Below are 57,671 nucleotides of genomic sequence, written 5' to 3'. Positions count from 1 at the left end.
CATCGTAATATACGGTGGCGTGCCTTTTACGGTTTTAGTGTATGCACTTGCTTCTATAGGTTTATATGAATTAATTCGTATGAATAAGCTTACGCTTATTTCCGTACCAACAGTTTTAGCTGCAGTATTATTGTGGATTCTTTTAATTCCAAGTAGTGCTTCAGAACTGTTTACATGGATTGGATTAGGTAAATTGGAAATCACATTTGTGATTGTTTTATTACTTTTATCATATACAGTCCTTTCTAAGAATACATTTACTTTTGATAATGCTTCATTTTTACTGATGGCAACGACATATGTGGCAATGGGATTCTTATATTTAAATGAAACGAGAATATTAGGAATTAAATATGTATTTTGCGCATTATTTGTTATATGGGCTACTGATTCAGGCGCATATTTCGTAGGAAAAGCATTGGGCAAGAGAAAATTGTGGCCAGAAATCAGTCCAAATAAAACGATTGAAGGTTCATTAGGGGGCATCGTTTGTGGAATTATTGTGGCACTTGTTTACAACGTGTTCTTCCCAGTCGAATCGAATATAGTAATTTTAATTGTGCTGACAATTATCATTTCTATTTTTGGACAAATTGGTGATTTAGTACAATCTGCTTTTAAACGTCATTATGGCGTAAAGGATTCAGGTACAATTTTACCTGGGCATGGTGGTATATTAGACCGAACAGATAGTTGGTTATTCGTTTTACCAATTCTCTACTTCTTATTACAATACAATTAATAAATGAACGAGGGGTTGGAGTCATGAAAAACATTAGTTTATTAGGTGCAAGCGGATCAATTGGTACACAAACTTTAGATGTATTACGCTCGCACCCAGACCAATTCCGTCTCGTTGCTTTTTCTGTAGGGAAAAATATTGACTACGCAGTAAAGGTAATTCAAGAATTTTCTCCGCAAATCGTCTCTGTGCAAAGAGAGGAAGATGTTTTAAAATTACAATCTGTTTCTGGTAATACAAAAATTGTATATGGTAGTGAAGGACTTTTAGAAGTAGCATTACATCCAGATGCGGAGATTGTAGTAAATGCTGTTGTAGGTAGCGTAGGGTTGTTACCAACACTTCGTGCAATTGAGGCGAAAAAAACAATTGGAATTGCAAATAAAGAAACGTTAGTAACTGCAGGACATCTTGTAATGGAAGCAGCACGAAAACATAATGTTTCGTTACTTCCAGTTGATAGTGAACATTCGGCTATTTTTCAATGCTTGAATGGTGAAAATGAAAAAAGAATTTCTCGTCTTATTATAACGGCTTCTGGTGGAAGTTTCCGCGATAAAACGAGGGATGAATTGCATCGTGTGACCGTAGAAGATGCGCTTCGACATCCAAACTGGTCAATGGGTTCGAAAATTACAATTGATTCTGCTACAATGATGAATAAGGGACTAGAAGTAATTGAAGCACATTGGCTTTTTGGTATCCCTTATGAGCAAATCGATGTTGTTTTACATAAAGAAAGTATTATCCATTCTATGGTTGAATTTGAAGATCGTAGTGTAATGGCGCAGCTTGGTTCACCTGATATGCGAGTACCAATTCAATACGCACTTACATATCCTGATAGATTGCCTCTTTCAGACACAAAACAGTTAAACTTATGGGAAATAGGGACGTTGCATTTTGAGAAAATGGACCAAGAACGATTCCGTTGTTTACGTTTTGCGTATGAAGCTGGAAAAGCAGGTGGAAGTATGCCAGCTGTAATGAACGCAGCGAATGAAGTAGCTGTTGAAGCCTTTTTACAAAAGAGAATTGATTTCTTAACAGTGGAAGACCTCATTGAAAAAGCAATGAACCATCACAATGTCATTGCACGACCGAGCTTAGAGGAAATTTTGGAAATTGATGCGGCCACAAGACGGTTTGTGATGGAACAAATTTAGCAAAGGTGGTTATGGAATTGAATACAGCGATTGCCTTTATATTAATTTTCGGTGCACTCGTATTTTTCCATGAGCTAGGGCATCTATATTTCGCAAAAAGAGCAGGTATTTTATGCCGCGAGTTTGCGATTGGTTTTGGTCCGAAAATATTCTCATTTGAAAAGAATGAAACGGTGTATACGATTCGATTACTGCCCCTTGGTGGCTATGTAAGAATGGCTGGCGAGGATGCGGACACAGTTGAGTTAAAGCCTGGGAAAAAGGTTGGCCTTGTATTAAATGAAAAAGACGAAGTTGTGAAATTAGTTTTTGATGGATATGAAAAGTATCCAAATGTTCGTGTTATTGAAGTCGAACAAGCTGATTTGGAGCATAATTTAACAATTTCGGGCTATGAAGAGTACGAGGAAGAGCTTCAAACATTCCGAGTGAATGAAAAGGCTCGTATTATTACTGCGGGGGAAGAAATTCAAATTGCCCCGTATAATAGACAATTTGGCTCGAAAAAACTAGGGCAACGCGCTTTAACAATCTTTGCGGGTCCTGCAATGAACTTCATTTTAGCATTTGTTATTTTTGTGATTCTTGGATTTGTACAAGGGGTCCCTATTGACAAACCAATGGTCGGAAAAGTGATGGATAACAGTGCAGCACAGCAAGCTGGATTGAAAGAGAATGATACAATTCAAGCTATTGATGGGAAAAACACAAGTACATGGAAAGATGTTGTTACTATTGTACGTGAAAACCCAAATAAAGAAATTACGTTACAAGTAAAGCGTGATAATGAACAGTTTAATGTGAAAGTAACGCCAACACTCGATAAAGAAGGAAAAGACGAAGTTGGTAGAATCGGTGTTTATTCTCCTGTAGAGAAAACAGTAATGGGTTCTATTAAATCAGGATTTGAACAAACGTACCAATGGACGAAACTAATTTTTGAATCTCTTGTTAAATTAGTAACTGGTCAATTTTCTATTAATGAGTTATCAGGTCCAGTAGGAATTTATAATCTAACAGATCAAGTTGTAGATTATGGGTTTACGCGTGTACTAAGTTTAGCTGCAGTTCTAAGCATTAATCTTGGTTTATTTAATTTATTACCAGTTCCTGCTTTAGATGGTGGCCGTTTATTCTTCTTCTTAATTGAAGCGTTACGAGGGAAACCAATTGATCGCCAAAAAGAAGGAATGGTTCACTTTATTGGTTTTGCATTATTAATGTTACTTATGTTAGTTGTAACTTGGAATGACATTCGTAAGTTTTTCTTGTAAAATAAAGTGAAACTTATAATGAAATAGAGCTCGTAGAATAAAATCCCTCACCTAACTCGAGGTGAGGGGTTTTACTGCGTGTAAGAGTAAATTGAAGAGGTGCAAATAAATGAAACAAAGTATGGTATTCAGTCCTACATTACGTGAAGTTCCAGCTGATGCTGAAATTAAGAGTCATCAGCTATTACTTCGTGCAGGTTTTATGCGTCAAAATGCTTCTGGTATTTATAGCTTTCTACCATTTGGATTAAAAGTATTACACAAAGTAGAACGTATCGTTCGAGAAGAAATGGAGCGCGCAGGAGCTGTAGAATTATTAATGCCAGCTATGCAAGCTGCAGAATTATGGCAAGAATCAGGTCGTTGGTATTCTTACGGATCTGAATTAATGCGTATGAAAGATCGTAACGCTCGTGAATTCGCATTAGGAGCGACACATGAGGAAGTAATTACGGATCTTGTGCGTGATGAAGTGAAATCATATAAAAAATTACCGTTAACATTATACCAAATTCAAACAAAATTCCGTGATGAGCAAAGACCTCGTTTCGGCTTATTACGTGGAAGAGAGTTTCTAATGAAAGATGCATACTCTTTCCATGCTACACAAGAGAGCTTAGATGAAGTATACGATCGCTTATATAAAGCATACTCTAACATTTTTGCTCGCTGTGGCTTGAATTTCCGTGCAGTTATTGCTGATTCTGGAGCAATGGGCGGAAAAGATACACATGAATTTATGGTATTATCTGATGTTGGTGAAGATACAATTGCATACTCTGACACATCTGATTATGCAGCAAATATCGAAATGGCTCCTGTTGTAGCTACGTATACGAAGAGTGACGTAGCAGAAAAAGCACTTGAAAAAGTAGCAACACCAGACCAAAAAGCAATTGAAGAAGTATCTGCATTCTTAAACATTGCAGCTGACAAGTGCATTAAGTCTATGGTGTTTAAAGTAGATGAGAAATTAGTAGTTGTACTTGTTCGTGGTGATCACGAAGTAAACGATGTGAAAGTGAAAAATGTATACGGCGCTTCAGTTGTTGAGCTTGCTTCTCATGAAGAAGTAAAAGCATTATTAAATTGTGAAGTTGGTTCATTAGGACCGATTAATGTAACAGGTGATATCGAAATTATTGCTGATCATGCTGTAGCATCAATTGTTAACGGATGTTCAGGAGCGAATGAAGAAGGATTCCATTATGTAAATGTAAATCCAGAACGTGACTTTAAAGTAAGTCAATATACAGATTTACGCTTCATTCAAGAAGGAGACCAATCTCCAGATGGAAACGGAACAATTCTTTTCGCACGCGGAATTGAAGTTGGTCATGTATTCAAATTAGGAACTCGTTATAGTGAAGCAATGAACGCAACATTCCTAGATGAAAACGGAAAAACACAACCACTTATTATGGGTTGTTACGGTATCGGTGTATCTCGTACAGTAGCAGCAATTGCAGAGCAATTTAACGATGAGAATGGCTTAGTTTGGCCAAAAGCGGTAGCACCGTTCCATGTGCATGTAATTCCAGTAAATATGAAATCTGATGCACAACGTGAAATGGGTGAAAATATCTACAACTCATTACAAGAACAAGGCTATGAAGTGTTATTAGACGATCGTGCAGAACGTGCAGGTGTTAAATTTGCAGATGCAGATTTATTCGGTCTTCCAGTTCGTGTTACAGTTGGTAAAAAAGCAGACGAAGGTATTGTAGAAGTGAAAGTACGTGCTACAGGTGAGTCTGAAGAAGTAAAAGTAGAAGAACTTCAAACATATATTGCAAATATTTTAAAATAAGAAGAGGTACCTCGTAATGGGGTACCTTCTCTTTCTTTGTAAACGTATTTTGTAAAAGAAGAGGTGAGAAATCTTTCTTTGTGGTACGTTTCAATTTATAATAGCAAATGGAAGGAGAGTGCTTATGTCTTTAACAAATGAACAACAAGAGCGATTTCAAATTTTGCTCCAGCAGTTGCAAATACCAGACGACCTTATAAATCAATATTTACAAGGCGGTGGTATTGAAAGGCTCGTTATTGATAAAGCGAATAAAAGTTGGCATTTTGATTTACAAGTGCCACGTATTTTGCCTACAGAATTATATGAATTGCTAGAAACAAAGCTTAAGCAATCATTTTCTCATATTGCAAGAACAACATTTGCATTAGAAACAGAGAATAAACAATTTACAGAAGAAGAAGTGAGGGCGTATTGGCCGCTTTGTACGGAACGAATTACATTTTCACCTATGTTCGCATACTTAAAGAAGCAGCTTCCACAGGTGAATGGAGTGAAGTTGCTAATAAATGTAAATAACGAGCTGGAGTCTACGGCTTTAAAGAAAAACGTTGCGAAACCAGTAGGGGATCAATACGAAGTTTTTGGATTCCCGCGTTTTCAGTTAGACACACATATACAGCAAAATACAGAAGAAATGCAAAAGTTTCGTGAACAAACGCAGCAAGAAGACCGTGAGCGTGTTATACAAGCTATGGAAGAAATGGCGAAGAAGCAAGCTGAAGAAAGCAGCGTTGTGTATGAAGGACCGATTACACTCGGGTATCTTATTAAGCCAGATGAAGAGATTACACCGATGCGAGAAATTCAAGATGAAGAAAGAAGAAAAACGGTTCAAGGATATGTCTTCCATGTAGAAACAAAAGAGCTTCGTAGTGGGCGTACGTTATTAACTTTAAAAATAACGGATTATACGGATTCTATTATGATCAAAATGTTCTCGCGTGACAAAGAAGATATTCCAATGCTGCAATCCTTGAAAAAAGGAATGTGGGTGAAAGCGCGTGGTTCTGTTCAAAACGATACATTCGTTCGAGATTTAGTAATGATTGCAAATGATATTAATGAAATAACAGGACCGTCTCGTAAAGATAAAGCACCAGAAGGCGAAAAACGAGTAGAGCTGCATCTCCATACTCCGATGAGTCAAATGGACGCTGTCACTCCAGTTTCTAAGCTTGTTGCTCAAGCTGGTAAATGGGGACATGAGGCTATTGCGGTTACAGATCATGCCGTGGCTCAGTCCTTCCCAGAGGCGTATTCTGCAGGGAAGAAGGCTGGTGTTAAAGTTATATATGGTGTAGAAGCAAATCTAGTTAATGATGGTGTACCGATAGCGTATAACGAAGCGCATCGTTTACTTGCAGAGGAAACGTATGTTGTTTTCGACGTTGAGACGACAGGTTTATCAGCTGTATACGATACAGTCATTGAGTTGGCTGCCGTAAAAGTAAAGGGTGGCGAAATTATTGATCGCTTTGAATCTTTCGCAAATCCACATCAACCATTATCAGCGACGATTATTGAATTGACAGGTATTACGGATGATATGTTAACTGATGCACCTGAAGTGGACGAAGTGTTTAAAAAGTTTGAGGAATGGATGGGCGACCATACACTTGTTGCCCATAACGCGAGCTTTGATATGGGCTTTATTAACGTAGGTTTTAAAAAGGCTGGACTAGAAAAAACGAATAATCCAGTTATTGATACGTTAGAACTAGCACGATTTTTATTCCCAGAAATGAAAAATCATCGATTAAATACGATGTGTAAAAAACTTGATATTGAATTAACACAACATCACCGTGCGATTTATGATACAGAAGCGACGGGATATTTACTTGTGAAAATGTTGAAAGACGTAATTGAAAAGGGATTTGAATATCACGATCAATTAAATGATAGCATGGGACAAGGGGATGCGTATAAGCGTGGCCGTCCAAGTCATATGACGTTACTTGCCACATCGGATGTTGGATTGAAAAATTTATATAAACTTGTTTCATATTCTCACCTTAATTACTTTTACCGTGTACCACGTGTGCCGAGGTCACTATTAAAAAAATATCGTGAAGGAATTTTAGTAGGAACGGCTTGTGATAAAGGTGAAGTGTTCGAGGCAATGATGCAAAAGGCACCTGAAGAGGTAGAAGAAATTGCCCAGTTCTATGATTACATTGAAGTAATGCCTCCAGAGGTGTTGCGTCATTTAGTAGAACGTGAGCTTGTTCGAGACGAAGGTCAATTAAAAACAATTATTTCTAACTTAGTAAAACTAGGTGAGACGTTAGATAAACCAGTTGTTGCTACAGGAAACGTGCATTATTTAGACCCTGAGGATGCGATGTATCGTAAAATTTTAGTCAGTTCGCAGGGCGGAGCCAATCCGTTAAATCGACATTCATTACCGCCAGTACATTTCCGTACAACTGATGAGATGTTAGAATGTTTTTCATTCTTAGGTGAAGACAAAGCGAAAGAAGTTGTTGTAACAAATACACAAAAGATTGCGTCATTAATTGGTGATGTGCATCCAGTAAAAGACGATCTATACACACCGAAAATTGAAGGTGCTGATGATGAAACGCGTGATATGAGTTATAAAATGGCGCGTAGCATTTATGGTGAAGAGCTACCGGAAATTGTAGAAGCACGTTTAGAAAAAGAATTAAAAAGTATTATTGGGCATGGATTCGCCGTAATTTATTTAATTTCACATAAGCTTGTGAAAAAATCGTTAGTAGACGGATATCTAGTAGGTTCGCGTGGATCGGTAGGGTCATCATTTGTTGCAACGATGATGGAAATTACAGAAGTAAACCCATTACCACCACACTATGTATGTCCGAAGTGTAAGCAATCAGAATTCTTTAATGATGGTTCTGTAGGTTCTGGTTTTGACTTACCAGATAAAGAATGTCCTGCTTGTAATATTCCATATGTAAAAGATGGACATGACATTCCTTTCGAAACGTTCCTTGGATTTAAAGGAGATAAGGTGCCCGATATCGATTTGAACTTCTCCGGGGAATACCAACCACGTGCCCATAACTATACGAAAGTACTGTTCGGTGAAGACTATGTATATCGTGCAGGAACGATTGGTACAGTTGCGGAAAAAACTGCTTACGGATATGTAAAAGGTTATGCAAATGATCATAACTTAACGATTCGAAATGCAGAGATTGATCGCTTAGTAGCAGGGTGTACCGGTGTAAAACGTACAACAGGACAGCATCCAGGCGGTATTATCGTTGTGCCAGATTACATGGATATCTTTGATTTCTCACCAATACAGTACCCAGCTGATTCAATTGGTGCTGAATGGAGAACAACGCATTTTGATTTCCACTCAATTCATGATAATTTATTAAAACTTGATATACTAGGACACGATGATCCGACCGTTATTCGTATGTTACAAGATTTAAGTGGTATTGATCCGAAAACAATCCCAACGGATGATCCAGAAGTAATGAAAATTTTCTCTGGTCCAGAATCGTTAGGGGTAACGGAAGAGCAAATTAACTGTAAAACAGGTACACTTGGTATACCAGAGTTTGGTACAAAATTCGTAAGACAGATGTTAGAAGAGACGAAACCGACGACATTCTCAGAGTTAGTCCAAATTTCTGGACTATCACATGGTACTGACGTATGGCTTGGTAATGCAAACGAGTTAATTTATAACGGTACATGTACGCTGAGCGAAGTTATCGGTTGTCGTGATGACATCATGGTATATTTAATCTATCAAGGTCTAGATCCATCATTAGCCTTCAAAATCATGGAGTCGGTTCGTAAAGGTAAAGGTGTACCGGAAGAATGGGAAGAAGACATGAAAAATAATAATGTACCAGGTTGGTATATTGATTCATGTAAGAAGATTAAATACATGTTCCCTAAAGCCCATGCGGCTGCTTACGTACTTATGGCTGTACGTATCGCATACTTTAAAGTACATTTTGCACTGTTATTCTATGCCGCATATTTTACAGTTCGTGCAGATGATTTTGATGTAGAGGCAATGGCGAAAGGTTCAGCATCTATACGTGCAAGAATTGATGAAATTGCTCAAAAGGGACTAGATGCTGCGCCGAAAGAGAAAAGTTTATTAACAGTACTAGAAATGACACTTGAAATGTGTGAGCGTGGATACTCATTCCAAAAGGTGGATTTATACCGCTCACATGCAACAGAATTTATTATTGATGGAGACACATTAATTCCTCCATTTAATGCGGTACCTGGTCTTGGTACAAACGCAGCTTTAAGTATTGTGGAAGCACGTAAAAATGGAGACTTCTTATCAAAAGAGGACTTGCAGCAGCGTAGTAAGGTTTCGAAAACAATTATTGAGTATTTAGATAGTCAAGGTTGTTTAGGAGATTTACCGGATCAAAACCAGTTATCACTGTTCTAGTAGGTAGGAAAAGTCTTTGCAAATCAACATTTCCTATGATATACTATTAACCGAGATAACCATGTCATGTATATTGTGTAAAGAAAAGAGTGGGGAAACCCACTCTTTCGTGTTACTATCTATGTTTTCTCTACGTAGATAGGTAAAAGATTTCTGTCGTATATACATATTTTGTTACAAGTTTTACTTCTTAAATTTGGTAATACTAAGACAGATAATCCCTGCTGAACAGCAGGGGCTTTTGTTAGCTAACGAGAAAGAATAAGATAGACCGTTTTTAAAGTGGCGGGGTCTTCTTCTTTTAAATGGTACATGACGGCAGGAAGGAGGCTGTTTATGGATAAGAAAGTCACAGAAGTTGTAGAAGCATTTGCGCAGCCGATCGTTGAAGAGTTAAATCTTGAACTTGTAGATGTAGAGTATGTGAAAGAAGGACAAGACTGGTTCTTACGCGTATTCATCGATTCTGAAAAGGGAGTCGACATTGAAGAATGCGGTGCGGTAAGTGAACGTTTAAGCGAAGCTTTAGATAAAGAGGATCCAATTCCTCATCTTTACTTTTTGGATGTATCATCTCCTGGAGCGGAACGCCCATTAAAGAAAGAAAAAGACTTCCAGCAAGCGGTAGGAAAACAAGTGGCAATTAAAACATATGAGCCGATTGATGGTGAAAAGATGTTTGAAGGAAAACTGCTTTCTTACGATGGTACAACAATAACATTATTATTAACAATTAAAACACGTAAAAAAGAAATCCAAATTTCGATGGATAAAGTCGCAAATGCGCGACTTGCTGTTACGTTTTAGTTAGAAGGGGGATCTTCATGAGCACTGAGTTATTAGATGCTTTGCTCGTATTAGAATCTGAAAAAGGCATTAGCAAAGACATTATTATTGATGCGATTGAAGCAGCTTTAATCTCTGCTTATAAGCGCAATTTTAATCAAGCACAAAACGTTCGTGTGAGCTTTAACCCAGAAGTGGGAACAATTCAAGTTTTAGCACGTAAAGACGTAGTAGACAATGTGTTTGATCCACGTCTTGAAATTTCTGTAGAGGAAGCAAGACAAATTAATCCAAACTACCAAGATGGTGACGTACTAGAAATTGAAGTAACACCAAAAGACTTTGGTCGTATTGCAGCACAAACTGCAAAACAAGTTGTCACACAACGAGTGCGTGAAGCAGAGCGCGGTGTTATTTACTCTGAGTTTAGTGACCGTGAAGAAGATATTATGGTAGGTATTGTACAACGTCAAGATGCTCGTTTCATCTATGTAAGCTTAGGAAAAGTAGAAGCTTTATTACCTGTAAGTGAGCAAATGCCTAATGAGCAATACAAACCACATGATCGTATTCGCGTATTCATTACGAAAGTAGAAAAAACGACAAAAGGACCACAAATTTACGTATCACGTACACATCCTGGTCTTTTAAAACGTTTATTCGAAATGGAAGTTCCTGAAATCTATGATGGAACTGTAGAAATTCGTTCTGTAGCACGTGAAGCTGGCGATCGCTCTAAGATCTCTGTATATGCAGAGAACACTGATGTTGATCCAGTTGGTTCTTGTGTAGGACCAAAAGGGCAACGTGTACAACGCATTGTAGACGAATTAAAAGGTGAAAAAATTGACATCGTCCGCTGGTCAAATGATCCAGTTGAATATGTTGCAAATGCATTAAGCCCATCACAAGTTGTTAAAGTACTTGTAGATGAAGAAGAAAAAGCGACAACAGTAGTTGTTCCAGACCACCAGTTATCATTAGCTATCGGTAAGCGTGGACAAAATGCACGTCTTGCAGCTAAATTAACAGGCTGGAAAATTGATATTAAGAGTGAGTCTGATGCGAAACAACTTGGTATTGTAACAGAAGAAGATAGCGTAATCGCATTTGGATTCGATTCAGTGGAAGACGAAATCGAATAGAGGTGATGAGTATGAGCAATCGAAAAGTTCCGTTACGAAAATGTGTTGCAACGCAAGAAATGAAATCAAAACGAGAGCTCGTTCGCATTGTTCGTTCCAAAGAGGGAGAAGTGTCCATTGATTTAACTGGGAAAAAATCAGGACGAGGTGCTTACTTGTCGAAGGACAAGGAGAGCATTCTTCAAGCTCAAAAGAAAAATGTTTTGGAACATCATCTAAAAGCGAAAATCGACGGTTCTTTATATGAAGAGCTTCTTGAGCTTGTTGAGAAGGAGTCGAAATAAGTGTCCGATTGGAAATCGTTTTTAGGACTAGCAAACCGGGCTCGGAAAATTATTTCGGGTGAAGAACTCGTTTTAAAAGAAGTACGAAGTGGCAAAGCAAAACTTGTATTGCTATCTGAAGATGCGTCAGTAAATACTACAAAACGCATCACAGATAAAACTACGTACTACAACGTACCAATGAGAAAGGTCGAAAATCGACAACAATTAGGGCATGCGATTGGGAGAGATGAGCGAGTCGTTGTAGCTGTGTTAGATGTAGGCTTTGCGAAAAAGCTGCGTAGCATGCTCGATACAAATTACCGGGGGTGAAGGTATGAGTAAAATTCGAGTGCATGAATATGCAAAAAAACATAATATCTCAAGTAAAGATCTTATGACAAAACTAAAAGAAATGAATATCGAGGTTTCGAATCATATGACAATGTTAGACGATGAAGTAGTAAATAAATTAGATAATGAATATCAAACTGAAAAACCTTCTGTTGCAGATGAGTTTGAAGTAGAAGAAAAAGTTGTTCGCAGTAAAAAGAACAGCAATAAGAAAAAGAAAAAAGGCAAAGGAAACGAAGACAAACGTCAAGAGAACTTTGCTGGTAGACAACAAACTCAAATTGTAGAAACACCAGATAAAATTACTTTCTCTGGAAGCCTTACAGTAGGAGATCTTGCTAAAAAATTAAGCAAAGAGCCATCTGAAATTATTAAGAAGCTCTTCATGCTTGGAATTATGGCAACAATTAACCAAGACTTGGATAAAGATACAATTGAGTTAATTGCTAACGACTACGGTATTGAAGTAGAAGAAGAAGTAATTGTAAGCGAGACTGAGTTTGAAACATTCATTGATGAGCAAGATGATGAAGAGAACTTAAAAGAACGTCCAGCTGTAGTTACAATCATGGGACACGTTGACCATGGTAAAACAACATTACTGGATTCTATTCGTAACTCAAAAGTAACTGCAGGCGAAGCGGGTGGAATTACTCAGCATATCGGTGCATATCAAGTTGAAGTAAACGATAAGAAGATTACATTCTTAGATACACCTGGTCACGCAGCATTTACAACGATGCGTGCTCGTGGGGCACAAGTAACGGATATTACAATCCTTGTTGTTGCAGCGGATGACGGTGTTATGCCACAAACGGTTGAAGCAATTAACCATGCGAAGGCAGCAGGAGTACCAATTATTGTTGCTGTGAATAAAATGGATAAACCAGCTGCAAACCCTGATCGCGTAATGCAAGAACTAACTGAATATGAATTAGTTCCAGAAGCTTGGGGCGGAGATACTATTTTCGTACCAATTTCTGCAATTCAAGGCGAAGGCATTGACAACTTACTAGAAATGATCCTTCTTGTAAGTGAAGTAGAAGAATATAAAGCAAATCCAAACCGCTATGCAACTGGTACAGTAATCGAAGCACAGCTTGATAAAGGTAAAGGAACTATCGCGACATTACTTGTTCAAAATGGTACGCTTCGAGTTGGAGATCCAATCGTTGTTGGAACTTCATTCGGACGTGTTCGTGCAATGGTAAGTGATATTGGTCGTCGTGTAAAAGTTGCTGGTCCATCAACTCCTGTTGAAATTACTGGTTTAAACGAAGTACCACAGGCTGGAGATCGTTTCATGGCATTTGCTGATGAGAAGAAAGCTCGTCAAATTGGTGAATCACGTGCACAAGAAGCGTTAGTTGCACAACGTGGTGAGAAATCTAAATTAAGCCTTGAAGATTTATTCCAACAAATCCAAGAGGGCGATGTAAAAGAAATTAACTTAATCGTAAAAGCAGACGTACAAGGTTCTGTTGAAGCGATGGCAGCATCACTTCGTAAAATTGATGTTGAAGGCGTAAAAGTTAAAATCATTCACACTGGTGTAGGTGCGATTACAGAATCTGATATCATTTTAGCTTCTGCATCTAATGCAATTGTAATTGGATTTAACGTACGTCCAGATGTGAACGCGAAGCGTACAGCTGAATTAGAGAACGTTGATATTCGTTTACACCGTATTATTTATAAAGTAATCGAAGAGATTGAAGCAGCTATGCAAGGTATGCTTGATCCAGAATTCGAAGAAAAAGTAATCGGTCAAGCAGAAGTTCGTCAAACGTTTAAAGTAACAAAAGTTGGAACAATCGCAGGTTGTTACGTAACAGACGGTAAAATTACGCGTGATAGTGGCGTACGTATTATCCGTGACGGCGTAGTAATTTTCGAAGGACAACTTGATACGTTAAAACGTTTCAAAGACGACGTAAAAGAAGTTGCACAAAACTATGAGTGTGGTATTACAATTGAGAGATATAATGATCTTAAAGAAGGGGACATCATTGAAGCGTACATTATGGAAGAAGTGAAGCGATGATTATCGCTTCACTCTCATTCGAGTGTATGATTTACGATGTGCATTCTTTAAAAGAGAAACGTGCAATTTTACAACGTGTGTTAACTCGTGTAAAACAGCGCTATAATGTAGCTGTTTCTGAAGTTGGGCACCAAGATGTATGGCAACGTACAGAAATTGCAATTGTTTCCGTATCCTCAAATCGTGTTATCTGTGAGAAAGAAATGAATCGTGTACTTGAGTACATCGATTCATTTCCTGAAATTGAACGTACAATAACACATTTGGAATGGTATTGAATGAGGTGAAGAGTTATGAAATTACGTGCGAACCGTGTGGGCGAGCAAATGAAAAAAGAATTAGGCGACATTATCAGTCGTAAAATTAAAGACCCACGTATTGGATTTGTTACAGTAACTGATGTACAAGTGAGTGGTGATTTACAAATTGCTAAAGTATATATTTCTGTTTTAGGTGATGAAGAACAGAAAGAAAATACTTTAAAAGGTTTAGCGAAGGCAAAAGGCTTTATTCGTTCAGAAATTGGCCAACGTATTCGTCTTCGTAAAACACCAGAAATTACCTTTGAGTTTGATGAGTCTATCGGATATGGTCATCGAATTGATACACTTTTACATGAAATTAATAAAGACGGTAAACGTGAAGAATAATGGATAGACATTTGTCTATCCATTTTTTCAATGCAAAATAAGTTTTGGATATTTACTACGAGAGAATTATGATGAGGTGAACATATATGGAAGGTGTAGTATTATTACATAAGCCAAAAGGCATGACATCACATGATTGTGTATTTAAATTAAGAAAGATATTGCGAGAAAAGAGAATTGGTCATACGGGAACATTAGACCCTGATGTAACAGGAGTATTACCAATTTGCGTTGGAAGAGCAACGAAAATTGCACAATTTTTAACAAGTGAAACGAAAACATATGAAGGTGAAGTAACATTAGGGTTTTCAACGACAACTGAAGATGCTTCTGGTGAGGTTGTTGAAACGAAAAATGTAGATCGTACTATTACTCGTAAGGAAGTAGAGAAAGTCCTTGCGGAATTAACAGGCACGATTGAACAAATGCCACCAATGTTCTCGGCTGTAAAAGTAAACGGGAAAAAATTATACGAATATGCAAGAGCAGGGCAAGAGGTGGAACGTCCAGTTCGTACAATTACAATTCATGAATTCATATTACTTGATGATCGTGAAGTTTTTGAAGGAGAAAATATTTCATTCCGTTTCCGTGTAACGTGTAGTAAAGGAACATATGTAAGAACGTTAGCTGTAATGATCGGGGAAAAACTTGGTTTCCCATCACATATGTCGCACCTTATAAGAACGGCATCTGGTGAATTTTTATTAGAAGATTGCATATCATTTGAAGAAATTGAAGAAAACGTGCAAAATGGAACAGTAGAGTCTATCTTCATTTCAATTGATGAAGCATTAAGTAAGTTTCCAAAAATGGTTGTAGATGAAAAGCAAGCAGAGAAAATAAAGAATGGTATGTTCTTAAAAAATGAATTAGAAATAACAGCACCATTTATTACAGTGTTTGATAAAAATGATCGTTGCTTAGCAATTTATGAACATCATCCGAAACATCCTGGTATGTTAAAGCCGATGAAAGTACTTGTGAATAATCAAGAACTAAAGCTATAATGAATTATTGGAAGGATTATTACAGAAAAAGGTGAATTCAAGCGTGAAACTTATTCATTTAACTCATCCACATGAACAAAATAAATTAGAATTACCACCTACTGTAATGGCATTAGGATTTTTTGATGGCATTCATTTAGGACATCAATGTGTAATTCGAACTGCGAAAAAAATAGCGGACGACCGAGGATATAAAAGTGCAGTTATGACATTTCATCCTCATCCATCTGTTGTTTTAGGAAAAAAGGATGCGCATGTGGAGTATATTACACCGATGCGCGATAAAGAAAAAATAGTCGAAAGCTTAGGAATCGATATATTATATGTAATTAAATTTGATGAATCATTTGCAGGGTTATTACCGCAACAATTTGTAGATGATTATATTATTGGTTTAAATGTAAAGCATGTAGTAGCAGGGTTTGATTATTCATATGGACGTTTAGGAAAAGGAAAGATGGAGACTTTACCATTTCATGCAAGAGGGGAGTTTACACAGACTGTGATTGAAAAAGTTGAATTTCAAGAAGAGAAAGTAAGTTCTACAGCATTACGAAAGTTAATTCGAAATGGCGAAATGGAGCAAATTCCATCTATTTTAGGTAGAGCCTATACTGTAGCGGGAACAGTTATACATGGCGACAAACGTGGACGTCAAATTGGTTTTCCAACAGCTAATGTAGGTTTAAGTGATGAGTATTTATTGCCACCTGTAGGTGTTTATGCAGTGAGATTAAAAGTTCACGATGAATGGTACGATGGTGTATGTAATATTGGATATAAACCAACTTTTAAAGAAGATGAGCGTCAATTATCAATTGAAGTGCATTTATTTGAATTTAACAAAGATATATACGATCAAAATGTTACAGTAGAGTGGCATATGCGTATAAGAGCAGAAAAGAAATTCAACGGTATTGATGAGTTAGTTGAACAAATCGCAAAAGATAAGAAAACAGCCCAAGAATATTTTGTGAGCGAAAAGAATATACTTGCTTTTTCAAATGAAAAGTAGTATTCTATGTTATGTACTTTATGACAACCATTGCTTGGCATTGCGACTCACCGACGCTTGCTAGGTAATTGGGGGTTTAATTAATAGGAGGTGAAATAGGATGGCTTTAACACAAGAGCGTAAAAATGAAATCATTGCACAATTTAGAACTCATGAGACTGATACTGGTTCTCCAGAGGTTCAAATTGCTGTCCTAACGGAGCAAATTAACACTCTAAACGAGCACTTACGTACTCACAAGAAAGATCATCATTCACGTCGTGGTCTATTAAAGATGGTTGGTAAACGTCGTAACTTACTAACTTACCTTCGTAATAGCGATATCACACGTTACCGTGAATTAATCACAAAGCTTGGCTTACGTCGATAGTCAAAGAAGCGGGAATATTCCCGCTTTTTTGTTAGGTAAAAATATATCTTCTACGCTTTATAGCTTACTTAATTTTAGGCAATACTAGAGGTAGAATATTGTGATATACTATCCATTTACATAGAAGAATTGAATACTTTAAATTGAGAGGGGTACTTAAATGAGTCAAGAAAAGCAAGTCTTCTCGATAGATTTAGCTGGTCGCCAGCTAACAGTTGAAACTGGTCAGCTTGCAAAACAAGCGAACGGAGCAGTATTAGTAAGATATGGCGATACAGCGGTTCTATCTACAGCAACTGCATCAAAAGAAGCAAAAAATGTAGATTTCTTCCCACTTACAGTAAACTATGAAGAGCGTTTATATGCAGTCGGAAAAATTCCTGGCGGTTTCATTAAACGTGAAGGTCGTCCAAGTGAAAAAGCAATTTTGGCAAGTCGTTTAATCGATCGTCCAATCCGTCCACTTTTCGCAGATGGTTTCCGTAACGAAGTACAAGTTGTCAGCATCGTAATGAGTGTTGATCAAGATTGTTCTTCTGAAATGGCAGCTATGCTTGGTTCTTCATTAGCGTTATCGATTTCAGATATTCCATTTGAAGGTCCAATCGCGGGTGCAACAGTTGGTCGTATTAACGGCGAATTCGTTATCAACCCAACAGTAGAACAGCAAGAACAAAGTGATATTCACCTTGTTGTAGCTGGTACGAAAGATGCAATTAACATGGTTGAAGCAGGAGCAGATCAAGTGCCTGAGGAAACAATGTTAGAAGCAATTATGTTTGGTCATGACGAAATTAAACGTCTAATTGCATTCCAAGAAGAGATTGTACAAGCTGTAGGTAAAGAGAAAACAGAAGTGAAACTTTATGAAGTTGACGCTGATCTTAACCAAGCTGTACGTGAAATGGCTGAAGAAGATATGCATTCAGCAATTCAAGTACATGAGAAGCATGCACGTGAAGATGCAATTAACGAAGTGAAAAAGCGTGTTATTGAGCATTACGAAGCGCAGGAAGCTGACGCTGATACATTAGGACAAGTAAATGAGATTTTATATAAAATTGTAAAAGAAGAAGTACGTCGTCTTATTACAGTTGAAAAAATCCGCCCAGATGGCCGTAAAGGTGACGAAATCCGTCCATTAGCATCAGAGGTTGGCATTTTATCTCGTACACACGGTTCTGGTTTGTTCACTCGTGGACAAACACAAGCATTAAGTATTTGTACATTAGGTGCATTAGGCGATGTGCAAATTTTAGATGGTCTTGGTGTAGAAGAATCAAAACGCTTTATGCACCATTACAATTTCCCATCATTTAGTGTTGGTGAAACTAGACCAATGCGTGGACCAGGTCGTCGTGAAATCGGTCACGGTGCACTAGGAGAACGCGCACTTGAGCCTGTAATTCCATCTGAAAAAGATTTCCCATACACAGTACGTCTTGTATCTGAAGTTTTAGAATCAAATGGTTCTACTTCACAAGCAAGTATTTGTGGTAGTACTTTAGCAATGATGGATGCTGGTGTTCCACTTAAAGCTCCAGTTGCAGGTATTGCAATGGGTCTAGTTAAAACTGGTGAGCATTACACAATTTTATCTGATATTCAAGGTATGGAAGATCATTTAGGTGATATGGACTTTAAAGTAGCAGGTACAGCACAAGGTGTAACTGCACTACAAATGGACATTAAAATCGATGGTCTATCTCGTGAGATTTTAGAAGAGGCATTACAACAAGCGAAAGTTGGTCGTGTGCACATTCTAAATCATATGTTATCTGTTATTCCAGAGCCACGCACTGAATTATCAGCGTACGCTCCAAAGATTATTACAATGACAATTAATCCAGATAAAATCCGTGACGTTATCGGACCGAGCGGTAAACAAATCAATAAAATTATTGAAGAAACTGGCGTTAAAATTGACATCGAGCAAGATGGCACAGTATTCATTTCTTCAATAAACCAAGAAATGAACGACAAAGCTAAGAAAATTATCGAAGATATCGTTCGCGAAGTACAAGTAGGTGAAATCTACGAAGGAAAAGTGAAACGTGTTGAGAAATTCGGTGCTTTCGTTGAATTATTCAGCGGTAAAGATGGATTAGTTCACATTTCTGAACTTGCACTTGAGCGTGTAGGTAAAGTAGAAGACGTTGTAAAAATCGGTGACGTAATTACGGTTAAAGTTATCGAGATTGACAAGCAAGGTCGTGTTAATCTATCTAGAAAAGTATTGCTAAAAGAAGAGCAAGAAAAAGAAGCTGCTAAAGAAGAAAACAAACAAGAGCAGCAATAAGCGAAAGCCAGTTTAACTGGCTTTTTTTGTTATGTAAAAATATGATTTATATATATTTTTATGTCAGTATAGGTATAGTTTTCATTATAACGCTCAAATTAACAAAGATAAGAAGAAAAATGTTTTTTTATATAGTTAATTTGGGAGGGTTTATATGAAAGTTCGTATATTGGCATACATATGTATATTTTCTTTATATGTCAGTTTAGGCTCTTATTCTGTTTTTGCACAGGATAACTTATATGAAGAAATTCAAAAGCATGCAAAACAATATGAGATTGCACCTCAAAATGCGATGATTGATAAGATATGGAAAGCAACACCAGGATATAATGGAAGACAAGTTGATATGGAAGCATCCTATAACAATATGAAGAAGCTAAAGGAATTTGATCAAAAACACCTTGAATTTAAGGAAGTATCACCGAGTGTCCACTTAGAAGATTTATCACCTGCTCCAATTTATAGGGGGCATCCGAATAAAAAGATGGTGGGATTAACAATAAATGTGGCATGGGGAAACGAGTATTTGCCTCGTATATTAGAAATATTGAAAAAGCATGATGTGAAGGCGACTTTCTTTTTAGAAGGACGTTGGGTGAAAGAAAATTTACGATTTGCAAAAATGATTGTCGATGCAAATCAAGAAGTCGGAAATCATTCTTATACGCACCCTAATATGAAAACGCTATCGTCTGATGAAATACGAGAGCAGTTACAAAAAACAAATCGAATGATTGAAGCTGCTACGAATCAAAAGGTGAGATGGTTTGCCCCGCCGAGTGGAAGTTTTCGGGATGAAGTCGTGAAAATCGCTGATGATTTCCAAATGGGAACGATTATGTGGACTGTCGATACAATCGATTGGAAGCGACCTGAGCCAGATGTACTATTGCAGAGAGTAATGAGAAAAATACACCCAGGTGCTATCGTATTAATGCATCCTACTTCGTCAACGGCAGAAGCATTAGATACAATGATTAAAAAATTGAAGGAACAAGGATATAAAGTAGGGAATATAACAGAATTACTGGATGAAAAACGTGTGGATTAAATACATTTGCATGACATTCATCCTTAAACTTGTTATCATTAAATAATAGCACTTATTTAGAGAAACTGGCAGTAGGAGGAAAGTTTTTGATTAAAAAATATACTTGTAAAAATGGTGTAAGAATAGTTATGGAGAATATACCAACTGTAAGATCGGTTGCGATTGGTATTTGGATCCATGCGGGATCAAGAAATGAAAATGAAAAAAATAACGGGATTTCTCACTTTTTAGAGCATATGTTCTTTAAAGGGACAGAAACACGTAGTGCACGCGAAATTGCAGAATCATTTGATAGTATTGGTGGGCAAGTGAATGCTTTTACTTCAAAAGAGTACACTTGTTACTATGCAAAAGTGCTAGATGAACATGCTAAATATGCTTTAGATGTATTAGCTGACATGTTCTTTAATTCAACATTTGATGAAGAAGAATTGAAAAAAGAGAAGAATGTCGTATGTGAAGAAATTAAAATGTACGAAGATGCTCCAGACGATATTGTGCATGATATGTTAACGAAAGCAACATATGAAACGCATCCGCTTGGATATCCTATTTTAGGAACAGAAGAAACACTTGATACGTTTACAGGTGATACGCTACGCCAATATATTAAGGATCATTATACACCTGAAAATGTAGTTGTTTCAGTTGCAGGAAATATTGATGAAGCCTTCTTACAAACGGTAGAGCAATATTTCGGTAGTTATGAAGGAACAACAAACCGTGAACAAGTACATAGTCCAATATTCCATTTTAACAAAGTAGCACGTAAAAAGGAAACAGAACAAGCTCATTTATGTTTAGGATATAAAGGCTTACAAATGGGACACGAAGACATTTATAACTTAATTGTATTAAATAACGTTTTAGGCGGTAGTATGAGTAGCCGTTTATTCCAAGAAGTACGTGAGCAACGTGGGTTAGCTTACTCAGTATTTTCTTACCATTCTTCTTATGAAGATACAGGTATGTTAACACTGTATGGTGGAACAGGTAGTCAACAATTAGATACACTGTATGAAACAATGCAAGAAACATTAGAAACATTGAAAAATACAGGTATTACAGAAAAAGAGCTTATTAATAGTAAAGAGCAATTAAAAGGAAACTTAATGTTAAGTTTAGAAAGTACGAATAGTCGTATGAGCCGTAATGGTAAAAATGAATTGCTACTTCGTAAGCATCGTTCACTTGATGAGATTATCGAAAGTGTAAACACTGTAACAAAAGAAAATGTAGATGGGTTAATTCGTAACATGTTTACAGATGAATTCTCTGCAGCATTAATTAGTCCAGATGGAAAACTTCCAAAAGGAATAAAACTATAATCAACTTTTACGATGTATCTGAAAATAACCTTCTCTCTTTTTAAATGAGAGAAGGTTATTTTTTTTATACATATAGAATAGGTACTAATTATAGACAATGCAAATGAAAAATTTAGTAGGGGAGTGGAGTGAGTATGCGATTAAGTGAATTAAGCGGTAAAGAGGTTGTAGATATAGAAAAAGCGGAAAAAATGGGAGCCTTAGGTTATATGGATTTAGAGATTAATGAGAAAGACGGACAAATACAAACACTTATAATACCTGTAGGGAAGTGGGGAGGTTTTAAAAAGGAACCACAAGAAGTAAGAGTGGCATGGAGTCAAATAAAGAAAGTCGGACACGATATGCTTCTTTGTGATAGTATAGATCGTTCAAATTCGGAGTGAAGGATGGCCATTTTGGTCATCTTTTTTTGTATCTACATAGAAACCTGATAAATCATATGTGCATTTGGATTTTCAATCACCATAAACTCGTACATTACATATGATGTGGAGGAAAAAGAAAAAGTAGGCACTTTTCTTATAAATGACAGAAAAAGAAGGTGAATTAGGGAATGTTGACTGAGATGCATATTGCTGTCATAGGAGGAGATGCAAGGCAGCTAGAAGTAATTCGTAAGCTAGTTGAATTGGATGCGAAACTTTCTTTGATAGGTTTTGATCAGTTAGATCATGGTTTCACAGGGGCAGCAAAAGAAAGTATACAAAATTTAGATTTCACTTCTGTAGACGCAATTATTTTGCCGGTTGCCGGTACAAATGCCAAAGGAGAAGTAGATACTATTTTTTCAAATGAAAAAGTTTCAATAACGAAAGAACAAATTGAAAATACACCAGAACACTTTACTATATATTCAGGTATTGGTACACCTTACTTGGAAAATCTCGTATCTACTACGAACCGAAAACTTGTTAAATTATTTGATCGTGATGATGTAGCAATATACAATTCTATTCCAACGGTAGAAGGTACATTAATGATGGTAATTCAACATACCGACTATACAATTCATGGGTCCAATGTAATGGTTCTAGGATTTGGTAGAACAGGAATGAGTGTTGCGAGAGCATTTCAATCATTAGGAGCCCATGTCAAAGTTGGAGCAAGACGATCTGAACATATTGCACGTATTACAGAAATGATGTTTTCTCCTTTTCATATGCAAGACATAGAGAAAGAAGTAGGAAATATCGATATTGTAATTAATACGATTCCGCACCTCGTTGTAACAGCGAATGTTATTGCAAAAATGCCAGCTCATACGTTAGTGATTGATTTAGCTTCTAAACCAGGCGGTACTGACTTTAGATATGCGGAAAAAAGAGGAGTCAAAGCATTGCTAGCACCTGGATTACCAGGTATTGTTGCCCCAAAAACGGCTGGGCAAATTTTAGCAAATGTTCTTTCTCAGTTATTAGCAGCAGATGCAATTGCAAAGGAGGAGGAAAAGAAATGAGTTTGAAGGGGAAACGAATTGGTTTCGGATTTACAGGTTCACATTGTACGTATGAGGAAGTTATGCCGCACTTAGAAAAATTAATTGCTGAAGGAGCAGAAGTACGTCCTGTTGTTTCATACACTGTTCAATCAACAAATACTAGATTTGGAGAAGGAGCAGAGTGGATTAAGAAGATTGAAGAAATAACAGGTTTTAAAGCAATTAATTCAATTGTTGGAGCAGAGCCACTTGGACCTAAAATTCCATTAGACTGCATGGTAATCGCTCCTTTAACAGGAAATTCTATGAGTAAATTTGCAAATGCAATGACAGACTCTCCAGTACTAATGGCAGCAAAAGCGACGCTAAGAAATGGCAAGCCTGTCGTATTGGCAGTTTCGACGAATGATGCTTTAGGGTTAAATGGGGTAAATCTCATGCGCCTAATGGCAACAAAAAACATCTACTTCGTCCCATTCGGTCAAGATGCGCCAGAGAAAAAACCGAACTCAATGGTAGCTCGTATGGAGTTACTGGAAGATACAGTATTAGAAGCGCTGCAAGGAAAGCAATTGCAACCGGTGGTCGTAGAAAAATTCAGATATATGAATTAAAAAACGAAAAAAAACGGACAATTTTTGATGAAACCATCATTCTTACTGTAGAATATGATAAAATTAACGTTATTAAGATCAGAAGGGGTATTGTATACTCCTTCTGATTCTAAGTTATAGAAGGATTGGTATCTAGAAAGGGGCATAGTGATGGAAAAGCAAAAAACTTTTCATGTCGCTGTAGTTGGAGCAACCGGCGCAGTTGGTGAACAAATGTTAAATACTTTAGAGAAACGAGAATTTCCAATCGGGAAATTAACGTTACTTTCATCTAAACGATCTGCAGGTAAGAAACTTGTATTTAAAGGCGAAGAATTTACAGTTCAAGAGGCAACTCCTGAAAGCTTTGAAGGAGTAGATATCGCACTATTTAGTGCTGGTGGATCTGTATCGAAACAATTAGCGCCAGAAGCAGCAAAACGCGGTGCGATTGTTGTTGATAATACAAGTGCATTCCGTATGACAGAAAACGTGCCACTTGTTGTACCTGAAGTAAATGAAAACGACTTAAAAGAACATAATGGTATTATTGCAAATCCAAACTGTTCTACAATTCAAATGGTAGTAGCTCTTGAGCCAGTTCGTCAGCAATATGGTTTAAAACGAGTAATCGTTTCCACATATCAAGCTGTATCAGGTGCTGGTGCGGCAGCTATTGAAGAACTGCATGAACAATCACAAGCAATCTTAAATGGCGAAGAAGTTAAGGCAAATGTTCTTCCTGTATCAGGTGATAAGAAGCATTTCCCAATTGCTTTTAATGCGATTCCACAGATTGATAAATTCCAAGATAATGGATTTACGTTTGAAGAAATGAAAATGATTAACGAAACGAAAAAAATTATGCATATGCCTGAATTAGAAGTAGCGGCAACATGTGTACGTTTACCAGTTGTATCAGGACACTCTGAGTCTGTTTACATCGAAGTAGAAAAAGAAGGCGTAACAGTAGCAGAATTAAAGAGCTTACTTGCAAATGCGGAAGGTATTGTTCTGCAAGATAATCCAGAAGAGCAGTTATATCCAATGCCAGCTACTGCAGTAGGTAAAAACGAAGTATTCGTTGGAAGAATCCGTAAAGATTTAAATAACGATAAAGGATTCCATCTTTGGGTCGTATCTGATAACTTATTAAAAGGCGCTGCATGGAATTCTGTTCAAATTGCAGAGCGCTTAGTAAAATTACAATTAGTGTAAACGGCTAAGAGAAGGTGCAAAATATGAAAATAATTGTTCAAAAATTTGGTGGCACATCAGTACGTGATGATAATGGACGTAAGCATGCGCTTCATCATATAAAAAAATCATTAGCTGCTGGTTATAAAGTAGTTACTGTCGTATCTGCTATGGGCCGTAAAGGTGAACCATATGCAACGGATACGTTATTAAGTCTTGTAAATCAAGAGGAATCTACTATTTCTAAACGTGAGCAAGATTTATTATTATCATGCGGAGAGTTAATCTCTGCAATTGTTTTCTCTAATATGTTGAATGAGAACGGTATAAAAGCAGCAGCATTAAATGGTGCACAAGCTGGTTTTGTAACGAATGATGACTTTACGAATGCAAAGATTATTGAAATGAATTGCGATCGTATACATGAAGAGTTAGAAAATGTAGATGTAATCGTCGTTACAGGATTTCAAGGGCAAACGAAAAAAGGTGATACGACAACACTTGGACGCGGAGGTAGTGATACTTCAGCTTCAGCATTAGGTGTTGCACTTCATGCTGAATATATCGATATATTCACTGATGTAGAAGGTGTTATGACTGCAGATCCTCGTATTGTAAAAGATGCACGTCATCTTCAAACTGTAACGTATAACGAAATTTGTAACATGGCTTATCAAGGTGCGAAAGTCGTTCATCCACGTGCAGTTGAAATTGCGATGCATGCAAAAGTGCCACTTCGTGTACGTTCTACGTATTCTGATAGTGAAGGTACGCTTATTTCAGCATATGACGGTGCTACAAGAGGGCGTGATGTAGAAGAACGTCCTGTTACGGGCATTGCTCACGTATCAAACGTAACGCAAATTAAAGTGCTTGCAAAAGAAACGGCATATGATTTGCAACAACATGTGTTTAAAGAGATGGCGAACGAAGGAATAAGTGTTGATTTAATTAATATTTCACCTACTGGCGTAGCATATACGGTGAGTGATAATGTATCAAGTCATGCAGTTAAATTATTACAGAACCTTGGATATGAGCCAATTGTGACAGAACATTGTGCGAAAGTATCTATCGTTGGGGCTGGAATGGCAGGATACCCAGGGGTTACTGCGAAAATCGTTACAGCTTTAGCAGAAAAAGGTATTCAAATCCTGCAATCGGCAGATAGTCATACAACAATTTGGGTTCTTGTAAAAGAAACTGATTTAGTGGAGGCTGTAAATGCATTACATAGTGCGTTTGAGCTTTCAAAAGAAAAGCAACTGGAACAATAAGGAGTGAGACCATGATAGATTTTGGGACAATTGCAACCGCGATGGTAACACCGTTTGATATAAACGGGAATATCGATTTTGCAAAGACAACGAAATTGGTAAATTATTTAATTGATAACGGTACAACAGCAATCGTGGTAGGAGGAACGACAGGAGAATCTCCTACATTAACTTCAGAAGAGAAAGTAGCGTTATATCGCCATGTGGTATCTGTTGTCGATAAAAGAGTGCCCGTAATCGCTGGAACAGGTAGCAATAATACGCATGCTTCTATTGACTTAACTAAAAAGGCAACAGAAGTTGGTGTGGATGCAGTAATGCTAGTAGCACCGTATTATAACAAACCGAGTCAAGAAGGAATGTATCAGCATTTTAAAGCAATTGCTGAAAGTACGCCGCTTCCGGTTATGCTATATAACGTTCCGGGACGATCTATTGTACAAATCTCCGTTGATACAGTTGTTCGTTTATCAGAAATAGAAAACATTGTTGCTATTAAAGATGCGGGCGGCGATGTGTTAACAATGACAGAAATCATTGAAAAAACAGCGGACGACTTTGCGGTATACAGCGGTGATGATGGTTTAACGTTACCAGCTATGGCAGTTGGAGCGAAAGGTATCGTTTCGGTAGCATCTCATGTTATCGGAAACGAAATGCAAGAAATGATTACAGCATTTCAAGCAGGAGAATTTAAGAAGGCACAAAAATTACATCAATTACTTGTAAGAGTAACTGATTCATTATTTATGGCGCCAAGTCCAACTCCAGTAAAAACAGCGTTACAAATGGTTGGATTAGATGTAGGTTCTGTACGTTTACCACTTCTTCCATTAACAGAAGAAGAAAGAGTAACGTTACAATCTGTAATGCAATCTATCCCTCGTTAATAAAAAATGACCTAGTGTAGAACTAGGTCATTTTTTATTATATGAAAATCTTTTCCTCGTTTTCTCACCTATATGTGTTCTTATAAGAATATTAATCGCTTCTTCATTATGTGTATAAGAAAATAATCGTACCCCTTTAATCGAGTCAAAAAATGATAGATATTATGGAATAAACGTAATAAACTACGGTGTTTGTTTTTAGAGAAATCCCCTCAAATTTGACGTAATTCATAAAAAAATTCCATTTTGTAAGTGTTTTTGTTGGATTCTAAAAAAATAAATCTTGAAACTCCCTATTATGAAATGAATTTAGCGTATGTATGGCTAGTTCTTCAAAATAATATGGAGTATAAAATCGAAGTAAATATAAAGGAAATACGTTCGATACTTTTGTTGTCATTCCGTTCTTTTACTTTTTCTTTCGCACGATTTAACTTGTGTTCTATTTCTTGTATCAGGTATAATATGGCTAAGTAGCTTAGTACGGGTATGCTTAGCAAAATTGGGAAAAATTATAATTTAATTAAATTTTCATATCATATCGAATAAGATATTTGATTTATATAATGAAAGAGAGGTGAAACCTGGTTTAAAAAATAAACAAGGACATGATATCGCATAACGGTAAGGACATTCGTCTTGGACGGTGAAAATATGGTGGTTGTAGAGTTTCCCCTGGTGTCTCTGCAATTTTAGTGAAATCAGTGTTTGCAAGATTTTTAAACCAGGCAACAACATGAAGAGAAAAGAGAATGAGTCTGTTAAAGTATTTGCTCTTGGTGGAGTAGGTGAAATCGGGAAAAACATGTACTGTGTTGAAATTGATTCTGAAATCTTTATCGTAGATGCAGGGTTAATGTTCCCGGGAGATGAAATGTTTGGAATTGATATCGTTATTCCTGATATTACATATTTAGTGGAAAATCAAGAGCGAGTAAAAGGGTTATTTATTACTCACGGTCATGAAGATCATATTGGTGGAATTGTGTATGTACTTCGTAAATTATCTATTCCAGTCTATGCAACGAAATTAACAGTAGGACTTATACAAGAAAAACTTGGTGAAGCGGGCATGTTAGGCCGTGTAGACCTAAAAACAATCGATTCAAATTCAACAGTAGAATTTAACACTACAACGGTGTCATTCTTCGGAACGACACATAGTATTCCGGATTCTGTTGGCGTTTGTTTCCATACATCAAAAGGTGCAGTCGTATATACGGGAGACTTTAAATTCGATCAAACTCCAATTGGAAATAGTGGAGCAGACCTTGGGAAAATGGCGCAAATCGGAAATGAAGGCGTACTTTGCTTATTATCTGATAGTACAAACGCAGAGCGCCCAGGTTATACAGGTTCAGAAAAAGAAGTTGGTGTAGAAATCTCTAAAGTGTTCTACGGCGCAGAAGGTCGTATTATCGTTGCTTCATTTGCATCGAATGTACATCGTATTCAACAAGTATTTGATGCAGCTGCTGAAACAGGGCGAAAAGTAGCGGTAGTAGGACGTAGTATGGTGAAAGTAGTAGACATTGCAAGACGTCTTGGTTATTTAGATGTTCCAGAAGGTATGGTTATTTCATTACAAGAAGTAGACAACTTCCCAGAGAAAAAGGTAGCTATTTTAACGACAGGTAGTCAAGGTGAACCGATGGCTGCTCTATCTAGAATGGCAAAACAAGCACATAAACAAATTTCAATTCGTAAAGGTGATACTGTTATCATTGCTGCTTCGCCAATTCCGGGTAATGAAATATCTGTATCAAAAATTATTGATTTGTTATTTAGAGCTGGAGCTGAAGTTGTTTATTACGGCGAACGAAAAGTTCACGTGTCAGGTCACGGTAGCCAAGAAGAATTAAAATTAATGTTAAATTTAATGAAACCAAAGTACTTTGTACCCGTACATGGTGAGTTCCGTATGCAAAAAGCACATGCATATTTAGCTGAAGATGTAGGTATTACAAGAGAAAATATCTTTATCGTAGAAAAAGGCGATGTAATTGCTTTTGGTGACGATGAAGCGAACTTAGTCGGTAAAGTACAAGCTGGTAATGTTTTAATTGATGGATTAGGTGTAGGTGACGTTGGTAATATCGTTCTTCGAGATAGAAAGATGTTATCTCAAGATGGAATACTAGTAGTTGTTGTAACGCTTGGTAAAGATGAAAAGAAAATTATCTCTGGTCCAGAAATCATTTCACGTGGTTTCGTATATGTTCGTGAATCAGAAGCGTTAATTGAACGATCTACAGAGATTGTACGTATGATTGTTGAGCAGTCAATTAAAGAATATTCAATTGAATGGTCAATGTTAAAACAAAATATTCGTGAATTATTAGGACAGTTCTTGTACGAAGAGACAAAGAGAAAACCTATGATTTTACCGATTATTATGGAAGTATAAAAAGATCACCCTTATGGGTGATCTTTTTTCTTTTTAACCCTATCGAATGAAATTTATAACTTAAGAAATAATAGTTATATACGAGTGAAAGGGGATGCGAAATGACAGAACGTGATCGATATACAAATGAAGAAAAAGAAGCTGAGCCAAAAGAAGCTGGAAAAGAGGCTTCAATAGTTGAAAAAATTCAACAGCTTGGACAGACAAATGTACCACAGATGAATGAATCACGTATTCATTGTTTAACGATTATCGGACAAGTGGAAGGTCATGTTCAATTACCACCGCAAAATAAAACAACAAAATATGAGCATATCATTCCGCAAATTGTTGCGATTGAACAAAATCCGAAAATTGAAGGTTTGCTTTTAATATTAAATACGGTTGGAGGTGACGTTGAAGCTGGGCTAGCAATTTCTGAAATGGTAGCTTCGCTTTCAAAACCAACAGTATCTCTAGTTTTAGGTGGGGGACATTCCATCGGTGTACCGATTGCTGTTTCTACTGACTATTCGTTTATTGCGGAAACTGCGACGATGACAATTCATCCAATTCGTTTAACAGGTCTTGTCATAGGTGTGCCACAAACATTTGAGTATTTGGATAAGATGCAAGAAAGAGTCATTCGTTTTGTGACGAAGCACTCAAAAGTAACAGAAGATCGTTTTAAAGAGCTTATGTTTGCGAAAGGGAATTTAACGCGAGATATTGGGACGAATGTAATTGGTGGGGATGCAGTAAAGTACGGTCTTATAGATGATGTTGGCGGTATTGGAAATGCGATTCGAAAATTAAACGAATTAATAGATGTTCGCGCGGAAGATAGTACAGAAGGGACAATGCTACAATGATTTTATATACAATTATGCCAGAGCAACTTGTGTATCCGGCCGATTATTCACAATGTGAAAGTCAAAAAGTTGTAAATATAAATGGTGTGGAATTAATGGTTTCTGAAGAGGAACATGGATGTTATTCTATTGTACGTGTGCTAAGTACGGACCCACTTCACTATTTAGAGTTTGAGCCCGGTCAGAAAATAACCTTTTAGCAAAAAGAAGGATTTTGTTTAGAAGCTATGGTATAATATAAAAAACAAGACGGTTGAGCAGCCATGAGTAGGCTGCTTTCTTCTGTTTATTTAGCATTTTACAAGAAGTGTAAAAATAGAAGATATAAAGACCTGAAAAATAGAGAAAACAGACATATAAATAGAGCGTTTTGAGGGGAGCTTTATTTATATGTAGAACGCGAGGTGAAGAAATGGCAAAACAAAAGCAAAGAGGGACGAAGGCAAAGGCAAGACGTACGATAAAGCCAACTTTGTATTATGAAATCGTCGGTTTAACTCTTTTTGCACTTTCAATCATTACGATTTTACAGCTAGGCGTTGTAGGAAAATCGTTTGTGTTATTTTTTCGCTTCTTCTTTGGAGAGTGGTACATAATTGGTGTGTTAGGTGTAATAGCTTTATCGGTTTCCTTTGTTATAAAACGCGGATGGCCGAACCTTTTAAATAAACGATTAATTGGATTTTATTTAATTGTATTGGCGATATTAATGTTTAGTCATATTACATTATTTAACCTTCTTACAAAAGATGGAGCAGTGCAAAATACTTCTGTTATTGTGAGTACAAAAGATAACTTCTTTCTTGAAATGAAAAAGGGGCCAGATAGCGTTCATTTAGGTGGTGGTATGTTTGGTGCGCTTATGTTCGCAACATGTTACTTCTTATTTGACGAAGTAGGAGCTTATATCATTGGTATTATTCTAGTTATTCTCGGTATACTTTGTATAACAAATAAGCATATTGGAGAAGTGTTAGCGCCAGTTGGTAGAATTCTTAGAAGTCAATTTCAAGTGATGCAAGGGGATTATAAAGATTGGAGAGCTAAAAGAACGGCTGAACAAACAGAAAAGAAAAAAACAACAAGAAGCACAAGAAGCAAACGTGCTGCAGAACAAGAAGAAATTATTGAGCCGATGGAAGAAATTTCAATTGATCCTCCGATTATTTCGAATTTCACTGAGAATTATCCTGTAAATGAAGAAGAGGATAAACGAATCGAAGTAGAGGAAGAAGATTTGATCACTTCACCGTTTATTGAAGAGACTCCGCCAATTGAAGAACCAAAGAAAAAGCGTGGAGAAAAAATTGTTGAATCGTTAGAGAGTGAAGCGCAAGCACCTCCTATGCAATTTTCAAATGTAGAAAATAAAGATTACAAGCTTCCTTCACTTGATATATTAAAATTTCCAAAGAATAAGCAAGTTACAAATGAAAATGCGGAAATTTATGAGAATGCTCGTAAATTAGAACGTACATTCCAAAGTTTCGGAGTGAAAGCGAAAGTAACAAAAGTACATAGAGGTCCTGCAGTTACAAAATATGAAGTGTATCCTGATATGGGGGTAAAAGTAAGCAAAATTGTCAGTTTAAGTGATGATTTAGCCCTTGCTTTAGCTGCAAAGGACATTCGTATTGAAGCGCCAATTCCCGGGAAATCAGCTGTAGGGATCGAAGTTCCGAACTCAGAAGTTTCGATGGTAACACTGAGGGAAGTGCTTGATTCTAAGGCTAATAACCATCCGGAAGAGAAGTTGTTAATTGGTCTTGGCCGAGATATTACAGGTGAAGCTGTATTAGCCCGTCTAAATAAAATGCCCCATTTACTCGTAGCTGGTGCGACAGGTAGCGGGAAAAGTGTATGTATTAACGGTATTATTGTTAGTATTTTAATGCGTGCAAAACCACATGAAGTAAAATTAATGATGATTGACCCGAAAATGGTAGAGTTAAATGTATATAACGGTGTGCCTCATTTGTTAACGCCAGTTGTAACTGATCCGAAAAAAGCATCGCAAGCATTGAAAAAAGTTGTGAGTGAAATGGAACGTCGTTATGAATTGTTTGCTCATAGTGGTACACGTAACATTGAAGGATACAACGATTATATAAAAGAGCATAATAGTCAATCAGAAGCGAAACAACCCGAATTACCTTATATTGTAGTAATTGTGGACGAGTTAGCAGATTTAATGATGGTTGCTTCGTCTGATGTAGAGGATGCGATTATGCGTCTAGCGCAAATGGCTCGTGCTGCTGGTATTCATTTAATTATTGCAACGCAACGTCCGTCAGTTGACGTTATTACGGGTGTTATTAAAGCAAATATTCCATCACGTATTGCATTCGCTGTATCTTCTCAAACAGATTCTCGTACAATTCTTGACGGTGGTGGTGCAGAGAAGCTACTAGGTCGTGGAGACATGCTGTTTATACCAATTGGTGCATCGAAACCTGTACGTGTACAAGGCGCATTTTTATCAGATGATGAAGTTGAGAGAGTTGTAGAATATGTTATTGGACAGCAAAAAGCACAATATCAAGAAGATATGATTCCGCAAGATGTTCCTGATACGAAGCAGGAAGTAGAAGATGAATTATATGATGAAGCGGTTCAACTTGTAGTGGAAATGCAAACAGCATCTGTTTCTATGTTACAACGTAGGTTTAGAGTAGGTTATACGCGAGCTGCTCGCCTAATTGATGCAATGGAAATGAATGGTGTAGTAGGTCCATATGAAGGTAGTAAACCGAGAGAAGTGCTCATTAATGATGTACAAGAAAAAAGTTCTTAAAAAAAGCCTAATTGTTTTTACAATTAGGCTTTTTTATATAGTGTTTTTGTTATATACTATACTCAGTAATAAAGAAAGGGCTTACATTCAGGAGTGCTCTTTAGAATACGAATACTTTGAGTATGTTTTATGTAAATGTTCGATATTTAATGCAGAAAAATGTTAGATTTTGTTGACACGTATGAGAGCAAGTGGTAAGATTACTTCGAAAAGAATCACTGCCTCATATAATCTTGGAGATAAGGTCCATAAGTTTCTACCTGGCAACCATGAATTGCTAGACTATGAGGGGAAAAGTGTGTAACAAAGGATGTAAAGGATCTTTGTGCCGAACTTTTTCTCGAAATGAGGAATGTTTATGGTGCAAAGTTTTTTTTATGCAATAAAGAGTGAAAATTTCATTAAAAAAAATTATTATTATTTATTCGACAATTACGCTTATTTTGGTGTTTAGTCATTTGTACTATGTTGTAAGTTGAAAAAAGAGAAAAGAAGTCTTACATCAGAGGTCGAATAATTGAAATGCGGGGGAGTCTTATGTCAGTAAAATCCGATAGTCGTCACCTATATCTACGGGTGATTGATCACATCAAAGAAAAAATTAAAGATGGGGCTTATAAAGAACGACAAAAGTTACCATCAGAGTTTGATTTAGCGAAAGAACTTGGCGTAAGTAGAGCGACTTTAAGGGAAGCGTTGCGTATTTTAGAAGAAGAAAATGTTGTCATTCGTAGACATGGTGTAGGGACATTTGTAAATGCAAAGCCATTATTTTCTTCTGGAATAGAACAACTTTCTAGTATTACAGATATGATTTCTAGTGTGGGGAAAACACCAGGAACAATCTTTTTATCATCATCTACTACAACTTTAACAGAAGAGGAAAAAGAGAAGTTTAATAGTGAAGATGGTTTTAATGCAGTGATGATTGAACGCGTACGTACAGCAGATGGGGAACCTGTTGTGTATTGTATCGATAAACTTGCAAAAGAAATATTGCCAGATTTATCGGGTTACAATGAGGAATCATTATTAACGGTGATACATAATAACACACATAAGCGCATAACATATGCGGTTGCCCACATTGAGCCAATTGGCTATCACCCTAAAATCTCACCGATTTTAGAATGTGAGCCTGAAACAGCACTGCTTGTATTAAAACAAATGCACTATGATCAAAATGATGAGCCAATCTTATATTCTATCAATTACTTTAGAGCTGATAAATTTAGCTTCCACGTATTAAGAAAGCGTATGTAGGTAAATTCCTTTTTAGGGAGGTGACAGCAAGAAGTAAGGAACAGCAGCGTAAGAATAAATAAATATATATCATTTTTGGAGGGGTTTCTAGTATGAAGAAAAAAGCAGGCCTTTTATTATCATTAACATTAGCAGCAAGTACAGTTTTAGGTGCATGTGGTAACTCGGATAAGGCGAGCAGTGACAAGAAAGACACGAAAGACAATAAAGATTTCAAGGTTGGTCTTGTAACGGATGTTGGGGGCGTTGATGATAAGTCATTTAACCAATCTTCTTGGGAAGGGTTACAAAAGTTTGGTAAAGATAATGGTTTAAAAGAAAAGACAAATTATCGTTACCTTCAGTCTGAAAAAGAAGCTGATTATATTCCGAATTTAAAAAAATTCTCAAAAGATAAATATGATTTAACATTCGGAATTGGTTATAAATTAGAAGGTGCAATTAAAGAAGTAGCAAAAGAATCTTCAAAACAACAATTTGCAATCGTAGATACTGTTGTAGATGCACCGAACGTAACGAGCATTACGTTTAAAGATCATGAAGGATCATTCCTTGTAGGTGCGGTAGCAGCTATGTCAACAAAATCGAATAAAGTAGGATTTGTTGGTGGAATGAAAAGTGATTTAATTAGTAAATTTGAAAATGGATTTAAAGCTGGTGCAAAGGCAGTAAATCCAAACATTGAAATCGTATCTGAATATGCAGAAGCATTCGATAAGCCTGAAAAAGGTACAGTTCTTGCTTCAGCAATGTATGGTCAAGGCGTAGACGTAATTTATCATGCTGCTGGTGGTACAGGTAACGGTGTGTTCACAGAAGCGAAAAACCGTAAGAAAAAAGGTGAAAATGTTTGGGTAATCGGTGTTGACCGTGACCAACATCAAGAAGGTATGCCTGAAAATGTAACATTAACTTCAATGATTAAACGTGTTGATGTAGCAGTAGAAAAAGTAGCTAAAGAAGCAAAAGATGGGAATTTAAAAGGTGGGAAAATTGAAGAGTTTGGCTTAAAAGATGACGGTATTGGTATTTCAAAAACAACTGATAACGTGAAAAAAGTTAACCCTGAAATTTTAACAAAAGTAGAAGAGCTTGAAAAGAAAATTACAGCCGGTGAAATTAAAGTGCCAGCTACAGATAAAGAGTATAAAGAATACGAAGCTTCTCTAAAAAAATAAATAGAGAAATAGCAAAGGTTAGTTCATAGAACTAACCTTTGTATGTATAAAACTTCCGAATTGCTTAATAAGTTAATAGTGTAATAGGGAATGTTCCCTGTTAAAAGGAGGAACACAATGGAATACGTAATTGAGATGAATAACATTACGAAAGTATTCCCAGGCATTGTAGCGAATGATGATATTACGCTGCAAGTAAAGCAGGGTGAGATACATGCTTTACTTGGAGAAAATGGTGCAGGGAAATCCACATTGATGAATGTACTATTTGGTTTGTACCAACCAGAGCAGGGTGAAATTAAAATTAAAGGTAAACCTGTAAAAATTACAAATCCGAATATAGCAAATGACCTTGGTATTGGAATGGTCCATCAACACTTTATGCTTGTTCATAATTTTACAGTTACAGAGAATATTATTCTCGGAAATGAACCGAAGAAAAAAGGGAAAATTGCTGTTGAGGATGCTGCTAAAGAAATTCAAAAACTGTCTGAACAATACGGTTTGGCTGTAGATCCATATGCGAAAATACAGGATATTTCAGTGGGTATGCAACAGCGTGTTGAGATTTTGAAAACTCTTTACCGCGGTGCAGAAATTTTAATATTTGATGAACCGACAGCTGTGTTAACACCACAAGAAATTCATGAGCTAATTCAAATTATGAAAAAGCTTGTACAAGAAGGAAAATCTATTGTTCTTATTACACATAAGTTGAAAGAAATTATGGAAGTTTGCGATCGTTGTACGATTATTCGTAAAGGAAAAGGGATTGGAACGGTTGACGTTGCAAATACGGATGAAAATAAACTTGCAGAATTAATGGTCGGACGTCAAGTGAATTTTAAAACAGAAAAAATAGACGCGAAGCCAAAAGAAGAGGTACTTTCAATTGCAAACCTTGTTGTTCACGATGCACGTCAACTACCTGCTGTAAAAGGCCTTGACTTAACTGTTCGTGCGGGGGAAATTGTTGGGATTGCAGGGATTGATGGAAACGGACAAAGTGAATTAATAGAAGCAATTACTGGTTTACGAAAAGTTGAGTCAGGTTCTATTGCAATTAAAGGAAAAGAAATAACAAATTGGCCTGTTAGAAGAATAACAGAAGAAGGAATTGGTCATATTCCAGAAGATCGTCATAAACACGGACTCGTTCTTGATTTTTCTGTTAGAGATAATATAGTTCTGCAAACGTACTATAAAAATCCATTTTCAAAGAAAGGGATTTTAAATTTCAGCAAAATTACAGAAAAAGCAAAGGCTCTTATTGAACAGTTTGATGTGCGTACACCTAGTGAGCAAACGTTAGCACGCGCTCTATCTGGGGGGAATCAACAAAAAGCAATTATTGCACGTGAAGTAGACCGAAATCCAGATTTATTAATCGCGGCACAGCCAACACGTGGTTTAGATGTAGGAGCAATTGAATTTATTCATAAGAGATTAATAGAGCAAAGGGATAAAGGAAAAGGTGTATTACTTTTATCATTAGAGTTAGATGAAATCTTAAATGTTAGCGATCGAATTGCTGTTATTTATGAAGGGGAAATTGTAGCAATAGTTGATGCGAAAGAAACGAATGAACAACAGCTTGGATTGTTAATGGCTGGAGGAACAAAGAAGGAGCAGGTGGGTACAAATGGCTAAAAAGCTTTTAACAGAACGAACGATAAATATTTTAGTCCCAGTACTATCCGTTATTTTCGGCTTACTTGTAGGAGCGATTGTAATGCTAGTTAGTGGCTATGATCCAATTGTTGGTTATAGTGCACTTTGGACAGGAATGTTCGGCAGCGCAAGTGCGATTGGTGAAACGCTCCGTACAATGATACCGCTTATTCTTGCTGGCTTATCGGTGGCGTTTGCATTTCGTACAGGTTTATTTAATATCGGGGTAGAGGGTCAATTGTTAGTTGGTTGGCTTGCAGCGGTTTGGTTCGGTTATGCAGTCTCACTACCAGCGTTCCTTCATATTCCATTATCGATTTTATTTGCCGCATTGGTGGGCGGAATTTGGGGCTTCATTCCGGGATATTTAAAAGGGAAGTTTCAAGTGAATGAAGTTATTGTAACTATTATGATGAACTATATTGCGTTGTATGTAACGTATGACATCATTAAGCGTTTCTTACATGCGGGTAATGACAAAACGTATGATATTAAAGAGAGTGCGTCACTATCTTCAGACTGGCTTGCTTCTATTACTGACGGTTCACGTCTACACTGGGGAATTATTGTAGCAATTTTAATCGCTATTTTAATGTGGTTCTTATTAGATCGAACAACTTTAGGTTACGAATTAAAGTCTGTAGGATTTAATCAGCATGCTTCTCAATATGCAGGTATGAAAGTTTCTCGTAATGTAGTATTCTCTATGACAATTGCTGGTGCATTTGCGGGGATTGGTGGAGCGATGGAAGGATTAGGGACATTTCAGAGTATGACAGCGATGTCTTCGTTTACAGGAGTAGGATTTGATGGGATTGCCGTAGCATTACTTGGAGGGAATAATCCGTTTGGTATAATCCTTTCAGCTTTATTATTTGGTGGTTTGAAAAGTGCTTCCCCTCAAATGAACTTTGAGGCAGATGTACCGTCAGAGCTTATTAATGTAATTATTGCATGTATCATCTTCTTTGTTGCATGTAGTTATGTGTTAAGATGGGCGCTTACACGCATGAGCAAGGAGGGGAAATAAATGAGCTTTTTAGATATATTAGCCATTCTTGTGACGGGTACGTTATATACATCGGCACCTATCATTTTCACAGCACTAGGTGGTGTATTTAGTGAACGATCAGGTGTTGTAAATATCGGATTAGAAGGACTAATGCTATTTGGTGCATTTATTGGAGTTGTTACAAACTTATTGATGGGTGATACTTGGGGAACGATGACTCCATGGATTGCATTATTATTTGCGGCAATTGGTAGTGGATTATTTGCATTACTTCATGCGGTAGCTTCTATTACATTCCGAGCAGATCAAGTTGTAAGTGGTGTAGCCATTAACTTCTTATCTCTTGGTTTAACAGTATTTGCAATTAAGAAGATTTTTGATAAAGGGCAGACTGACTTTATTCAGTATCGTATTGAAAAGATTGATATTCCAGGCCTTTCGGATATTCCGGTTTTAGGGAAAATATTTTTCTCGAACGTACCAATAACGTCGTATATTGCCATTATTTTAGCATTCGTTGTTTGGTATGTTATTTATAAAACACCGTTCGGTCTTCGTCTACGTGCTGTTGGTGAACACCCAATGGCAGCGGATACGATGGGGATTAATGTATATAAAATGCGTTATATTGGAGTCTGTATTTCAGGAGTGTTTGCTGGAATCGGTGGAGCGATTTTTGCAATGTCAATTTCTAATAACTTCTCAGGGGCAACTATTACAGGACAAGGTTTCTTAGCTTTAGCTGCTATGATTTTTGGGAAGTGGAATCCACTAGGCGCATTAGGTGCAGCTCTATTCTTTGGTTTTGCGCAATCTCTAAGTGTAACGGGCGGAACAATTCCTGTATTAGATCAAATTCCAAGTGTTTTATTAACGATATTACCATATGTATTCACAATATTAGCGCTTGTTGGTTTTGTAGGTCGTTCTGAAGCTCCGAAAGCATTAGGAACTCCTTATGAAAAAGGAAAACGATAAGTATTTTATAAGTATAAAAAAGCTCGCACATTAGTGTGGGCTTTTTTACATAGAATATATTTAATACGGAATTTTACTATGTTCCTTACATATTAAAGTTTTTAGAAAGAATCATATGTAAGCATAATAAGGGAGAAAAGTTGATTTTTTATTTCTAAAAACTGTATATTGAAGAGGAATATTCCTATATACGTAAAGGAGGGCTATAAATGAAACTAATGGAACAACAACTACATGAGTTAGATGGTTTGCGCGTACATATTATTCCGACTGATAAATATAAAACGAATACCTTTGTATTTCGTTTTAAAGCGCCTTTAAATGAGGAGACGGTGACAGAGCGTGCCTTATTGCCATACGTATTGCAAAGTGCGACAGAAAAATTACCTTCTGTAATTCGTCTTCGTCAATATTTAGAAGAATTATACGGATCTTCTTTAGCGGTAGATGTAAGTAAAAAAGGGGAAGACCATATTATCTCTATTTATGTAGACATTGCAAATGAAGTTTACTTACATGATGCACCACCGTTATTTGAAAAAGCGCTTTCTATGTTGTCAGATATTGTGTTACATCCAGCAACGGAGGGCAACGGTTTCCTATCTTCTATCGTAGAAAGTGAAAAAAGAGCACTGTTACAGAGAATTGAAGCTACTTATGACGATAAAATGCGTTATGCAAACGAGCGTTTAATTGAAGAAATGTGCAAAGTAGAACCGTATCGTTTAAGTGCAAATGGAAAAAAAGAGAGTGTTATGTCTATTACAAATGAAAGTCTGTATCAATATTATCAAAAGGTGTTAGCGGAAGATGAAATGGATCTATATATTATTGGTGATATTTCAGAAAACGCCGTTGATCTTGTAAGTAAGTATTTTTCTATTTCAGCTCGTCCAGTGAGAGAAAGAAATGTACTCCTTCATAGACGAAATAATGAAGAAAAAGAAGTTGTTGAAAAACAAGAATTAAAACAAAGTAAATTACACATCGGTTATCGTACATTTGTCACATATAAAGATGAAGATTATTTTGCATTGCAATTGTTCAATGGATTGTTTGGTGGCTTTTCTCATTCGAAGTTATTCGTAAATGTGCGTGAAAAAAATAGTTTAGCGTACTATGCAGCATCGCGCTTTGAAAGTCATAAAGGTTTATTATTTGTTATGTCAGGAATTGAAGCGAAAAATTATGAAAAAGCAGTTGAGATTATTAAAGAACAAATGCTTGCGATGCAAAACGGAGAGTTTTCTGAAGAAGAAATACATCAAACAAAAAGTGTCATCCAAAATCAAATATTAGAGGCAATTGATACACCACGTGGTTTTGTAGAAATGCTATATCATGGCATTATTTCAGATCGTACACGTCCAGTTGAAGAATGGCTTACAGGTATAGAAAGTGTGACAAAAGAAGAAATTGTAAAAGTTGCTAAAAATATTGAACTAGATACAATTTACTTTTTACAAGGAACGGAGGGAGAGTAAGTGGAGAAAATTGTTTATGAGCAATTAAAAGAAACACTCTATTATGAAAAACTTCCTAATGGATTAGATGTATATGTTTTACCGAAACAAGGATTTAATAAAACATTTGCAACGTTTACGACTAAATATGGTTCTGTAGATAATACATTTGTACCATTAGGGAAAGAAGAAATGATTCGTGTGCCAGATGGGATTGCACATTTTCTTGAGCATAAATTATTTGAAAAAGAAGATCACGATGCTTTCCAATTGTTTAGTAAACAAGGAGCATCGGCAAATGCTTTTACATCCTTCACACGAACAGCTTACCTTTTTTCAGGTACTTCAAACGTAGAACAAAATTTAAATACATTGCTAAACTTCGTACAAGAGCCCTATTTCTCTGAAAAAACGGTTGAAAAAGAGAAGGGGATTATTGGGCAAGAAATTCAAATGTATCAAGATAACCCAGATTGGCGTTTGTACTTTGGGTTAATTGATAGCTTATTTGTAAAACACCCAATTAAAATTGATATTGCGGGGACAATCGAATCTATTAGTAAAATTACGAAAGATTTATTATATGAATGTTATGAAACATTTTATCATCCGAGCAATATGTTATTATTTGTTGTGGGTGCAATTGATCCAGAGAAAACAATGGATTTAGTACGTGAAAATCAAGCGAAAAAAGATTATAAAAACCAGCCAGAAATTGTGCGTTCATTTGAAGAAGAACCAAATGAGGTAAATGAAAAGAAAAAAATTATTTCAATGCCTGTGCAAACACCGAAATGTTTAGTTGGTATTAAAGCGACTAATTTAAAAGAAAAGGGGCAAGCGCTTTTAAAACAAGAAATTGCGCTTACGTTACTTTTAGATTATTTATTTGGAAAAAGTTCTGTTCATTACGAAGCTTTATATAATGAAGGACTTATTGATGATTCATTCTCGTATGACTATACAGAAGAAAATAACTTCGGTTTTGCAATGGTTGGTGGTGATACGAAACAACCTGATGAATTGGCAGATCGTTTAAAAGATATTTTATTAAAAACAGATTATGATCAATTAGATGCGACGGCATTAGAACGAGTGAAGAAAAAGAAAATTGGTGGTTTTTTACGCTCGTTAAATTCACCAGAATATATTGCAAATCAATTTACACGATACGCGTTTAATGAATCTAGCCTATTTGATGCATTGACTGTATTAGAAGGACTAACCGTTCAAGACTTACAAGAAGTAGCGGGATTATTGTTATCAGAAGAAAAAATGAGTGTTTGTCAGGTGTTACCGAAAAAATAAAATTTTAAAGATACCCTCATCTTATCATTGAAAAATTGTAAGATGAGGGTATTATTTAGTTGTGTGAAAATTGAAGTTGTAGAGATAAGAGAGGGAATTTATGAAAAAGTATGCGTTAGTAACTGGAGGGAGCGGAGGGATTGGCTCTGCTATTTCGAAACAATTAATTCAAGATGGATATACAGTTTATGTTCATTACAATAACAGTGAAGAAAAGGTATTGGAATTGCAGAAGGCATGGGGAGAAGTTATCCCTGTTCAAGCTAATTTAGCTTCTAGTGATGGAGCAGAACGATTGTGGGGACAAATTGAACATCCTATTGATGTTATTGTATACGCAGCGGGGAAGAGTATTTTTGGATTAGTAACAGATGTAACAAACGATGAATTAGATTATATGGTAGAACTTCAAGTGAAGAACGTATATAAATTACTTTCAATGGCACTTCCGCCTATGATTGAGAGAAGAAGTGGTAATATTGTAATTGTTTCATCTATATGGGGACAAATAGGGGCTTCTTGTGAAGTGCTTTATTCAATGGTAAAAGGGGCGCAAAATTCATATGTGAAAGCTTTAGCGAAAGAAGTTTCTTTAAGTGGATTACGTGTGAATGCAGTAGCACCAGGAGCAATTGAAACGGAAATGTTAAGTGTTTTTTCTGAAGAAGATAAAATGGGAATTGCTGAAGATATACCATTAGGTAGAATAGGATTACCAGAAGAAGTAGCGAAAACAGTTTCATTTCTCGTATCACCAGGAGCGTCTTACATAACTGGACAAATTATCGGAGTGAATGGCGGTTGGCACTGCTAAAAAATTCTTACATAAAAAATGAATAGTTGCACAAATTAAGGATGATTTTATTACTCAATAGTGAGGTGCTTAATTATGTCAGTATTAGATAATTTTGATCAGTGGAAGAGCTTTTTAGGAGAACGTTTAGAGCAAGCGCAAGACAAAGGTTTAGATGGCGGTGCGGTATCAGATATGGCATTTCGTGTTGGCGACTATCTTGCTAATGAAGTAGAAGGACGCAATGACCAAGAGAAATTATTAGCTGAGCTTTGGAAAGTTGCTGATGAACAGGAGCAACATACAATTGCAAATTTAATGGTTAAGTTCGTACAACATAAGTAAAAGTAGAGAGGAGATTCTCCTCTCTACTTTTTTTGTATAATAATTACACAGGATAGATTATACATTTAGCTTCCCTATTAGGGTGAAATCATATAATATAGTACGTAGGTGTAAAGTAAGCAAGGGGAGTGATCTTGGATGATTGAATGGTATTTTGAATATGAAATACATAAAAACCGACCTGGCTTGCTTGGTGACGTTTCTTCGTTAATCGGTATGCTCGGCATTAATATTGTCACAATTAATGGTGTAGATAATGCACGACGTGGGTTACTTCTTATGTGTGATAATCAAGAGCAAATCTCTAGACTTGAATCAATTTTAAATACGATGGATAACATAACGGTAACGAAATATCGTCCGCCCAAGCTAAGAGATAAGCTAGCGGTTAGGCATGGTAGGTACATACAACGAGATGCAGATGATAAGAAAACATTTCGATTTGTGCGTGATGAATTAGGCTTACTTGTAGACTTTATGGCAGAAATCATGAAAAAAGAAGGCCATAAACTAATTGGGATACGCGGAATGCCTCGTGTCGGAAAAACAGAATCCATTGTTGCTGCAAGTGTTTGTGCAAATAAAAGATGGTTATTTGTATCATCTACTCTTATTAAGCAAACTGTTCGCAGTCAATTAATTGAAGATGAGTATAGCGATGACAATATTTTCATCCTAGATGGAATTGTGTCAACGAAGCGTGCTAACGAAAGACATTGGCAGCTCGTTCGTGAAATTATGAGATTGCCTGCAACGAAAGTTGTGGAACATCCTGATGTATTTGTGAGTCAGTCAGAATACACATTGGATGATTTTGATTATATTATCGAGTTGCGTAACGATTATGATGAAGAAATTCAATATAATTTAGTAGATGAAATTGAGCAAGGTACGCAAAATAATTTCTCTATGTTTGACTTTTAAAGAAATATTGAGGTGTTAGTAGTGACGGAATTGGGACAAAAGCTGAAAGAAGCAAGAGAAGCGAAAGGCTTGACTATTGATCAGCTGCATGAGATTACAAAAATTCAAAAACGCCATTTAGTGGCAATTGAAGAAGGCAATTATGATGTATTGCCAGGAGCTTTTTATGCGCGTGCATTCATTAAACAATACGCAGATGCGGTTGGATTAAATGGAGAGGAACTGCTCGTAGAACATCAGAGTACGATACCACAATCTGAAAAGCGTGAAGTTCCACAAGTATCAACGGGACAAAAAACACAAGAAACAATGCAAAAATCTTCATCATGGCCAATTGCAGATCACATGCCGAAAATCTTAGTTGCGCTGTTAGTCATCGCAGTTGGAGTGGTAATCTGGTTTGTGTTTCAAGCGTTAACTGGAAAAGATGATGAAAAAGTTCCAAGCGCTCAAAGTGAGAAAATTGAAGTTCAAAAAGCGAAAGATTCTCCGTTAGATACGAAGAAAGATGAAGTGAAAGCGGAAGAGCCAAAAAAAGAGGAACCAAAGAAAGAAGAACCAAAGAAAGAGGAGCAACCAGCACAACCAACTGGACAGCAAGAAGTGAAAGTAGTTGGAACAACTGGAAAGGTATCTACTTTGGAAATTCATAATAATAAAACATTAGAACTGGAAATTTCAGCTAAGGGTACAAGTTATGTAGATGTTAAGGATGATGCGGGTAACGAAATTCTAAACACTACAGTACAAAGCGGTCAAACAGAGAAACGCGATGTATCAACATTAAAAGAAGTACGACTTAATATTGGAAGTGCACCGAATGTTGAAATTAAACTGAATGGCCAAGTGCTTGCTTTCCCGTTAGATCCACAAAAAGAATATCACCAAAGATTGGTGATTAAAAACCAAGGGATAGAGCAACCAGCACAATAACAGTCATCGCTTCGATGACTTTTTTTCGATGAACAAATGTTTTTGATATGATGGAGGAATAGCTGTGAATTTACCAAATAAAATTACAATATCTAGAATCTTCTTAATTCCAATTTTTATGGTAATTATGTTAGCGCCCTTTGATTGGGGTTCATACAAAGTTGGTGATGTTGATTTGCCAATTCAACATTTAGTGGGGGCACTTATCTTTATCATTGCTTCAGCTACAGATTGGATTGATGGACATTACGCAAGAAAGTATAATCTTGTAACGAATTTAGGGAAGTTTCTTGACCCGTTAGCTGATAAATTGCTTGTTTCGGCAGCACTTATTACATTGGTAGAGATGCAATATGTACCGGCTTGGATTGTTATTGTAATTATCAGTCGTGAGTTTGCGGTAACAGGTTTACGTCTTGTACTTGCTGGAACAGGGGAAGTAGTTGCAGCAAACCAGCTAGGGAAAATTAAGACGTGGACACAAATTATTGCAATTGCAGCATATTTATTACACGATGTACCTTTAAATTTAATCCATATTCCAGTTGCAGATATCTTCATATGGATTGCATTAATCTTTACTGTTATTTCAGGATGGGATTATTTCTGGAAAAATAGAGCTGCTTTTGTAAACTCAAAATAGAAGTTTATGGGGGAATTGGGATGAATGCTGAGATTATTGCGGTTGGAACTGAATTATTACTTGGACAAATTGCAAATACAAATGCCCAGTTTTTATCTGAAAAGTTAGCTTCAATCGGAATTAACGTGTACTATCATACTGTTGTTGGTGATAATAATAAGCGATTGCAAAAGGCGATTGAAGCTGCGGAAGAACGTGCTGATATACTTATTTTTACAGGTGGATTAGGACCGACAAAAGATGATTTAACGAAAGAAACGATAGCTGCTAGTTTAGATGAAGAGCTTGTGTATGATGAAAAGGCATTAGCCTTAATAAGTAATTACTTTAAGCGTACAGGCCGTGAATTTACGGAGAATAATAAAAAGCAAGCGCTCGTTTTAAATGGAGCAACAGTATTTGCAAATGACCACGGTATGGCGCCTGGTATGGGGGTAAATAAGGACGGAAAAGTTTATATTTTATTACCAGGGCCGCCAAAAGAAATGAAACCAATGTATGTAAGTTACGTAGAGCCTTTTTTACGTAATTTTACAACAGGAGAAAACATTTATTCTCGTGTGCTTCGTTTCTTCGGTATTGGGGAGTCCCAATTAGAGGTGAAAGTGCAAGATTTAATTGATGGACAAACAAACCCAACAATCGCCCCGTTAGCAAATGATGGAGAAGTGACATTACGTTTAACCGCTAAGCATCAAAATGTTAGCGAAGCGGAGAAATTAATTCAACATGTGGAAGATTTGATTTTAGAAAGAGTAGGAGAATTTTTCTACGGATATGACCAAGAATTTTTGCATTATAAGGCAATCGAGTTATTGAAGAGAAAAGGGTTAACTTTAGCGTGTGCAGAAAGTTTAACAGGTGGTCTTTTTGGAAATCAAGTAACTGAAAACGCTGGTGTTTCTTCTGTGTTTAAAGGCGGTGTCATTTGTTATCATAATGATGTGAAGCAACATGTTTTACGTGTGCCTGAAGAAGTGTTGCATACTGATGGTGCAGTTAGTAAAGAATGTGCTCGTTATCTTGCTGAAAATGTTAAGGATGTATTAAAAGCGGATATCGGAATTAGTTTCACTGGGGTAGCAGGGCCAGATGCTTCAGAGCAGAAAGAACCAGGAACAGTATTTGTTGGGCTTTCGATTAAGGAAGAACCAACTGTAGTCTTTCCTCTTAATTTAAGCGGAAGTCGTCAACAAATTAGAGAACGAACAGCAAAATATGGATTTTATCATTTATATAAAAAGCTAGAAGAGATATAAGTTTCTTCTAGTTTTTTTTACGGTTAAATTTAGATATTATTTGATAGAAAATAAAAAAATCGAATAAATGTTCGATTTTTGTTGGCAAATTGAATTGAAAATAGGTATAATAAGATTAGCAATTCAGTTAAGGAGGAATTTTGAATGAGTGATCGTCAAGCAGCGTTAGATATGGCGTTAAAACAAATAGAGAAGCAATTCGGTAAAGGTTCAATTATGAAATTAGGAGAACAAGCGGAGCGTAGAGTTTCTACGGTTTCTAGTGGTTCTTTAGCACTTGATGTGGCACTAGGAGTAGGCGGATATCCACGTGGCCGTATTATCGAAATTTACGGACCTGAAAGTTCAGGTAAAACGACAGTTTCATTACATGCAATTGCAGAAGTACAACGTCAAGGTGGACAAGCAGCATTCATTGATGCGGAGCACGCAATGGATCCTGTATATGCACAAAAATTAGGTGTTAACATAGATGAATTACTATTATCACAGCCTGATACAGGGGAGCAAGGATTGGAAATCGCGGAAGCACTTGTACGAAGTGGTGCGGTTGACATTATCGTAATTGACTCTGTAGCAGCTCTTGTACCGAAAGCAGAGATTGAAGGCGATATGGGTGACTCACACGTAGGTTTACAAGCACGTTTAATGTCACAAGCACTTCGTAAGCTTTCAGGAGCAATTAACAAATCAAAAACAATTGCAATCTTTATTAACCAAATTCGTGAAAAAGTTGGGGTTATGTTCGGAAATCAGCTACAAGTTGCTTAATCAAAGTGATGTACTTGAGTCTTTATTTGTCTTCTTCGACTAAGTCTTTATAAGGGATTTCTTATAGGGAGAGATTAAAGTGGCAGTGACAATTGGAAATAGAACTTATCGAAACATAGAACAATGGCAAGTGGATTTTATTGTGAAACATGCGGATAGAAAATTGAAAGATATAGGTAAAGAAATTAATCTTGATGAAAGGCGAGTAGGTGAAATATTAAAGTTACTCGGAATTAAAAGAACCAGACATAGAAAGATTTACTTGCCTAAAACCGCAGAAGTTGAACAAGAATTGAAAAATCCATATTTATCACATGTTGAAATTGCTATTAAGTATGGCGTATCCGATACATGTGTTGCTAAGAGGAGAAAAGAGCTTAATGTAAAGGTCAGAAAGAAAAATTATGATACTTTACTGGAACAACAGGTTGAACAGATGTTGTTAAGTTTAGATATGGCGTTCATTAAGCAAAAAAGAATCGATAAGTGGTCTATTGATTTCTACTTAGGTAGAAAATATTGTTTAGATGTCCATGGGAAATGGGCACACTCACTCAAAAAGATAAAAGAACGAGATAAAAGAAAACTTTTATTTATGGAAGAGGGCTGCTATAAATATCTTGTTATACATGAAGAAGAGTTAGCAAATAAAGAAAAAGTCTTACAAAAGATTAAGGAGTTTACCATGGGTTTCCCTTGCTAGTGATAGCATGTTAAAAAACCTTGTGAACCTTATTGCCTAAGGGTGTAACTATCCATATAGTTGCTAACGGTGAAGCCCACCATTATTTAGGGTAATACCGTGCCAAGCTCCATAGTGATATGGGGAAGGTGTAGAGACTACCGAAAAGGACTTTTAGTTAACTGAGTAGGGTACGGCAGATGATAGGCTACTGCTGGAAGTGCAAGGCTCTCTGTAAAGAGATGAAGAGATAGTCCAGACTATAGAGATGGAAAATCTATAGATAGTGCCAGAAACAACTCCAGGTGGTCGTGCGTTGAAATTCTATTCAACTGTCCGTCTTGAAGTGCGTCGTGCGGAGCAATTAAAGCAAGGTAACGACATCGTTGGTAATAAAACAAAAGTAAAAGTAGTGAAAAATAAAGTAGCACCACCATTCCGTGTTGCGGAAGTTGATATTATGTACGGAGAAGGTATTTCAAGAGAAGGTGAAATCTTGGATATGGCTTCTGAGCTTGATATCGTTCAAAAGAGCGGTGCTTGGTATTCTTATAATGAAGAACGCCTAGGACAAGGTCGTGAAAATTCGAAGCAGTTCTTAAAAGAAAATACAGATTTAAGAGAAGAAATTGCCTTCTTTATTCGTGAGCATCACGGAATTAGTGAAGATTCTGGTGCTGAGGGCGCAGAAGATTCAACTCTTCTTGATTAAAAAAATAAAAGACACGGTCTCGTGTCTTTTATTTTTTTATCTACTATTAAGGAGCATAATACTATAGATAAAAATATTTTTTGACTTCAAATGGGTTGTGTAAAGAAGGATATGTAAATATTTTAAGTAAAGAAATGGGAATTACTAAGGTTTTCCAGTATAATAGGCTCCTTACTTTTCAAATTTAGGTCACATTCAAGGCTGAAGGTAAAGAAAGTAAAAGTAGACAACGCTTGACAATGAAAATTACGATAGATACAATGAGAATGTATATTTTTTCTTATATACGATATACTCTTCTCAAGAAGAGAAGTAATATTCGGAGTAAGGTTTAAATCTTACCGAAATAATAATATGACATTTTAATTGTGAAATGAAGAAAGTCCCTTAAAAAAGCGGGACGACGGTCTTTGCTGTATGTTGTAATTCAATGTACATGCCGACAGTCTTTTTTCATTCATAGCAAGGGGAGGTGAAATCATGAGTAGTACAGTTTGGATACTCATCTCCATTTTGCTTGCAACAACAGTCGGTGCAGTTGTTGGCTTTTTTGTTCGAAAGTCTATTGCTGAAGCGAAGATTAATGGTGCGGCTAATGAAGCGAGACGTATTTTAGACGAAGCGAATCGTGAGGCTGAAGCACTTAAGAAAGAAGCGCTTTTAGAAGCAAAGGATGAAATTCATACACTTCGTACAGAAGCTGAATTAGAAATTCGTGACCGTAGAAGCGAATTACAAAAACAAGAAAATCGTTTAATGCAAAAAGAAGAGAACCTTGATCGTAAAGACGAAACGCTCGATAAACGCGAGCAACAGTTAGAGAAGAAAGAGGAATCTCTTGTAGCGAGACAACAACAGATTGAAGAGTTGGAAAGCAAAGTGGGAGAGTTAGTTCAAAAGCAACAAACAGAATTAGAGCGCATTTCCAATCTGACACGCGAACAAGCGAAAGCAATTATTCTTGGTAAAGTAGAAAATGAAGTTTCTCATGAAATCGCTGTTATGGTAAAAGAAAGTGAAGTTCGCGCGAAAGAAGAAGCGGATAAGAAAGCAAAAGAGATTTTATCTCTTGCAATGCAAAGATGTGCAGCTGATCATGTTGCTGAAACAACCGTTTCGGTTGTAAATCTTCCAAATGACGAAATGAAGGGACGTATTATCGGGCGTGAAGGTCGTAATATTCGTACGTTAGAAACGTTAACGGGTATTGACTTAATTATCGATGATACACCAGAGGCGGTAATCCTTTCTGGATTCGACCCAATTCGTCGTGAAACAGCTCGTATCGCTCTTGATAAACTAGTACAGGACGGACGTATTCACCCAGCGCGTATTGAAGAGATGGTCGAAAAATCAAGACGTGAAGTGGACGAGTATATTCGCGAAGTCGGAGAGCAAACAACGTTTGAAGTGGGTGTTCATGGATTACATCCAGATTTAATTAAAATTTTAGGTCGTTTAAAATACCGTACAAGTTATGGTCAAAACGTCTTAAAACACTCTATGGAAGTTGCATATTTAACTGGACTTATGGCGGCAGAGCTTGGCGAGGATGAAAAACTAGCAAGACGTGCAGGTCTATTACATGATATCGGAAAAGCGATTGACCATGAAGTAGAAGGAAGCCACGTTGAAATTGGTGTTGAACTTGCAACGAAATATAAAGAGCATCCTGTAGTTATAAACAGTATCGCATCTCACCATGGTGACACAGAACCAACTTCTATCATTGCAGTTTTAGTTGCAGCAGCAGATGCTTTATCAGCTGCAAGACCGGGAGCTCGTAGTGAAACACTTGAAAACTATATTCGTCGTCTTGAAAAGTTAGAAGAGATTTCAGAGTCTTATGAAGGCGTTGAAAAATCATTTGCAATTCAAGCAGGACGTGAAGTTCGTATTTTGGTAAAACCAGATACAATCGATGACTTAGAAGCTCATCGTTTAGCTCGTGATATCCGAAAACGTATTGAAAATGAACTGGATTACCCAGGACATATTAAAGTAACTGTTATTCGTGAAACACGTGCAGTGGAATACGCAAAATAAAGTGGTGAAACACCACTTTATTTTTTTGTGTTGGAATTGGATAAAATAAAGACAGTTAGTTATATAGCATAAAAGTGAAACAAACTTATAATAAAGATATTATAAGGAATTTACTTGATGCTATAGCAATAAAAAATGCAGTACATAGAAAGGGTAAGACATATGAGAATATTATTTGTTGGGGATGTAGTAGGATCTCCTGGTAGAGGTATGATTCAACAATACGTACCGGCATTAAAGAAAAAATATACACCTACAGTAACAATCATTAATGGAGAAAATGCAGCAGGTGGCCGTGGGATTACAGAAAAAATATATCGAAACTTTTTAGAGTGTGGGGCGCAGGCAGTTACACTTGGAAACCACGCTTGGGATAATCGTGAAGTATTTGAATTCATCGATGATGCAAAATATCTTGCAAGACCAGCTAACTTCCCAGAAGGAACTCCAGGAAAAGGACTTATCTTTGTGAACTGTAATGGAACAGAAGTTGCAGTTATTAATTTACAAGGACGTACTTTCCTTCCTCCAATTGATTGTCCATTCCGTAAAGTGGATGAATTAATTAATATTGCGAAAAAACGTACGAATATTATATTTGTTGATTTCCATGCGGAGACTACAAGTGAAAAACAAGCGCTAGGTTGGTATGTAGATGGACGTGCTACAGCAGTAGTAGGTACGCATACGCATGTCCCTACAGCGGATAACCGTATTTTACCAAGCGGAACGGCATACATTACAGATGTTGGGATGACAGGGCCGTATGACGGAATATTAGGTATGGACAGAGAAGCAGTATTGAAGAAGTTTTTAACAAACTTACCAGTACGATTTGAAGTAACAAATGGTAGAACGCAATTAAGTGCAGTGTTAATTGATGTGGATCCAAATACAGGAAAAGCAAAGAAAATTGAACGTATTTTAATTAATGATGATCAACCATTTTTTGAGTAAATTTTCGTTAAATTTTAGATAAGTTATTATATTTTAATTTTTTAGAAAAATTACGAAAATTTAGCAGGAATACGCGCCATTCCTCGTGAATATAAGTTAAAGTGAAATAATTGCTAATACTTTTTAAAGAAACGAGGAGGAAACGCGGAATGGAAATATTAAAAGTTAAAGCAACGTCGGTCCCTAATTCTGTAGCTGGTGCACTTGCAGGTGTTATTCGCGAACGCGGAACAGCAGAAATTCAAGCTATTGGTGCAGGTGCATTGAACCAAGCTGTAAAGGCAGTAGCAATCGCAAGAGGATTTGTAGCGCCTAGTGGTTTGGACCTGATTTGTATCCCAGCGTTTACAGATATTATGATTGATGGCGAAGAGCGTACAGCAATAAAATTAATTGTAGAACCTCGTTAAGTTTAAACAACCTGTTTGCAGTATGCAAACAGGTTGTTTTTATAATGGAGGAATGAAAATGAAAATTTTTGATGCTCATTGTGACGTGCTTCTTCAGTTATGGAGTGCACAAGGGAAAAGGGATTTTAAAGATGATTCACAATTACATATTACATTTGAACAGTTAAAGAGAAGAAAAGGAAGTATACAATGTTTTGCTATATATGTACCAGAAACAGTGGCATATGAAAACCGATTTGAAGTAGCATTACAAATGGTAGATATTTTTTATAATGAGATTTTATCCCTACCAGGTGTGAAGTTTATTCAGACAAAAGATGATATTAACATATTAAAACAGGACGAGATTGGAGCGATATTAACAATAGAAGGATGCGAAGCAATTGGAAAAGATGCAATGAAATTACGGTTGTTGTATCGCCTAGGAGTACGTTCTTTTGGACTAACATGGAATTATGCCAATCTCTTAGCTGATGGTGCGCTAGAGACACGTGGGGCGGGTTTAACGACTTTTGGTAAACATGTTGTACAAGAACTGAATACGTTACATGTATGGACTGATGTGTCTCATTTGAATGAAAGAAGTTTTTGGGATGTTATAGAGATTGCAAAAAATCCTATTGCTTCCCACTCAAATTGTATGAAACTTTGCGAGCACCCACGTAATTTAAACGATGAACAACTTAAAGCTCTTATAAAGCGAAATGGCATGATTGGTGTCACTTTTGTACCGCAGTTTCTAACAAATGAAAAACAAGCGAATGTAGCAGATATAGTAAGACATATCGAATATATTTGTTCATTAGGTGGAGAGCGCAATATAGGATTTGGTTCCGATTTTGATGGGATTTTAGAAACAGTTGTAAATGTATCAGCGTATCGAGATTATGAAAATGTAATGAATGAGCTTTGTAAACACTATGCTGCATCTACTGTAGAACGATTTTTATATGATAATTTTGTAGAACATATGAGTTTTTAAATCCCGATTTAAAATTCAGAAAAATCAAAATTAATTCATTTGATTTTATTGCTTTTTTTAAGACCTAATACTAGAATGAAAAACAAAATAGCTTTATACTAAAGATTCAGGGAAATCAGAAGAGGCATAATTTGCGTCCGTTGTAGTTTATTTGCATAAAAAATGCTAAACTATTACTGTAAAAAAATACACTACAATGAATGCAGCCAAAAGGGGTGTAGGAGATGATTAGTCAACTTTCATGGAAAGTTGGAGGCCAACAAGGTGAAGGAATTGAAAGTACAGGAGAAATCTTCTGTATTGCATTAAACCGATTAGGATATTACCTATACGGTTACCGCCACTTCTCATCACGTATAAAAGGCGGCCATACAAATAATAAAATTCGTGTAAGTACAACAGAAGTACGAGCGATCTCAGATGATTTAGATATTTTAATTGCTTTTGACCAAGAAACAATTGATTTTAATTTCCACGAACTACGTTCAGGTGGAATTGTAGTTGCGGATGCGAAATTTAATCCAACAATACCTGACAATACAGATGTAAATCTATATGTGATACCGTTTACAGATATTGCTTCAGAATTAGGCACATCATTAATGAAAAACATGGTTGCTGTTGGAGCATCAAGTGCAGTATTAGGATTAGATGAAACAGCTTATTTAGATGTTGTTGAAGAAATCTTTGGTCGTAAAGGAGAGCAAGTCGTTCAAAAGAATATGGACGCAATTAAACGCGGCTCTCAATATATGAAAGAATTACTAGGTGAGAAAGTAAACATGATGCAGCTTGAAAAAGCTGATGGTAAAAAACGCATGTTTATGATTGGAAACGATGCAATCGCATTTGGTGCGGTAGCTGGTGGTGCTCGTTTTATGTCAGCATACCCAATCACACCTGCATCAGAAATTATGGAATACTTAATTAAAAAATTACCGAAAGTCGGCGGAACAGTAATCCAAACTGAGGATGAAATCGCAGCTTGTACAATGGCAATCGGTGCAAACTATGCTGGTGTTCGTACATTAACGGCATCTGCTGGTCCTGGTCTTTCATTAATGATGGAAGCAATCGGTTTAGCGGGTATTACAGAAACCCCATTAGTAATTGTTGATACACAACGTGGCGGCCCAAGTACAGGATTACCAACGAAACAAGAACAGTCTGACTTAATGGCAATGATTTACGGTACGCATGGTGAAATTCCAAAAATCGTAATGGCGCCAAGTACAGTTGAAGAAGCTTTCTATGACATTGTAGAAGCATTTAACTTATCTGAAGAATATCAAGTTCCTGTTATTTTCTTAACAGATTTACAGCTTTCGTTAGGAAAACAAACAGTAGAACCACTTAAATTAGATAAAGTGGAAATTCGTCGTGGTAAGCTTGATTTAGAAGCAAAATTACCAGAACGTGAAAATAAAGCATACTTCAAGCGTTATGAAGTAACAGAAGACGGCGTTTCACCACGTGTTTTACCTGGTATGAAAAATGGTGTTCACCATGTTACAGGTGTAGAACATGATGAAACTGGAAAACCGTCGGAATCAGCAATAAACCGTAAAGATCAAATGGACAAACGTTTCCGTAAAATGGAGAACTTGAAGTTTAATACCCCTGTTTATAAAAATGTTAAGCATGAAGAAGCAGACGTATTGCTTGTTGGATTTAACTCAACTCGTGGTGCGATCGAAGAGGCAATGACGCGTTTAGAACAAGAGGGTATGAAAGTAAACCATGCTCATGTGCGTTTAATTCACCCGTTCCCAACAGCTGAAATCGATCCACTTGTGAAAAAGGCGAAGCGTGTTGTAGTAGTAGAAAACAATGCAACAGGTCAGCTTGCTAACATTATGAAAATGAATCTTGGTAATGGTGAGAAAATTTCTAGTCTTTTAAAATATGATGGAAACCCATTCTTGCCGAAAGAGATTTACAACGAATGCAAAAAAGGGGTTGTATTAAATGGCAACATTTAAGGACTTTCGTAACAGTGTAAAGCCAAACTGGTGCCCAGGTTGCGGAGACTTCTCAGTGCAAGCTGCAATTCAACGTGCGGCAGCTAACGTTGGCCTAAATCCAGATGAACTTGCTGTTATTTCTGGTATCGGCTGTTCAGGCCGTATTTCAGGTTATATTAATTCATATGGTGTGCATAGTATTCATGGTCGTGCCCTTCCGATTGCACAAGGTGTGAAAATGGCAAATCGTGATTTAACAGTTATCGCTTCAGGTGGTGACGGTGATGGATTTGCGATTGGTATGGGACATACAATCCATTCTATTCGTCGTAATATCGACATTACGTACATCGTAATGGATAACCAAATTTATGGATTAACAAAAGGGCAAACTTCACCACGTAGTGAAGCTGGATTTAAAACGAAAAGCACACCACAAGGTTCAATTGAACCATCACTAAATGTAATGGAAATGGCCTTAACAGCTGGTGCGACATTTGTGGCGCAAAGCTTTTCGAGTGATTTAAAAGAATTAACACAAATTATTGAAGCTGGTATTAACCATAAAGGATTTTCATTAATTAACGTATTTAGCCCATGTGTTACTTACAATAAAGTAAATACTTACGATTGGTTTAAAGAGAACTTAACGAAACTAAGCACAGTAGAGGGATATGATCCATCTAATCGCATGATGGCTATGCAAACTTTAATGGAAAATAACGGTTTAGTAACAGGGTTAATTTATCAAAATACTAAGCAACCATCATATCAAGAACTTGTTAAAGGATATAGTGAAGAGCCTTTAGTGAAATCTGATTTAAATATGGATCAGAAAATGTTTGATGAGCTTGTTGCTGAATTTATGTAATGTAAGAAAAAAAGGTTGCCGATTTGGCAACCTTTTTTTATGTACAAAATATAGGGTAGCCTTATTTACTTAGAAAATTCAGAATGATAAAATAATATATAAATCGTTGTATGAAAATGGCAAGTTCATTGCTTATGAAATGTAAGATAATAAAGGGCCTCTTTATTGTTAAAATTGGCGAAATACATCATACTATGGTAATGTTTATAGGGATAAAGCAATATGCTTTTTGGTAGGACAACAAGAAATGATAAAAAGGGAATGTCTATTTGCGTGGGGAAGACTTCATTCTTATGAATGATTAGATTGATTACTCAAGTTTCAAAGGACAAGTTATCTCTCAAGCTATCTAACCATTTTTGAGGTGAGTCTAGGCGCATTAAAATGGACTATAGAGTATGTATAGTTAAGGGTGAAAGGAGATTACCGATGAACGAGCAACAACGATTAGCAAGTCAACAAGCAAATTCCTCTATGAAAAAAGAAGAGAAAGATTATAGTAAATACTTTGAAAGTGTATATCAACCACCTTCCTTAAAGGATGCGAAAAAGCGTGGGAAAGAAGAAGTTAAAATTGAACGGGATTTTGGCTTACCTGAAGAGTTTCGCAATTTTGGTACAGGAAGAAAGTTCTATATTCGTACATATGGTTGTCAAATGAATGAGCATGATACGGAAGTAATGGCAGGTATTTTCACAGCACTTGGATATGAACCAACTTTTTCAACTGAGGATGCAGATGTAGTTTTATTAAACACTTGTGCAATTCGTGAAAATGCTGAAAATAAGGTGTTTGGTGAGCTAGGCCATTTAAAGTCACTCAAACGAAGAAATCCAGACCTTTTAATTGGTGTATGTGGTTGTATGTCTCAAGAGGAATCTGTTGTAAATAAAATTATGCAAAAAAATCAGCATGTAGATATGGTATTTGGAACGCATAATATTCATAGACTACCGTACATTCTAAAAGATGCGATGTTCTCGAAAGAGACGGTAGTTGAAGTATGGTCAAAAGAAGGTGACGTAATTGAAAACCTTCCGAAAGTACGTCGTGGTGATATTAAAGCTTGGGTAAATATTATGTATGGCTGTGATAAATTCTGTACGTATTGTATTGTACCGTATACACGCGGAAAAGAGCGAAGTAGACGTCCAGAAGATATTATCCAAGAGATTCGTCATTTAGCTGCAAATGGTTATAAAGAAATTACGTTACTTGGACAAAACGTAAATGCATATGGTAAAGACTTTGAAGATATAGAATACGGTCTTGGCGATTTAATGGACGAACTTCGTAAAGTTGATATTGCCCGTATTCGT

The 57,671-nt window shown here is 36.6% G+C and carries 49 protein-coding genes, 2 pseudogenes and 1 riboswitch (2 of these 52 only partly in view); all 51 genes and pseudogenes read left to right on the top strand.

Annotated features, from left to right (window positions below; all coding sequences use genetic code 11):
* Nucleotides 1–742: the 3' portion of a phosphatidate cytidylyltransferase gene (cdsA, locus tag NST27_RS18655; RefSeq protein WP_000813591.1), read on the top strand. It extends 50 nt beyond the left edge of the window; only the last 742 of its 792 coding nucleotides appear in the window; the start codon falls outside the window, past its left edge; it ends in the stop codon at nucleotides 740–742.
* A 23-nt stretch (nucleotides 743–765) separates the two neighbouring features.
* Nucleotides 766–1,908, top strand: a complete 1,143-nt coding sequence (dxr, locus tag NST27_RS18650) for a 1-deoxy-D-xylulose-5-phosphate reductoisomerase (RefSeq protein ID WP_000790375.1) — start codon at nucleotides 766–768, stop codon at nucleotides 1,906–1,908.
* A 17-nt stretch (nucleotides 1,909–1,925) separates the two neighbouring features.
* On the top strand, nucleotides 1,926–3,182 hold the full coding sequence (gene rseP, locus NST27_RS18645) for an RIP metalloprotease RseP (protein ID WP_001090243.1): 1,257 nt from the start codon (nucleotides 1,926–1,928) through the stop codon (nucleotides 3,180–3,182).
* 109 nt (nucleotides 3,183–3,291) lie between these two features.
* Nucleotides 3,292–4,992, top strand: a complete 1,701-nt coding sequence (locus NST27_RS18640) for a proline--tRNA ligase (RefSeq protein WP_000814315.1) — start codon at nucleotides 3,292–3,294, stop codon at nucleotides 4,990–4,992.
* A gap of 124 nt (nucleotides 4,993–5,116) precedes the next feature.
* On the top strand, nucleotides 5,117–9,418 hold the full coding sequence (locus NST27_RS18635) for a PolC-type DNA polymerase III (RefSeq protein ID WP_000060005.1): 4,302 nt from the start codon (nucleotides 5,117–5,119) through the stop codon (nucleotides 9,416–9,418).
* A 336-nt stretch (nucleotides 9,419–9,754) separates the two neighbouring features.
* Nucleotides 9,755–10,225 (top strand): ribosome maturation factor RimP, encoded by a 471-nt coding sequence (gene rimP / locus NST27_RS18630; protein WP_000359096.1) that lies wholly within the window; start codon nucleotides 9,755–9,757, stop codon nucleotides 10,223–10,225.
* 17 nt (nucleotides 10,226–10,242) lie between these two features.
* On the top strand, nucleotides 10,243–11,349 hold the full coding sequence (gene nusA / locus NST27_RS18625; protein ID WP_000102604.1) for a transcription termination factor NusA: 1,107 nt from the start codon (nucleotides 10,243–10,245) through the stop codon (nucleotides 11,347–11,349).
* Between the two features lie 11 nt (nucleotides 11,350–11,360).
* Nucleotides 11,361–11,633, top strand: coding sequence for an RNase P modulator RnpM (gene rnpM / locus NST27_RS18620; protein ID WP_000071127.1), 273 nt, complete (start codon nucleotides 11,361–11,363; stop codon nucleotides 11,631–11,633).
* Entirely contained in the window at nucleotides 11,634–11,945 is a 312-nt protein-coding gene (locus tag NST27_RS18615; protein ID WP_001286524.1) for a YlxQ family RNA-binding protein, read from the top strand.
* Between the two features lie 4 nt (nucleotides 11,946–11,949).
* Complete coding sequence (infB, locus tag NST27_RS18610; protein ID WP_000036343.1) at nucleotides 11,950–14,010, top strand: translation initiation factor IF-2; 2,061 nt, start codon at nucleotides 11,950–11,952, stop codon at nucleotides 14,008–14,010.
* Nucleotides 14,007–14,288, top strand: coding sequence for a DUF503 domain-containing protein (locus NST27_RS18605; protein ID WP_000582363.1), 282 nt, complete (start codon nucleotides 14,007–14,009; stop codon nucleotides 14,286–14,288). Before infB ends, NST27_RS18605 begins: the two co-directional genes overlap by 4 nt.
* A 15-nt stretch (nucleotides 14,289–14,303) precedes the next feature.
* Nucleotides 14,304–14,660, top strand: a complete 357-nt coding sequence (rbfA, locus tag NST27_RS18600) for a 30S ribosome-binding factor RbfA (protein WP_000776437.1) — start codon at nucleotides 14,304–14,306, stop codon at nucleotides 14,658–14,660.
* Nucleotides 14,661–14,746: 86 nt separating this feature from the next.
* On the top strand, nucleotides 14,747–15,670 hold the full coding sequence (truB, locus tag NST27_RS18595; RefSeq protein ID WP_000399348.1) for a tRNA pseudouridine(55) synthase TruB: 924 nt from the start codon (nucleotides 14,747–14,749) through the stop codon (nucleotides 15,668–15,670).
* 43 nt (nucleotides 15,671–15,713) lie between these two features.
* Entirely contained in the window at nucleotides 15,714–16,685 is a 972-nt protein-coding gene (gene ribF / locus NST27_RS18590) for a bifunctional riboflavin kinase/FAD synthetase (protein WP_000766702.1), read from the top strand.
* Nucleotides 16,686–16,785: 100 nt separating this feature from the next.
* Complete coding sequence (gene rpsO, locus NST27_RS18585; protein WP_001229392.1) at nucleotides 16,786–17,055, top strand: 30S ribosomal protein S15; 270 nt, start codon at nucleotides 16,786–16,788, stop codon at nucleotides 17,053–17,055.
* A 160-nt stretch (nucleotides 17,056–17,215) separates the two neighbouring features.
* Nucleotides 17,216–19,354, top strand: a complete 2,139-nt coding sequence (pnp, locus tag NST27_RS18580) for a polyribonucleotide nucleotidyltransferase (protein WP_000076754.1) — start codon at nucleotides 17,216–17,218, stop codon at nucleotides 19,352–19,354.
* A gap of 154 nt (nucleotides 19,355–19,508) precedes the next feature.
* The gene (locus tag NST27_RS18575; protein WP_000868232.1) at nucleotides 19,509–20,408 is read left to right on the top strand and encodes a polysaccharide deacetylase family protein; all 900 of its coding nucleotides are present in this window, start codon (nucleotides 19,509–19,511) and stop codon (nucleotides 20,406–20,408) included.
* Between the two features lie 86 nt (nucleotides 20,409–20,494).
* Nucleotides 20,495–21,736 carry a M16 family metallopeptidase gene (locus NST27_RS18570; protein ID WP_000592989.1) on the top strand — a complete coding sequence of 414 codons (1,242 nt, stop codon included), beginning with the start codon at nucleotides 20,495–20,497 and terminating at the stop codon, nucleotides 21,734–21,736.
* 134 nt (nucleotides 21,737–21,870) lie between these two features.
* Nucleotides 21,871–22,122 carry a YlmC/YmxH family sporulation protein gene (locus NST27_RS18565; RefSeq protein WP_001239756.1) on the top strand — a complete coding sequence of 84 codons (252 nt, stop codon included), beginning with the start codon at nucleotides 21,871–21,873 and terminating at the stop codon, nucleotides 22,120–22,122.
* Between the two features lie 170 nt (nucleotides 22,123–22,292).
* A complete protein-coding gene (dpaA, locus tag NST27_RS18560; protein ID WP_000954735.1) occupies nucleotides 22,293–23,195 on the top strand; it encodes a dipicolinic acid synthetase subunit A in 903 nt (300 codons plus the stop codon).
* Complete coding sequence (gene dpaB / locus NST27_RS18555) at nucleotides 23,192–23,791, top strand: dipicolinate synthase subunit B (protein WP_000053596.1); 600 nt, start codon at nucleotides 23,192–23,194, stop codon at nucleotides 23,789–23,791. The genes dpaA and dpaB overlap by 4 nt, the downstream gene beginning before the upstream one ends.
* Nucleotides 23,792–23,941: 150 nt before the next feature.
* A complete protein-coding gene (gene asd / locus NST27_RS18550; protein WP_000414846.1) occupies nucleotides 23,942–24,988 on the top strand; it encodes an aspartate-semialdehyde dehydrogenase in 1,047 nt (348 codons plus the stop codon).
* A gap of 23 nt (nucleotides 24,989–25,011) precedes the next feature.
* On the top strand, nucleotides 25,012–26,244 hold the full coding sequence (gene dapG, locus NST27_RS18545) for an aspartate kinase (RefSeq protein ID WP_000692451.1): 1,233 nt from the start codon (nucleotides 25,012–25,014) through the stop codon (nucleotides 26,242–26,244).
* Between the two features lie 11 nt (nucleotides 26,245–26,255).
* On the top strand, nucleotides 26,256–27,134 hold the full coding sequence (dapA, locus tag NST27_RS18540; protein WP_000564763.1) for a 4-hydroxy-tetrahydrodipicolinate synthase: 879 nt from the start codon (nucleotides 26,256–26,258) through the stop codon (nucleotides 27,132–27,134).
* Nucleotides 27,135–27,870: 736 nt separating this feature from the next.
* The gene (locus NST27_RS18535; protein ID WP_000823096.1) at nucleotides 27,871–29,541 is read left to right on the top strand and encodes a ribonuclease J; all 1,671 of its coding nucleotides are present in this window, start codon (nucleotides 27,871–27,873) and stop codon (nucleotides 29,539–29,541) included.
* Nucleotides 29,542–29,642: 101 nt separating this feature from the next.
* Nucleotides 29,643–30,392 (top strand): translocation-enhancing protein TepA, encoded by a 750-nt coding sequence (gene tepA / locus NST27_RS18530; protein ID WP_000139806.1) that lies wholly within the window; start codon nucleotides 29,643–29,645, stop codon nucleotides 30,390–30,392.
* A complete protein-coding gene (locus tag NST27_RS18525) occupies nucleotides 30,389–30,592 on the top strand; it encodes a YlzJ-like family protein (RefSeq protein ID WP_000605020.1) in 204 nt (67 codons plus the stop codon). The genes tepA and NST27_RS18525 overlap by 4 nt, the downstream gene beginning before the upstream one ends.
* 212 nt (nucleotides 30,593–30,804) lie before the next feature.
* Nucleotides 30,805–33,186, top strand: a complete 2,382-nt coding sequence (locus tag NST27_RS18520; RefSeq protein WP_001118776.1) for a DNA translocase FtsK — start codon at nucleotides 30,805–30,807, stop codon at nucleotides 33,184–33,186.
* A gap of 203 nt (nucleotides 33,187–33,389) precedes the next feature.
* Nucleotides 33,390–33,491, top strand: a riboswitch (purine riboswitch).
* Nucleotides 33,492–33,723: 232 nt separating this feature from the next.
* Nucleotides 33,724–34,449 carry a GntR family transcriptional regulator gene (locus NST27_RS18515; RefSeq protein WP_000114182.1) on the top strand — a complete coding sequence of 242 codons (726 nt, stop codon included), beginning with the start codon at nucleotides 33,724–33,726 and terminating at the stop codon, nucleotides 34,447–34,449.
* A 92-nt stretch (nucleotides 34,450–34,541) separates the two neighbouring features.
* Nucleotides 34,542–35,627, top strand: a complete 1,086-nt coding sequence (locus tag NST27_RS18510; protein WP_000725771.1) for a BMP family lipoprotein — start codon at nucleotides 34,542–34,544, stop codon at nucleotides 35,625–35,627.
* Between the two features lie 117 nt (nucleotides 35,628–35,744).
* Complete coding sequence (locus NST27_RS18505; protein WP_000456907.1) at nucleotides 35,745–37,277, top strand: ABC transporter ATP-binding protein; 1,533 nt, start codon at nucleotides 35,745–35,747, stop codon at nucleotides 37,275–37,277.
* Nucleotides 37,270–38,328, top strand: coding sequence for an ABC transporter permease (locus NST27_RS18500; protein WP_001085254.1), 1,059 nt, complete (start codon nucleotides 37,270–37,272; stop codon nucleotides 38,326–38,328). The genes NST27_RS18505 and NST27_RS18500 overlap by 8 nt, the downstream gene beginning before the upstream one ends.
* Complete coding sequence (locus NST27_RS18495) at nucleotides 38,329–39,288, top strand: ABC transporter permease (protein WP_000008857.1); 960 nt, start codon at nucleotides 38,329–38,331, stop codon at nucleotides 39,286–39,288.
* A gap of 209 nt (nucleotides 39,289–39,497) precedes the next feature.
* The gene (yfmF, locus tag NST27_RS18490; RefSeq protein ID WP_000772405.1) at nucleotides 39,498–40,772 is read left to right on the top strand and encodes an EF-P 5-aminopentanol modification-associated protein YfmF; all 1,275 of its coding nucleotides are present in this window, start codon (nucleotides 39,498–39,500) and stop codon (nucleotides 40,770–40,772) included.
* A complete protein-coding gene (yfmH, locus tag NST27_RS18485; protein ID WP_000411984.1) occupies nucleotides 40,773–42,059 on the top strand; it encodes an EF-P 5-aminopentanol modification-associated protein YfmH in 1,287 nt (428 codons plus the stop codon). It abuts the gene before it with no gap.
* Nucleotides 42,060–42,159: 100 nt separating this feature from the next.
* Nucleotides 42,160–42,873, top strand: a complete 714-nt coding sequence (ymfI, locus tag NST27_RS18480; RefSeq protein ID WP_000759606.1) for an elongation factor P 5-aminopentanone reductase — start codon at nucleotides 42,160–42,162, stop codon at nucleotides 42,871–42,873.
* A 75-nt stretch (nucleotides 42,874–42,948) separates the two neighbouring features.
* A complete protein-coding gene (locus NST27_RS18475; protein ID WP_000114450.1) occupies nucleotides 42,949–43,197 on the top strand; it encodes a DUF3243 domain-containing protein in 249 nt (82 codons plus the stop codon).
* 138 nt (nucleotides 43,198–43,335) lie between these two features.
* A complete protein-coding gene (locus NST27_RS18470; protein ID WP_000574107.1) occupies nucleotides 43,336–44,121 on the top strand; it encodes a DUF3388 domain-containing protein in 786 nt (261 codons plus the stop codon).
* Between the two features lie 21 nt (nucleotides 44,122–44,142).
* Nucleotides 44,143–45,054, top strand: a complete 912-nt coding sequence (locus NST27_RS18465; protein ID WP_000137476.1) for a helix-turn-helix domain-containing protein — start codon at nucleotides 44,143–44,145, stop codon at nucleotides 45,052–45,054.
* A gap of 64 nt (nucleotides 45,055–45,118) precedes the next feature.
* Entirely contained in the window at nucleotides 45,119–45,697 is a 579-nt protein-coding gene (pgsA, locus tag NST27_RS18460) for a CDP-diacylglycerol--glycerol-3-phosphate 3-phosphatidyltransferase (RefSeq protein WP_001052970.1), read from the top strand.
* A gap of 20 nt (nucleotides 45,698–45,717) precedes the next feature.
* Nucleotides 45,718–46,956, top strand: coding sequence for a competence/damage-inducible protein A (locus NST27_RS18455; protein ID WP_000990685.1), 1,239 nt, complete (start codon nucleotides 45,718–45,720; stop codon nucleotides 46,954–46,956).
* Between the two features lie 144 nt (nucleotides 46,957–47,100).
* Nucleotides 47,101–47,709, top strand: a pseudogene (recA, locus tag NST27_RS18450) (recombinase RecA); the annotation flags it as partial.
* 97 nt (nucleotides 47,710–47,806) lie between these two features.
* Nucleotides 47,807–48,430, top strand: coding sequence for a hypothetical protein (locus NST27_RS18445; protein WP_047386688.1), 624 nt, complete (start codon nucleotides 47,807–47,809; stop codon nucleotides 48,428–48,430).
* Between the two features lie 268 nt (nucleotides 48,431–48,698).
* Nucleotides 48,699–49,121 (top strand): annotated as a pseudogene (locus NST27_RS18440) (recombinase RecA); the annotation flags it as partial.
* Between the two features lie 480 nt (nucleotides 49,122–49,601).
* On the top strand, nucleotides 49,602–51,167 hold the full coding sequence (gene rny, locus NST27_RS18435; protein ID WP_000099771.1) for a ribonuclease Y: 1,566 nt from the start codon (nucleotides 49,602–49,604) through the stop codon (nucleotides 51,165–51,167).
* A 162-nt stretch (nucleotides 51,168–51,329) separates the two neighbouring features.
* Nucleotides 51,330–52,124: a TIGR00282 family metallophosphoesterase gene (locus NST27_RS18430; RefSeq protein ID WP_001221095.1), complete on the top strand. Its 795-nt coding sequence runs from the start codon at nucleotides 51,330–51,332 to the stop codon at nucleotides 52,122–52,124.
* 149 nt (nucleotides 52,125–52,273) lie between these two features.
* Entirely contained in the window at nucleotides 52,274–52,534 is a 261-nt protein-coding gene (spoVS, locus tag NST27_RS18425; protein ID WP_000404341.1) for a stage V sporulation protein SpoVS, read from the top strand.
* 58 nt (nucleotides 52,535–52,592) lie between these two features.
* Nucleotides 52,593–53,516 carry a dipeptidase gene (locus NST27_RS18420; protein WP_000688038.1) on the top strand — a complete coding sequence of 308 codons (924 nt, stop codon included), beginning with the start codon at nucleotides 52,593–52,595 and terminating at the stop codon, nucleotides 53,514–53,516.
* 224 nt (nucleotides 53,517–53,740) lie between these two features.
* Nucleotides 53,741–55,498 carry a 2-oxoacid:acceptor oxidoreductase subunit alpha gene (locus NST27_RS18415; protein WP_047386685.1) on the top strand — a complete coding sequence of 586 codons (1,758 nt, stop codon included), beginning with the start codon at nucleotides 53,741–53,743 and terminating at the stop codon, nucleotides 55,496–55,498.
* The gene (locus tag NST27_RS18410; RefSeq protein ID WP_000190155.1) at nucleotides 55,485–56,351 is read left to right on the top strand and encodes a 2-oxoacid:ferredoxin oxidoreductase subunit beta; all 867 of its coding nucleotides are present in this window, start codon (nucleotides 55,485–55,487) and stop codon (nucleotides 56,349–56,351) included. Before NST27_RS18415 ends, NST27_RS18410 begins: the two co-directional genes overlap by 14 nt.
* Nucleotides 56,352–56,780: 429 nt before the next feature.
* Nucleotides 56,781–57,671 carry the 5' portion of a tRNA (N6-isopentenyl adenosine(37)-C2)-methylthiotransferase MiaB gene (gene miaB, locus NST27_RS18405; RefSeq protein WP_001005375.1) on the top strand. 639 nt of this gene lie beyond the right edge of the window, so only the first 891 of its 1,530 coding nucleotides appear in the window; the start codon lies at nucleotides 56,781–56,783; its stop codon lies beyond the right edge, outside the window.

This window comes from Bacillus sp. FSL W8-0770, assembly GCF_038008705.1.
Classification (GTDB): Bacteria; Bacillota; Bacilli; order Bacillales; family Bacillaceae_G; genus Bacillus_A; species Bacillus_A cereus.
Note: the sequence above shows the minus strand (reverse complement) of the source record. Positions and strands in the feature narration are given on the sequence as shown.

Coding starts and splice junctions, on each gene's coding strand:
- asd (WP_000414846.1), top strand. CDS start 23,942: ATGGAAAAGCAAAAAACTTTTCATGTCGCTGTAGTTGGAGCAACCGGC.
- rnpM (WP_000071127.1), top strand. CDS start 11,361: ATGAGCAATCGAAAAGTTCCGTTACGAAAATGTGTTGCAACGCAAGAA.
- NST27_RS18525 (WP_000605020.1), top strand. CDS start 30,389: ATGATTTTATATACAATTATGCCAGAGCAACTTGTGTATCCGGCCGAT.
- truB (WP_000399348.1), top strand. CDS start 14,747: ATGGAAGGTGTAGTATTATTACATAAGCCAAAAGGCATGACATCACAT.
- NST27_RS18565 (WP_001239756.1), top strand. CDS start 21,871: ATGCGATTAAGTGAATTAAGCGGTAAAGAGGTTGTAGATATAGAAAAA.
- NST27_RS18420 (WP_000688038.1), top strand. CDS start 52,593: ATGAAAATTTTTGATGCTCATTGTGACGTGCTTCTTCAGTTATGGAGT.
- NST27_RS18415 (WP_047386685.1), top strand. CDS start 53,741: ATGATTAGTCAACTTTCATGGAAAGTTGGAGGCCAACAAGGTGAAGGA.
- NST27_RS18430 (WP_001221095.1), top strand. CDS start 51,330: ATGAGAATATTATTTGTTGGGGATGTAGTAGGATCTCCTGGTAGAGGT.
- NST27_RS18495 (WP_000008857.1), top strand. CDS start 38,329: ATGAGCTTTTTAGATATATTAGCCATTCTTGTGACGGGTACGTTATAT.
- NST27_RS18505 (WP_000456907.1), top strand. CDS start 35,745: ATGGAATACGTAATTGAGATGAATAACATTACGAAAGTATTCCCAGGC.
- NST27_RS18470 (WP_000574107.1), top strand. CDS start 43,336: ATGATTGAATGGTATTTTGAATATGAAATACATAAAAACCGACCTGGC.
- NST27_RS18605 (WP_000582363.1), top strand. CDS start 14,007: ATGATTATCGCTTCACTCTCATTCGAGTGTATGATTTACGATGTGCAT.
- dapA (WP_000564763.1), top strand. CDS start 26,256: ATGATAGATTTTGGGACAATTGCAACCGCGATGGTAACACCGTTTGAT.
- NST27_RS18520 (WP_001118776.1), top strand. CDS start 30,805: ATGGCAAAACAAAAGCAAAGAGGGACGAAGGCAAAGGCAAGACGTACG.
- NST27_RS18575 (WP_000868232.1), top strand. CDS start 19,509: ATGAAAGTTCGTATATTGGCATACATATGTATATTTTCTTTATATGTC.
- NST27_RS18640 (WP_000814315.1), top strand. CDS start 3,292: ATGAAACAAAGTATGGTATTCAGTCCTACATTACGTGAAGTTCCAGCT.
- tepA (WP_000139806.1), top strand. CDS start 29,643: ATGACAGAACGTGATCGATATACAAATGAAGAAAAAGAAGCTGAGCCA.
- ymfI (WP_000759606.1), top strand. CDS start 42,160: ATGAAAAAGTATGCGTTAGTAACTGGAGGGAGCGGAGGGATTGGCTCT.
- infB (WP_000036343.1), top strand. CDS start 11,950: ATGAGTAAAATTCGAGTGCATGAATATGCAAAAAAACATAATATCTCA.
- nusA (WP_000102604.1), top strand. CDS start 10,243: ATGAGCACTGAGTTATTAGATGCTTTGCTCGTATTAGAATCTGAAAAA.
- NST27_RS18475 (WP_000114450.1), top strand. CDS start 42,949: ATGTCAGTATTAGATAATTTTGATCAGTGGAAGAGCTTTTTAGGAGAA.
- dpaA (WP_000954735.1), top strand. CDS start 22,293: ATGTTGACTGAGATGCATATTGCTGTCATAGGAGGAGATGCAAGGCAG.
- NST27_RS18410 (WP_000190155.1), top strand. CDS start 55,485: ATGGCAACATTTAAGGACTTTCGTAACAGTGTAAAGCCAAACTGGTGC.
- NST27_RS18455 (WP_000990685.1), top strand. CDS start 45,718: ATGAATGCTGAGATTATTGCGGTTGGAACTGAATTATTACTTGGACAA.
- NST27_RS18510 (WP_000725771.1), top strand. CDS start 34,542: ATGAAGAAAAAAGCAGGCCTTTTATTATCATTAACATTAGCAGCAAGT.
- dapG (WP_000692451.1), top strand. CDS start 25,012: ATGAAAATAATTGTTCAAAAATTTGGTGGCACATCAGTACGTGATGAT.
- rpsO (WP_001229392.1), top strand. CDS start 16,786: ATGGCTTTAACACAAGAGCGTAAAAATGAAATCATTGCACAATTTAGA.
- yfmF (WP_000772405.1), top strand. CDS start 39,498: ATGAAACTAATGGAACAACAACTACATGAGTTAGATGGTTTGCGCGTA.
- spoVS (WP_000404341.1), top strand. CDS start 52,274: ATGGAAATATTAAAAGTTAAAGCAACGTCGGTCCCTAATTCTGTAGCT.
- rny (WP_000099771.1), top strand. CDS start 49,602: ATGAGTAGTACAGTTTGGATACTCATCTCCATTTTGCTTGCAACAACA.
- NST27_RS18535 (WP_000823096.1), top strand. CDS start 27,871: ATGAAGAGAAAAGAGAATGAGTCTGTTAAAGTATTTGCTCTTGGTGGA.
- pnp (WP_000076754.1), top strand. CDS start 17,216: ATGAGTCAAGAAAAGCAAGTCTTCTCGATAGATTTAGCTGGTCGCCAG.
- NST27_RS18515 (WP_000114182.1), top strand. CDS start 33,724: ATGTCAGTAAAATCCGATAGTCGTCACCTATATCTACGGGTGATTGAT.
- NST27_RS18635 (WP_000060005.1), top strand. CDS start 5,117: ATGTCTTTAACAAATGAACAACAAGAGCGATTTCAAATTTTGCTCCAG.
- dxr (WP_000790375.1), top strand. CDS start 766: ATGAAAAACATTAGTTTATTAGGTGCAAGCGGATCAATTGGTACACAA.
- dpaB (WP_000053596.1), top strand. CDS start 23,192: ATGAGTTTGAAGGGGAAACGAATTGGTTTCGGATTTACAGGTTCACAT.
- rimP (WP_000359096.1), top strand. CDS start 9,755: ATGGATAAGAAAGTCACAGAAGTTGTAGAAGCATTTGCGCAGCCGATC.
- NST27_RS18500 (WP_001085254.1), top strand. CDS start 37,270: ATGGCTAAAAAGCTTTTAACAGAACGAACGATAAATATTTTAGTCCCA.
- rbfA (WP_000776437.1), top strand. CDS start 14,304: ATGAAATTACGTGCGAACCGTGTGGGCGAGCAAATGAAAAAAGAATTA.